This is a genomic window from Nonomuraea sp. NPDC003201 (assembly GCF_053590415.1).
Map to the genome: position 1 here is coordinate 1 of NZ_JBSFTC010000060.1, position 46,708 is coordinate 46,708.

General features: G+C 69.2%; 45 protein-coding genes and 4 pseudogenes. 27 read left to right on the top strand and 22 right to left on the bottom strand.

Translation table 11 applies throughout. From position 1 onward, the window contains the following. The first annotated feature begins 168 nt into the window (after nt 1-168). Genes ACWDX9_RS22300 through ACWDX9_RS22310 form a run of 3 tightly spaced genes read left to right on the top strand, consistent with a single transcriptional unit; the run spans nt 169 to nt 2,395 of the window. Nucleotides 169-636: a hypothetical protein gene (locus ACWDX9_RS22300; protein ID WP_449956933.1), complete on the top strand. Its 468-nt coding sequence runs from the start codon at nt 169-171 to the stop codon at nt 634-636. An 8-nt stretch (nt 637-644) separates the two neighbouring features. Then, on the top strand, nt 645-1,727 hold the full coding sequence (locus ACWDX9_RS22305; protein WP_449956935.1) for a sensor histidine kinase: 1,083 nt from the start codon (nt 645-647) through the stop codon (nt 1,725-1,727). Beyond that, the gene (locus tag ACWDX9_RS22310; RefSeq protein WP_449956937.1) at nt 1,724-2,395 is read left to right on the top strand and encodes a response regulator; all 672 of its coding nucleotides are present in this window, start codon (nt 1,724-1,726) and stop codon (nt 2,393-2,395) included. The genes ACWDX9_RS22305 and ACWDX9_RS22310 overlap by 4 nt, the downstream gene beginning before the upstream one ends. 152 nt (nt 2,396-2,547) lie before the next feature. Here ACWDX9_RS22310 and ACWDX9_RS22315 read toward each other — a convergent pair whose 3' ends face one another. Then, nucleotides 2,548-2,697, bottom strand: a complete 150-nt coding sequence (locus ACWDX9_RS22315; RefSeq protein ID WP_449956939.1) for a hypothetical protein — start codon at nt 2,695-2,697, stop codon at nt 2,548-2,550. A gap of 30 nt (nt 2,698-2,727) precedes the next feature. Here ACWDX9_RS22315 and ACWDX9_RS22320 point away from each other — a divergent pair, with 30 nt between their 5' ends. From ACWDX9_RS22320 to ACWDX9_RS22335, 4 genes are all read left to right on the top strand, one after another. After that, a complete protein-coding gene (locus ACWDX9_RS22320) occupies nt 2,728-2,964 on the top strand; it encodes an SbtR family transcriptional regulator (RefSeq protein ID WP_449956941.1) in 237 nt (78 codons plus the stop codon). A gap of 128 nt (nt 2,965-3,092) precedes the next feature. Further along, nucleotides 3,093-3,545 (top strand): VOC family protein, encoded by a 453-nt coding sequence (locus tag ACWDX9_RS22325; protein WP_449956943.1) that lies wholly within the window; start codon nt 3,093-3,095, stop codon nt 3,543-3,545. Nucleotides 3,546-4,108: 563 nt separating this feature from the next. Beyond that, nucleotides 4,109-5,152 (top strand): hypothetical protein, encoded by a 1,044-nt coding sequence (locus ACWDX9_RS22330; RefSeq protein ID WP_449956945.1) that lies wholly within the window; start codon nt 4,109-4,111, stop codon nt 5,150-5,152. Nucleotides 5,153-5,517: 365 nt separating this feature from the next. After that, on the top strand, nt 5,518-5,892 hold the full coding sequence (locus ACWDX9_RS22335) for an STAS domain-containing protein (protein WP_449956947.1): 375 nt from the start codon (nt 5,518-5,520) through the stop codon (nt 5,890-5,892). 21 nt (nt 5,893-5,913) lie between these two features. Here ACWDX9_RS22335 and ACWDX9_RS22340 read toward each other — a convergent pair whose 3' ends face one another. The 3 genes from ACWDX9_RS22340 to ACWDX9_RS22350 all read right to left on the bottom strand — a co-directional run bounded on the left by ACWDX9_RS22340 (nt 5,914) and on the right by ACWDX9_RS22350 (nt 7,458). Then, nucleotides 5,914-6,693 (bottom strand): DNA topoisomerase IB, encoded by a 780-nt coding sequence (locus ACWDX9_RS22340; RefSeq protein WP_449956949.1) that lies wholly within the window; start codon nt 6,691-6,693, stop codon nt 5,914-5,916. Nucleotides 6,694-6,846: 153 nt separating this feature from the next. Further along, on the bottom strand, nt 6,847-7,005 hold the full coding sequence (locus ACWDX9_RS22345) for a hypothetical protein (RefSeq protein WP_449956951.1): 159 nt from the start codon (nt 7,003-7,005) through the stop codon (nt 6,847-6,849). 138 nt (nt 7,006-7,143) lie between these two features. Further along, a complete protein-coding gene (locus ACWDX9_RS22350) occupies nt 7,144-7,458 on the bottom strand; it encodes an STAS domain-containing protein (RefSeq protein WP_449956953.1) in 315 nt (104 codons plus the stop codon). A gap of 377 nt (nt 7,459-7,835) precedes the next feature. Here ACWDX9_RS22350 and ACWDX9_RS22355 point away from each other — a divergent pair, with 377 nt between their 5' ends. Then, the gene (locus ACWDX9_RS22355) at nt 7,836-8,789 is read left to right on the top strand and encodes an LLM class F420-dependent oxidoreductase (RefSeq protein WP_449956955.1); all 954 of its coding nucleotides are present in this window, start codon (nt 7,836-7,838) and stop codon (nt 8,787-8,789) included. Between the two features lie 668 nt (nt 8,790-9,457). On the opposite strand, the gene ACWDX9_RS22360 is transcribed toward ACWDX9_RS22355, so the two are convergent. Beyond that, nucleotides 9,458-10,159 (bottom strand): DUF6766 family protein, encoded by a 702-nt coding sequence (locus ACWDX9_RS22360; RefSeq protein ID WP_449956957.1) that lies wholly within the window; start codon nt 10,157-10,159, stop codon nt 9,458-9,460. Between the two features lie 49 nt (nt 10,160-10,208). After that, entirely contained in the window at nt 10,209-10,574 is a 366-nt protein-coding gene (locus ACWDX9_RS22365; protein WP_449956958.1) for a hypothetical protein, read from the bottom strand. Between the two features lie 98 nt (nt 10,575-10,672). Here ACWDX9_RS22365 and ACWDX9_RS22370 point away from each other — a divergent pair, with 98 nt between their 5' ends. Further along, complete coding sequence (locus tag ACWDX9_RS22370; protein ID WP_449956960.1) at nt 10,673-11,710, top strand: serine hydrolase domain-containing protein; 1,038 nt, start codon at nt 10,673-10,675, stop codon at nt 11,708-11,710. Between the two features lie 3 nt (nt 11,711-11,713). Here the strand turns inward: ACWDX9_RS22370 and ACWDX9_RS22375 are convergent, their stop codons facing one another. The 3 genes from ACWDX9_RS22375 to ACWDX9_RS22385 all read right to left on the bottom strand — a co-directional run bounded on the left by ACWDX9_RS22375 (nt 11,714) and on the right by ACWDX9_RS22385 (nt 14,857). Beyond that, a complete protein-coding gene (locus ACWDX9_RS22375) occupies nt 11,714-12,127 on the bottom strand; it encodes a hypothetical protein (RefSeq protein WP_449956962.1) in 414 nt (137 codons plus the stop codon). Nucleotides 12,128-12,239: 112 nt separating this feature from the next. Next, nucleotides 12,240-13,106, bottom strand: coding sequence for a class I SAM-dependent methyltransferase (locus tag ACWDX9_RS22380; protein ID WP_449956964.1), 867 nt, complete (start codon nt 13,104-13,106; stop codon nt 12,240-12,242). An 854-nt stretch (nt 13,107-13,960) separates the two neighbouring features. Further along, nucleotides 13,961-14,857, bottom strand: a complete 897-nt coding sequence (locus ACWDX9_RS22385) for a LysR family transcriptional regulator (RefSeq protein WP_449956966.1) — start codon at nt 14,855-14,857, stop codon at nt 13,961-13,963. 36 nt (nt 14,858-14,893) lie between these two features. Here ACWDX9_RS22385 and ACWDX9_RS22390 point away from each other — a divergent pair, with 36 nt between their 5' ends. The 3 genes and pseudogenes from ACWDX9_RS22390 to ACWDX9_RS22400 all read left to right on the top strand — a co-directional run. After that, nucleotides 14,894-15,631 (top strand): SDR family NAD(P)-dependent oxidoreductase, encoded by a 738-nt coding sequence (locus ACWDX9_RS22390; RefSeq protein WP_449956968.1) that lies wholly within the window; start codon nt 14,894-14,896, stop codon nt 15,629-15,631. Nucleotides 15,632-15,800: 169 nt separating this feature from the next. Next, nucleotides 15,801-15,959: pseudogene (locus tag ACWDX9_RS22395) on the top strand (alcohol dehydrogenase catalytic domain-containing protein); the annotation flags it as partial. A 207-nt stretch (nt 15,960-16,166) separates the two neighbouring features. Beyond that, nucleotides 16,167-16,420 (top strand): annotated as a pseudogene (locus ACWDX9_RS22400) (IS481 family transposase); the annotation flags it as partial. Between the two features lie 416 nt (nt 16,421-16,836). Here the strand turns inward: ACWDX9_RS22400 and ACWDX9_RS22405 are convergent. Further along, nucleotides 16,837-17,430, bottom strand: coding sequence for a TetR/AcrR family transcriptional regulator (locus tag ACWDX9_RS22405; protein ID WP_449957014.1), 594 nt, complete (start codon nt 17,428-17,430; stop codon nt 16,837-16,839). Nucleotides 17,431-17,483: 53 nt separating this feature from the next. On the opposite strand from ACWDX9_RS22405, the gene ACWDX9_RS22410 reads away from it, so the two are divergent. From ACWDX9_RS22410 to ACWDX9_RS22425, 4 genes and pseudogenes are all read left to right on the top strand, one after another. After that, nucleotides 17,484-18,356, top strand: a complete 873-nt coding sequence (locus ACWDX9_RS22410; RefSeq protein WP_449956970.1) for an SDR family oxidoreductase — start codon at nt 17,484-17,486, stop codon at nt 18,354-18,356. Nucleotides 18,357-18,804: 448 nt separating this feature from the next. Beyond that, nucleotides 18,805-18,996, top strand: a pseudogene (locus tag ACWDX9_RS22415) (hypothetical protein); the annotation flags it as partial. A 202-nt stretch (nt 18,997-19,198) separates the two neighbouring features. After that, nucleotides 19,199-19,849, top strand: coding sequence for a Mu transposase domain-containing protein (locus ACWDX9_RS22420; protein ID WP_449956972.1), 651 nt, complete (start codon nt 19,199-19,201; stop codon nt 19,847-19,849). A gap of 216 nt (nt 19,850-20,065) precedes the next feature. Beyond that, nucleotides 20,066-20,665 carry a dihydrofolate reductase family protein gene (locus ACWDX9_RS22425; RefSeq protein WP_449956973.1) on the top strand — a complete coding sequence of 200 codons (600 nt, stop codon included), beginning with the start codon at nt 20,066-20,068 and terminating at the stop codon, nt 20,663-20,665. Nucleotides 20,666-20,810: 145 nt separating this feature from the next. Here ACWDX9_RS22425 and ACWDX9_RS22430 read toward each other — a convergent pair whose 3' ends face one another. Next, the gene (locus ACWDX9_RS22430) at nt 20,811-21,083 is read right to left on the bottom strand and encodes a hypothetical protein (protein ID WP_449956975.1); all 273 of its coding nucleotides are present in this window, start codon (nt 21,081-21,083) and stop codon (nt 20,811-20,813) included. Nucleotides 21,084-21,162: 79 nt separating this feature from the next. On the opposite strand from ACWDX9_RS22430, the gene ACWDX9_RS22435 reads away from it, so the two are divergent. The 8 genes and pseudogenes from ACWDX9_RS22435 to ACWDX9_RS22470 all read left to right on the top strand — a co-directional run bounded on the left by ACWDX9_RS22435 (nt 21,163) and on the right by ACWDX9_RS22470 (nt 25,984). Next, nucleotides 21,163-21,525, top strand: a complete 363-nt coding sequence (locus ACWDX9_RS22435) for a hypothetical protein (protein WP_449956977.1) — start codon at nt 21,163-21,165, stop codon at nt 21,523-21,525. 73 nt (nt 21,526-21,598) lie between these two features. Then, nucleotides 21,599-22,156, top strand: a complete 558-nt coding sequence (locus ACWDX9_RS22440) for a hypothetical protein (protein WP_449956979.1) — start codon at nt 21,599-21,601, stop codon at nt 22,154-22,156. 524 nt (nt 22,157-22,680) lie between these two features. Beyond that, a pseudogene (locus ACWDX9_RS22445) lies at nt 22,681-22,838 on the top strand (aminotransferase class I/II-fold pyridoxal phosphate-dependent enzyme); the annotation flags it as partial. Continuing rightward, entirely contained in the window at nt 22,812-23,267 is a 456-nt protein-coding gene (locus ACWDX9_RS22450) for an aminotransferase class I/II-fold pyridoxal phosphate-dependent enzyme (protein WP_449957015.1), read from the top strand. The pseudogene ACWDX9_RS22445 and the gene ACWDX9_RS22450, both read left to right, overlap by 27 nt. Beyond that, entirely contained in the window at nt 23,246-23,425 is a 180-nt protein-coding gene (locus ACWDX9_RS22455; RefSeq protein ID WP_449956980.1) for a hypothetical protein, read from the top strand. Before ACWDX9_RS22450 ends, ACWDX9_RS22455 begins: the two co-directional genes overlap by 22 nt. 44 nt (nt 23,426-23,469) lie before the next feature. Further along, the gene (locus ACWDX9_RS22460; protein WP_449956982.1) at nt 23,470-24,156 is read left to right on the top strand and encodes a GntR family transcriptional regulator; all 687 of its coding nucleotides are present in this window, start codon (nt 23,470-23,472) and stop codon (nt 24,154-24,156) included. Nucleotides 24,157-24,166: 10 nt separating this feature from the next. Then, nucleotides 24,167-25,174 carry a 1-aminocyclopropane-1-carboxylate deaminase gene (locus ACWDX9_RS22465; protein WP_449956984.1) on the top strand — a complete coding sequence of 336 codons (1,008 nt, stop codon included), beginning with the start codon at nt 24,167-24,169 and terminating at the stop codon, nt 25,172-25,174. A gap of 222 nt (nt 25,175-25,396) precedes the next feature. After that, on the top strand, nt 25,397-25,984 hold the full coding sequence (locus tag ACWDX9_RS22470) for an isochorismatase family protein (protein ID WP_449956986.1): 588 nt from the start codon (nt 25,397-25,399) through the stop codon (nt 25,982-25,984). Between the two features lie 41 nt (nt 25,985-26,025). On the opposite strand, the gene ACWDX9_RS22475 is transcribed toward ACWDX9_RS22470, so the two are convergent. Both ACWDX9_RS22475 and ACWDX9_RS22480 read right to left on the bottom strand, forming a co-directional pair. After that, nucleotides 26,026-27,129: a HAMP domain-containing sensor histidine kinase gene (locus ACWDX9_RS22475; RefSeq protein WP_449956988.1), complete on the bottom strand. Its 1,104-nt coding sequence runs from the start codon at nt 27,127-27,129 to the stop codon at nt 26,026-26,028. Further along, nucleotides 27,126-27,779, bottom strand: a complete 654-nt coding sequence (locus tag ACWDX9_RS22480; RefSeq protein WP_449956990.1) for a response regulator transcription factor — start codon at nt 27,777-27,779, stop codon at nt 27,126-27,128. Before ACWDX9_RS22480 ends, ACWDX9_RS22475 begins: the two co-directional genes overlap by 4 nt. An 87-nt stretch (nt 27,780-27,866) precedes the next feature. Here ACWDX9_RS22480 and ACWDX9_RS22485 point away from each other — a divergent pair, with 87 nt between their 5' ends. Next, complete coding sequence (locus ACWDX9_RS22485; protein ID WP_449956992.1) at nt 27,867-29,183, top strand: S41 family peptidase; 1,317 nt, start codon at nt 27,867-27,869, stop codon at nt 29,181-29,183. Between the two features lie 30 nt (nt 29,184-29,213). Here ACWDX9_RS22485 and ACWDX9_RS22490 read toward each other — a convergent pair whose 3' ends face one another. The 5 genes from ACWDX9_RS22490 to ACWDX9_RS22510 are packed head-to-tail and all read right to left on the bottom strand — an operon-like array spanning nt 29,214 to nt 40,042. Further along, nucleotides 29,214-31,523, bottom strand: coding sequence for an SDR family NAD(P)-dependent oxidoreductase (locus ACWDX9_RS22490; RefSeq protein ID WP_449956994.1), 2,310 nt, complete (start codon nt 31,521-31,523; stop codon nt 29,214-29,216). Then, complete coding sequence (locus ACWDX9_RS22495) at nt 31,520-32,854, bottom strand: cytochrome P450 (RefSeq protein ID WP_449956996.1); 1,335 nt, start codon at nt 32,852-32,854, stop codon at nt 31,520-31,522. The genes ACWDX9_RS22490 and ACWDX9_RS22495 overlap by 4 nt, the downstream gene beginning before the upstream one ends. Continuing rightward, entirely contained in the window at nt 32,851-35,406 is a 2,556-nt protein-coding gene (locus ACWDX9_RS22500; protein ID WP_449956998.1) for a KR domain-containing protein, read from the bottom strand. Before ACWDX9_RS22500 ends, ACWDX9_RS22495 begins: the two co-directional genes overlap by 4 nt. Continuing rightward, nucleotides 35,403-38,321 (bottom strand): SDR family oxidoreductase, encoded by a 2,919-nt coding sequence (locus tag ACWDX9_RS22505; RefSeq protein WP_449957000.1) that lies wholly within the window; start codon nt 38,319-38,321, stop codon nt 35,403-35,405. The genes ACWDX9_RS22500 and ACWDX9_RS22505 overlap by 4 nt, the downstream gene beginning before the upstream one ends. Beyond that, entirely contained in the window at nt 38,318-40,042 is a 1,725-nt protein-coding gene (locus ACWDX9_RS22510; RefSeq protein ID WP_449957002.1) for an acyltransferase domain-containing protein, read from the bottom strand. The genes ACWDX9_RS22505 and ACWDX9_RS22510 overlap by 4 nt, the downstream gene beginning before the upstream one ends. 194 nt (nt 40,043-40,236) lie before the next feature. On the opposite strand from ACWDX9_RS22510, the gene ACWDX9_RS22515 reads away from it, so the two are divergent. Next, nucleotides 40,237-41,046 carry a class I SAM-dependent methyltransferase gene (locus tag ACWDX9_RS22515; RefSeq protein WP_449957004.1) on the top strand — a complete coding sequence of 270 codons (810 nt, stop codon included), beginning with the start codon at nt 40,237-40,239 and terminating at the stop codon, nt 41,044-41,046. 601 nt (nt 41,047-41,647) lie between these two features. Here ACWDX9_RS22515 and ACWDX9_RS22520 read toward each other — a convergent pair. From ACWDX9_RS22520 to ACWDX9_RS22530, 3 genes are all read right to left on the bottom strand, one after another. Continuing rightward, nucleotides 41,648-42,448, bottom strand: coding sequence for an alpha/beta hydrolase (locus tag ACWDX9_RS22520; protein ID WP_449957006.1), 801 nt, complete (start codon nt 42,446-42,448; stop codon nt 41,648-41,650). 25 nt (nt 42,449-42,473) lie between these two features. Then, entirely contained in the window at nt 42,474-43,238 is a 765-nt protein-coding gene (locus tag ACWDX9_RS22525; protein WP_449957008.1) for an alpha/beta fold hydrolase, read from the bottom strand. Between the two features lie 62 nt (nt 43,239-43,300). Beyond that, nucleotides 43,301-46,159: a helix-turn-helix transcriptional regulator gene (locus ACWDX9_RS22530; RefSeq protein ID WP_449957010.1), complete on the bottom strand. Its 2,859-nt coding sequence runs from the start codon at nt 46,157-46,159 to the stop codon at nt 43,301-43,303. Between ACWDX9_RS22530 and ACWDX9_RS22535 the strand changes: the two genes are divergently transcribed. Beyond that, nucleotides 46,055-46,279 carry a hypothetical protein gene (locus tag ACWDX9_RS22535; protein ID WP_449957017.1) on the top strand — a complete coding sequence of 75 codons (225 nt, stop codon included), beginning with the start codon at nt 46,055-46,057 and terminating at the stop codon, nt 46,277-46,279. The two genes, ACWDX9_RS22530 and ACWDX9_RS22535, sit on opposite strands and share 105 nt — an antisense overlap. Before the next feature lie 48 nt (nt 46,280-46,327). Here ACWDX9_RS22535 and ACWDX9_RS22540 read toward each other — a convergent pair. After that, nucleotides 46,328-46,708 (bottom strand): helix-turn-helix transcriptional regulator (locus tag ACWDX9_RS22540; protein ID WP_449957012.1); only part of this gene is annotated, 381 nt, incomplete at its 5' end.

The window sequence follows — 46,708 nt, forward strand, 5'->3', positions numbered from 1 at the left end:
ATGCCGGAGGTGAGCGAGGGCGCGGCACGGCTCTCGTCCTCGCGCTTGTAGCGGGTCAGCCAGGTGAGGTACTCCAGGATGGCGGGGGCGGTTGTGCTGGCCGGCGCGGGCCCGGCCATGGCCGCGCCGCCCCTTCCGGGTGAGATCGTGCACACGGAGACCGTGCGCATGAGCGACCAGTCCGCGATCACCGTATCGTTCACTGAGTGGCCGATCCACGCGCTGCAGTCGCTCGACTTCGCCTTCGAACCCGCCGGCGGCCTCCAGGGGCGCACCGGCTTGGTCACGACCGTCTCACCGTCCGGCGACCGGCGGGGGCTCAAGGGCATCGTCCTGCAGCGGCGCGGCGACAGCATCGTGCTGCCGCGGCACCCGAGAGCGCGCCACGTATGGGGGCTGGACGTAGTCTCGCTGCCGGAGGAGGGCACATGGCGGTTCGAGTTCGCCGTGGAGGGACCTGGCGGGACCTCGACCGGGGTGCTGCCGATCCAGGCGATCGAGCAGCCGGGGCCGCCACTCGCGCTGAGCTGGACGGTCGCGCTGACCCCCTGGGCACCGGTGGCACTGCTGGTGGCCCATGGCTGGCGGCGCAGCCGGTTGCTCCGGCGAAGCACCACGCCCACCTGGAGTGGCTGAGCGATGGCGTGCTGGCCGTCCTTCCTCCGCTGGTCTGCTGGCTGATCGGGCGCGGCGGCGATGGCGTGGTGCTGGCGCTGGCCTGTGCGCAGTCCTTCGCGCTGATGTGGTCGCGCCGGTTGCCGCTGACGGCACTCGGCGTCGTCGTCGCCTTTGAACTGGCGCTGGCCCTGATGACGACACCGGTCCTGGTGGCTCCCCTGGTCGCCGCGTCCCGGCTGGGGGCGTGGGGCCGGAGGGACCGGCGCAGGATCGGCATCGTCTCGGTGCTGGTGCTGCTGCTCGCCGGGCTGCCGCTGACGCTGTCGTCCATCGGCGACCCCATGCGGGTGGTGGCGGTCTACTCGGCGCTCGCGCTGCTGTTCGTCGGATTCTGGACGGTGGGGCGGGTGGACGGGCGACAGCGGGACCGGATCCATGAGCTGCAGGAGCGCTCGCGGCGGCTCGAGGCCGAGCGGGCGGACCTCGAACGGCGGGCGGCCGAGCGCGAGCGCGCGCTGCTGGCCAGGGAACTGCACGACATTCTCAACCATTCGGTGACCACGATGGTCCTCGACGCCGAGGCGGCGGCCGACACCCGCGAAGAAATGGAGGAGACACTGCGCCGCGTGGCCCACACCGGCAGGCAGTCGCTGGCCGAACTGCGGCGGCTGCTCGGCGTGCTGCGGGAGGCGCCACCCGGGCACAACCCGCTGGCGCCGCCGCCGAAACTGGAACAGCTCGACGACCTGGTGGCGGCCATGCCGCCGGGCGGGCCACAGGTGCGGCTGGAGAGGCAAGGCGCCGTACGGCAGGTGGACGCCAGCATCGAGCAGGCGGCCTACCGCGTCGTGCAGGAGGCGCTGACCAACGTCGCCAAGCACGCCGGGCCTGTCGACGTCCGGGTGCTGCTGGCCTACGAGCCGGCCCGCCTGACCGTCCGCGTCACCAACCCGGTGCGTGGCGAAGCGGGATCGATCGCCAAGGGGGCCGGGGTGGGGCTGATCGGCATGAGAGAACGCGTCGAACTGCTGGGCGGCTCGGTGACGGTGGCCAGCGGCTCTGGCAGGTTCGAGGTCTGCGCCACGCTGCCGCTGCGGAGCATGTCGTGACCGGCATCCGGGTCCTGATCTGCGACGACGAGCAACTTCTCCGGGAGGCGCTGGTACGCCTGGTGGGTGCGGCAGACGACCTGACCGTGGTGGGCGCCGTCGGCGACGGCGTCGCGGCGGTGGCCGCGGTGGCCGAGCACCGGCCGGACGTGGTGCTGATGGACATCCGGCTGCCCGGTATGGACGGCATCGAGGCGACCCGCCGCATCGTCGAACGCAACGCCGGCGGGCCCGTCCGGGTGCTGATCCTGACGACCTTCGACCTCGACAGCTACGTCTACGCCGGGCTGCAGGCCGGGGCCAGCGGGTTCCTGCTCAAGGACGCGCCCGGGGAGCGGATCCGCGACGGCATCAGGATCGTGGCGGCCGGCCAATCGGTGCTGGCGCCCGAGGCGACCACGCGGATGATCGAGGCACTGCAGCCCCTGCTGCCCACCGACGAGGACCGGGCGCTGCAGGCGGCGGCCGACCGGCTCACCGAGCGCGAACGCCAGGTGTGCGAGCTCATCGCCCAGGGCCTGTCGAACAACGAGATCGCGCACCGGCTCTTCATCAGCCGTTACACCGTCAAGGTGCACGTCTCGAGCATCCTGACCAAGCTCGACCTGCCGGACCGCGTCCACGTGCTGATCTCCTGGTCCCGCCTGCGCGGGCCGCGCCTCCCGTGACCGCCCGGGCCGGCCGCACGCCTGGGGTGATCTATCCGGTCAGCCCGTCGAGCCGGGCGAAGGCGTCTTCGACCAGTGACGACCTCCTGCTTGTCGCCGAAGGAGCGGAAGAACGTCGTGCGCCCGGCTCCGCGCGCGCGCGGCGATCTCCGTCACCGTGACGTCGTCGAACCCGTGCTCGCCGACAGCTCGCAGGCGGCCGTGATGATCGCGTTTCGCGCCTTCTGCCGCTTGCGTTCCTGGAGTGACTCGGCGGCGAGCGGCTCAAGGCGGTACTCGAGCGCTACGGCCTCATCTCTCACTACCGCGGACGACACGGAACCGAAGAACTCGTGGCCCTCCTGCACCGAGGTGAGCATGTTGCCCATGCACGGCAGCAGATCATCGACCTCTTCCGAGATCTGCTGACGGAGGTCGCCGCCGCTGGCGGCCTGCGCGACGACGTCGCGGCCGACGAACTCGCGAGCTACTGCCTTCACGCCCTTTCCGCGGCCGGCAACCTGCCGTCCGAAGCTGCGGTCCGCCGACTCGTTGCGGTGACTCTGACCGGGTTGTGCCCCCCGAGCTGAATCGTAGCTGTTTGGGATCGAAAGAAGCCGCGCTGAGCGGTTGTCGCTCCTTCACCGTCGGGCGCCTGCAGCCTCCGGGAATTCAGGGCAGATGCCGGCGGGTTTCGGAGACGTTGGAGGCCTTCCAGGTGTCATTCGATCCCGAGTGCAAGGTCGTGATGTGGCTGAGCTACGGTCGGTTGATCATGACCAATCTGCTCGGAATCAACCATCTGACACTGTCCACGACCGAACTCGACCGGCTCGTGACGTACTACACGGAGGTGCTCGGAGCAACGCTCGCGTTCGAGCGCGCTGCTACCTCTACTGATCCTCGGATCGCAGTCCTCGATGTCGGCGGGGCCGACCATCTGATGATCGTCGAAACCGCTACCGTCCCCGCCCTCGATCTTGATCCCCTGAACCGGGCGGGTTGGGGACTGCGCGTGGGCACATACGCACAACTGTGTGAGCTTCGCGAACGGATTCTGGATGCCGGGCGGCCGGTCGGACAGATCGAGACACTGCCCACGCAATGGACGATGACGGCTCGCGATCCCGATGGACGCCCTGTGGATATCCGGGCCCATCGCCCTCGATGATATTCCTCTGCAAACAAGGTCTTTCCGGCGGTGTTGCCTCCCCCTTGGCACCATCGGATGGGAGCCTGTCTACGCTGGCAGGTCCGTGACTCGAGCGGACTGGCCATCAATCCCTGACGGCAGGCGACGAGTAATCCGCGAATGGGAAGAGGTCTCCCGCCGGGTTGCGGACGGCAGCCTCGCCAGCCTGCAACGAATAGGAGAAGCTTGGCGCTGAACACGCCGAGACTGGGCGACGACTAATTCGCAAGGGGCCTTGGCGACGGACGACCCTGAGACGCGTGGCCCTGGTGGTGGCGGCCAGGCTGACGCATCGGCCGCTCCTTCGTGGTGGGGTTGGTCGAGCGTGCGCCAGGCGACGCGCTCGTTGGAATGCTGCTGGATGATCTCCGTCTTGCACTCACGCTTCACCCCGGTGGCCTCAGCCAGCCGGGCGGAGCGGGTGTCGGTATGCTGCTTGATCGACTCCACCCCTTCCATGAATCCTGTGGATGTGACTGGTGAACGGGGTTGGTGTTCTGGTTCAGGGCTGGTTATGGATCGTTTCTACTACAGTCTTGATCATGGCCTCCTTCTCCGTCATCCGGTCCAGCGCGAATCCCTGGGAAAGGTCGATCTGGGACTTCGACGTCGTCCAGGTGGGCGGGCGGCTGCTGGTCGTCTGCGCCGACTCCAGCGGCTCGGTGTTCACGTGGGACCCGCTGGAGGACCGCTGGGACAGCTACCAGCTGGACATGCCGTTCCGGCCGGAAGACAGATATGACTTCATCGATGTGTACGCGATCGGGGCCGTCGTCCTGGACGGCCGGATCGTGGTCGGCGGGGGCTCGGACCACCAGCCGTTCGCACAGTGGGACCTGGAGACCGGCGCGGTGGAGATTTCCGCGGACACCACGCATGCCGCTCTCAACATGGTAATCGGGATTGAGATGGACGGACGGCCGATGCTCGTCGGCGCTGACCAGAGCACCAGTCCCCGCGTACGTGTGTATGACGTCGAGCGGCGCGAGATGTACGCCGAGCTGCTCGGCGCGCATTTCGACGGCATCGGCGGTCTGGCGTCGGGAACGCTTGGGGAGCGGCCGGTGCTCCTCTCCAGCAGCTGGGACGGAAGTCTCGAGGTATGGGACCTCCGGGAGAAACGCAGCCTCGTCCAGTCCGCAAAAACGGGTCCCAGCTTGATGGGAGCCACCCTGGTGCCGGTGAACGGGCGACCGCGCATTGTCGGAGCGGAGGGTGACGCGGTCTGGCTCGTCGATCCCGAAACAGGCGAAGAGGATGAAGCGCTCGCCTGGCCGGCGGAGATCACCGAGCGGATCGAGGAGGGTGAGTTCGAAGACGACTTCAAGTGCATAGACGCCGGGCTCGTCGACGGGCGTCCGGTGGCGGTGACAGGCTCGGAGGAGGGCCGGGTCTGCGCCTGGGATCTGGAGGAAGGCCGCATCATCGGCGAGCCGCTCATCGAGCACGAGGGCGAGGTCTCCGCCGTCCGCCTCGCCGATCTGGAGGGCCGGACTGTTGCGATCACGGCAGGACGAGACGGCCAGGTGAGCCTGTGGGACCTCCGAATCCCACAGATCGCGGCAGCGCCAAGCCACAGCCGCTGACGCACAAGCTCCCGGGAAACGATCGCATCGAAGACGGGAAGCGATCTTTAATGGCGTCCCTTCCCTGCTGGCCAACGCCACTCGTGAACACCCCTGAATCGGGGTACGTCTCGAACTGCGTCCGCTGGTTGTAGGCGACGCGGATCGGGACGCTGACATCTACGGGTTACTCGATCGTTCTTATGGGCCCGTCCCGTCCCAGGTGAGCTGACGGGTATAGGGATATGCCACCCAAACTGCATGATTGCGAAATTTGGTAGTTCTTGCGGAACTATGCTTCTGGTGTCGAGCTTCGGGTAGAGGCCTCCCGGAGAGGACAGGGGACATTCAACCTCGATGAGACTCGGTTCCCTGACAAGGACGTCATGTCACCTCTGAACCTGGACAGTCGACGCCTGCCCGTCGGTGTGCTGATCACCGTAACCGGCGAAGTGGACGCCTCAAACATCGCCCAATTGGAGACTTATCTCGTCAATCGGATAGTGCTCGATGAGCCGCTGGTGCTCGATCTCGGCCAGCTCACCTTCATGGGAAGCGCCGGCCTGCACGTACTGCTTCGCCTCAACGCCGCCCAGCGCGAACACGGAACAAGCCTGCACCTGGCCGCCGTCAGCGGTGTCCCGGCACGCATGCTGCACACCACCGGCATGTGGGACGCGCTGGCCATCCATCCCAGCGTGGAGCGAGCCATCGCCAGTTCGCTGAACGATCACACAGGGCCGCGTCGCACATATGCTTGACGCCGTTGGGGGAGAAGCCACCTACGACCTGTCCACCCGGCTGCGTCGGGTGCGGCGCACCAGTTCGATGACCTGTTCCTCGAGATCGCCGTCGGCCGCTACGGTCCTGCCCCGCTCGAAGGCCAGCACGACTCGCGGGTCGACGTAGGAGCCGAGCGCCACGGCCGGCGTGTCGCCCAGGCGTTGGGCCACCTCCTCGATCACCCGCCGTACGGCCCGTCGCCGTCCCAGCCTTCCCCGCGGCCGCCGTACGCGGGCCAGCCCTTCCGCGGCCATGACGGTGGCGTGCCAGGTGCGGAAATCCTTGGCGGATACCTCGCAGTCGAGCATGTCGCGCAGATAGTCGTTGATGTCCTCGGCCCGCACGACCTTCCACCCTGAACCGTTGCGGTAGCGCAGCAGTTCGCTGTCGTGGCCGGTGCGCAGGAGCGCGGCCACCACGGCGCTCACCGCGCCGTCGTTGACCTCGATGTCGTGCCGTTTGCCGCCCTTGGCCTCGAAACGGCACCGTACGACGTCGCCGGTGCAGGTGACGTGCCCGGTCCTGAGGGTGGCCAGGCCGAAGGAGTCGTACTCCGCGCCGCCGGCCCGGAACAGGCCCAGATCCAGCATCGAGGAGGCGCCAGCCAGTACGCGCTCCCTGGTCAATCCCCGCTGTGCGAGATGCTCACGGAGCCGGCGGCGGAAGGTGGGCAGCCGTTCGGCCATCTCGGTGACCCGGTCGAACTTGATCCGGTCCTGCTCCTCCCGCCAGGCGTCGTGATAGCGGTACTGCCGGCGCCCTGCCGCGTCCGTGCTCACGGCCTGCAGATGCGCGTCGGGATCGCGGCAGATCCACACCTGCCGCTAGACGTGTACGGCATGAAGGCGGCGGGCCTGCCGTACCCGTGCTATGACCTGCCGCAGGCCGAGTTGCACGCTGCCATCGCCCGGCGATCGTGCCAACTTGCACCCCTACCGGTGGACCTCGCTCGGGTTGTCGCTCATCGAGGCCATGATGATCGGTTTGCCCATCGTCCTCGCTGTCACCGAGGCGATCGAGGTCGTCCTGGAGGAGGCCGGTGCGCTGTCCATCAACCTGCCTGTTCTGGCAGACGCACTGTCGAAGTTCATCGGCGCTCCTGCTGGCGCGAGCCGACATGGCAGGTCGCGCCCGTACTGCAGCGCTTTCCCGCTACGGCGTCGCCAGACTCGACGACTGAGATCGCCTGCTCGGCGAATCGCCGCGGTGAATCTTCCGTCCGATGCCGGTTACGGAGAGGTCGTGAAAGCCCTCGACAGACCGGTCACATCCAGGACCCGACGCAACATGCCGTGCACGTGAGTCAGCACCATGCTGCCGCCCGCGGACACGAGGCGGCTCTGTGCCTGGAGCAAGGCCTGGAGCCCGGTGGAGTCGCAGAAATGGAGATCGGCGGTGTCGATGGTGAGACATGTGCAGCCCTTCTCCAGGGCGGTGTCCACGAGAGGTTGGAGCAGTGGTGAAGAGGACAGGTCGAGGTCGCCGTCCAGAATCAGGTCGCCGGCAGGGGCATGGACGACCAGGCGCAGGTCCAGTGTGTTCATCGAGACATCCCCTTCATGGTGTGGCGTCCCTACCGCGGGGCTGCCACACCCATCCAGGTTACGCCTCGGCACTCCTCGCTCTGGAAGCTCTACCGTGCGGGTCGTTTACCGCGAACACGTCGGGTAGCCGATATCCGGATGACCGTACAGGCAGAGTTCAATTCCTCGAAAAGAGGACATCATGATCATTATTGGCATAGTCCTCCTGCCTCTGGGTGGCTACTCGGCATTTCGGTGCTCTACACGATCGGCATCACCCTCATCGTCATCGGCGTGATCTTCCTCGTCCTGATCTCAATGGGCCGTCCGGTCGCCGGTCGGCGGTACTGGTTCTGACATCGAGTTCTGCGTCTCGACGCAGCCGGGAGGACTCAGCAATGGCACGCATCGGATACTTTCTGAGCAGTGAGGAGCACGGGCCCAAGGAACTCGTCCGGCAGTCGAAGCTGGCCGAGCAGACAGGCTTCGAAGGGCTGTGGATCTCCGATCACTACCATCCCTGGCTCGACGAACAGGGCCAGAGCCCCTTCGTCTGGTCGACCATCGGAGCGATCGCCGAGGCGGTCGCGTTGCCGATCACGACAGCGGTCACCTGCCCGCTGGTCCGCATCCATCCCGCCGTCATCGCCCAAGCCGCCGCGACCAGCGCCGTCCTGACGGGCGGGCGCTTCCAGCTCGGCGTGGGCACTGGCGAGGCGCTGAACGAGCACATCGTCGACTCCCGCTGGCCGCCGGCCGCCGAACGGCTGGAGATGCTGGAGGAGGCCATCGAGGTGATGCGCCGGCTGTGGAGCGGCGAGCTGACCACCCACCGCGGAAAGCACTATTCCGTCGACAACGCACGCCTCTACACGCTTCCCGACAACCCGCCGCCGGTCTACATCTCCGGCTTCGGTGAGAAGTCGGTACGGCTGGCCGGGCGGATCGGCGACGGTTACATCTCCACGGGTCCGGACGCCGACCTGGTCAAGCTGTTTCGCGAGTCCGGCGGGGCGGGCAAACCCGCACAGGGCGGGCTGAAGGTCTGCTACGCCGACGACAAGGCCGAAGCCCGCAAGACCGTGCACCGGCTGTGGCCGACCGAAGGCATCAAGGGTGAAGCCTTGCAGTTGCTGCCGCTGCCGCGGCATTTCGCGCAGCTGGCGGAGATGGTCAGCGAGGAGGACGCCACCGCTTCGACACCGTGCGGCCCCGATCCTGAGGTACATGTCAAAGCGATCCAGGAATACGTGGACGCCGGGTTCGACGAGGTCTACATCAGCCAGATCGGCACCGAACAGGACGCCTTCTTCGAGTTCTACGCCCGCGAGGTACTGCCCCGGCTGCGGTAGCCGTAGGAGAGACCCGCTCGGCCGGTGGAACTCGACAGCCCCTCTCGCACTGCGTCGGCCCGACCATGACATGACCCGGCTTCTAAGGCTTCACATCGATTAGGCATGCGATGTAACGGGAAGTCCAAGCTCGTGTACCCCCCGGCAGTCATCGGGAGGGGACGTGTTGTGGTCAGGATCGAGCAGCAGCCGGAGCCCACGATCCCCGTCCAGGTCAGTAGCCAGGCCAGGACCGGGCGGCTGATCACCTCGTGGCTGTCCACCACCGATCACAAGGTGGTCGGGTATCTCTACCTCTCGACCAGCTTCATCTTCTTCCTCCTGGCCGGAATCATGGCGATGGTGATCCGCGCCGAACACCGCTGCCCCCGAAACAGCGGTCTCCATACGCCTGCCGAGAGTCCTTGCGGTCGTCATCGGTCTGTGCGGGAACTACCCTCGTCTCGGTCATGGCGCTCCCATCAAGTGGACGACTGTTGCAATGCAGGTCGCGCTGTGGCGCGATGGTCGCTGACCATGCAGCCGGCCTGCACCACGCCATCCGCTGCTGCAAGACCCCACCTCCTCCGGCCTGCCCGTTTAGCCGCTGGACAAGCCTCGACGGAGGCGTCTGGTCACGAACCGGTTGGAAGTCCGGCTCATGCCCTCGGGTCCTTGCCTCGATTCGATCAGCCCTCCACACCAGTGGTCGCGTGCGGCGCTCCAACCGGCTTCGACTCAGGTGAGCCACGCTGGCGCAGATAGATGGACAGCACCACCATGGACAGTACTGCCAGCAACTCCGACTGCCAGTTCTGCAAGGTGCGGTTCCAGAATTCCGGTGAGGTGACGTACGCGCCCCAGGCGACTGGATCGCGCAAATTCGCGAGCCGGTCGGAGTTGTAGGCGGCCTGTCCCGCCACAGCCTGGGCGAGCCATGACAGCAGGAAAACAATGCCCATGACCAACCCCAGCGAGTTGCTGAAGAGCCACAACCGCAGCCCCTTGGTCTTTGCCCACGCAGGCGAGCGGTCGGTTGCGTGCGGTCCGACCTGCTGCTGCTCGTCGGATTCGGTTCCGGCGTCCTTCACCTCCTTGGACTCGGGCGATCCTCGCTGGACGAGCCACACAGTGAGCATGATGAACAGGAAGAACTGCAGATACTCCGACTGCCAGTTCTCGGCCACATCTACCGCGAAGGTCGAAGACATCACGTACTGCAGGAACGAGACGGGCTCCGCCCCTTCGGCCACCTGCTGGTCGTTGAACTGCAGCAGCCCGGCTACGGCCTGCCCACCCAGCGCCAGTACGAACATGATCAGGAATGTCAGGGCAAGAGAGTTCTGCTTGAGCCACCTCACAGCTGCGACCACCCCATAGCAAAGCCCCACACCAAGCCGGCCTCAATCACCATCGCGGTCAGCGACAACATCACTCGCATCAGTCGTCCACCTCACAGTCGTAGGGGAGGTCGCGTACCGGCTCGCATCCGGCGGCCTTGATGCGCCAACCCCCGCGGAAGTGGTGCAGGAAGAGCGTGTCACCGGCAAGGTGTACCTGAGCGTCCGCGCCCCAGACGCTCACCGAGGTCACCGGGCCGCCTGGGCGCAACTTGAGCTCACGTAACGCATCGGCACAGGACTGGCCAGGATCGGGCAGCTTGTCGGCGGTCTTACGGGCGAGCATCGCGCAGGCTGCCTCCTCGCGATGGGCGGCGATCGCGGCGTGAAAGCCCTCCGCCGTACGCGCCGGCGAGCCCGTGTCCACCGCGCAGCCAGCCCCGGTGAGGACGATTAACGCGGCCACGACAATGGACGGGATTCTCATAGACCTTCAGCTGCCCACACCCGCATCACGCATGCCTTGACGGTCGCTCCACCGCCTTACGCCCGACTCCAAAGGGCTTGGTCGTCCTCCAACTCGCCGCCGAAGGCAAGATCGACCTGGCGGACACGATCGATCGATGGCTACCCGACGTGCCCGACGCACGTTCGATCACCGTCCGGGATCTGCTCCGGCACACCAGCGGCCTGCCCGAGTTCTACGACGCGCTCGGCCTGAAGACCTCCGCTGACTGGCAGCGACGCCGTCTTGAACGCGTCACCGGCGACGGCTACGCCGAGCAGGTGACCCGCCGCGTGCTGCGCCCCCTGCGCCTGCACGACACCTACTACGCCGCCGACCAGGCCCGCATACGCGGCTCCCACCTGCACGGCTACATGCCACGCGACCTGCCGGGCAAGCCCGACGCCGACTACTCCCACCTGGTCGACTTCACCGAGCAGACGATCAACCAGAGCGGGCCGGCCGGCTCGATGGTCTCCACCGTGGCCGATCTCGCCGCCTTCTACCGGGCACTGTTCACCGGACGGCTACTGCCCGCGCCGCTGATGCGAGAAATGACCTCCGTGGTCCCGGTCGCCGGCAACCCCATGCCGTGGGTCACGGGGTTCGGCTTGGGCGTGCACCGCTACGACCTCGGCTGCGGCCCCGTGTACGGCCACATCGGCGGCATGCGCGGCTACACCGACATCGTCGTCAGCACCCCCGACGGCCGCCGCCATCGCGATCACCCTCAGCCCCAGCCCCACCGCCGCCATCCCGGCCGCGCTCAAGGCGATGACCACTGCCATCTGCTCGTAACCAGGCACCAACGCCAGTGCAGCGGGAGCCCTGACCTCGACGTGCCGACGGGCGGGGTGGTGCCGGGCTCGGTCATCACCGGCACCACACCGCCGACGGCTGCCCTTCGCCAGGCCTATCGGGCACCGCCGGATTCAAAGAGCCTGAAGCCGGCCACGACGATTTTGCGGCGATCCCCGCGGTGGACAGGCCGATGGCGATCCGTTCGAGGACCTCCAGCTCACGTGCGGTCAGCACTCCTTGAATCTCCGGTCCGGTCGAGCGGGAGGTGCGGGCTCTGTAGGGGACGGCAGCGGTGACGGTTAGGCCCGGGAGAGTGGCAGGCCTTGATGGTTGAGGTAGACCACGACGCGGTAGGTGTCGTCTGCGTCCCGGTGGAGCAGGTACGACGATGACAGGTGGACGGGTTCGCCGCCGGCGGTGCGAGGTGCGGTCCACTCGGTGCGGACGAGCACGTACCGGTCGTCGAGTTGCTGGTGGGTCAGGGTGTCGAGGGCGGCCGGGCCGATGCCCGCATCGGCGAACATCTGCGCGCGTCTGGGCAGGGCCTGAAGGAACGCGGGGCGGGGCACGGGCCGGGCGCCGCCGGCGTCCCCGGCCAGGAACACCTCGGCGAAGCAGCCCGCCAAAGTGTCCACATCCAGACTGTCGCTTGCCTGGGCGAAGACGTCGAAGAAGCGGCGGAGCTCGTCATCGCGGGTGGCGGCCTCGGACATGGGATGGATCCTCTCCTGTTGGAGGTTCGGTGTGGCACGTAGGTCTAGAAGGGGCGCTGAGGGTGTTGTAGGGCATGGCGAGGCCGCGTCGGTGTACGGAAGTTCGGCCGGTTCAGGTCGTGCTGGGGACGGTGGCGCGGACCAAGCGGCACAGATCGCCGGGGCGCAGCGCGTCCGAACGCCGCCACAGCGCGGGAACGAGGCAATCGGCCTGCCGTAGGTGCTCGACCGCCTCCAGCCCCTGCCGTTCGAGCAGGCCCGAGAGCTCTTCGGGGGTGAAGAGAGACAGCCATGGCTCGCCCCGCTCGGCGGTGGCCGGCAGCAGGAACTGCGCGTAGGCGTTGCCTCGATCGTCACGCAGAGCGGGCGGTACGGCGTACTCCATCACCAGTTCGCTGCCGGGCGCCATGCGGCCCACGGCGGCCGACGTAGCGGCGATCGCCTCGCGGGTGAGGTACATGGTCACGCCGAGCCAGGTGACCAGGGCGGGCTTGCCGGGGTCGAACCCCGCTTTGTGAAGGGCGTCCATCAGATCGTCGGACTCGAAGTCCACCGGCGCGAAGGCCAGCCCGTCGGGCACGGCGATGCCGGCCGCGGCCATCGCGTCGCGTTTGCCCTGCTGGGTGATGGGATGGTCGACCTCGATCACGAGGGCCGGCCGGGCGGCCCGGTCACGGCGGCAGGCGAAGGTGTCGAGCCCGGCGCCCAGCACCACGTACTGCTCCAGGCCGCTGCGGAACAGGTCCGTGGCACGGCGCTCGGCGTAGTGGCCGCGGACGGTCGCCTGGGCGCGCGCCCCTGCGAGTACGGGGTGATCACCGTGCGCTTGGTGGTAGCCGATCAGTTCCTCGGCCCGGTCACCGAGCAGGGAGGCGGCCAGGGTGTCCCGGAGGATGAACGGCTCGCTGTCCACGACAAGGTGGGCGGCACGGGCCGCCGCGGCCATGATGGCGGTCTGACTGGGATGCGAGTTGCGCATGGAGGGGAGTTCCCTTTCTTCGTCGCCGGGAACACCGATGCTAAATACGCTTCGCAAATATGTATAGCAATCATAGCAATTGGAAGTTAATTTCAAATAATGAGCCCATAACGATATCGCACCATTCTTCTGGCACGTTTATGGAGTGCCGCTCGAATATAGACTTACGCAGTCTGAGCTGGAGTTACGCGGCGTGATGGCATCCGCTGACGAGGCCCGTGACGCTGGGTTTCGGAGTCCGGAGATTGGTGGGGCCTGTGCCCGCTGTGGTGGGTCAGGTAATCGCGATACACAGGAACCGCAGTGTTTCGATGCGGCCACCCAGGTTCATCGCGAGGATACGGGCCTGCTGCACGGCCAGGCCCCAGTTGGGTGTGCGGTCACTCCGCCCAGATGGAGCTTGCGGGTGCCGTGCTCGATGAACACCAGCGCGTACAGCCGTTTGAGCAGCACCGTCTCAACCGCCAGGAAGTCACATGCGATGATCGCTTGCGCCCGGGCAACCAGGAACTGCCACCAGGTCGGCCCAGTCCGGCGGGGCGCAGGATCGATGCTGGCCGACGTGGGCGCTGGCCGGGCTGGCGATGGTTAGCTGTTGCTGGCCATGACGTTGTCGTCGGTCGTGGTCACGGCTGAACTTCGTCAATCCCGGCATGAGCGGTCGGATCTTGTCGCCAGTCGGTGACCGGAAGACGATATTGCTGTGACCAGCGGGAGAACCTCGGATTGGCCAGAGACGGTCGGGCGCTTCGGAGCGGTCGGCGCCGTCGTCGCTGGCCTGTCCGGTTGTTGCGTCGGCCTAGTCGTGGGCCTCTTGGCGGCCTGCGAACAGCGGTGCTGCAGCGGGGTATCGGCTAGAGGCGTGTCGCGGTGCGGACGAGGTCGGCGACGGCTTTGGATCTGCTGTGTGGCGGCCACGCGATGACGGTCGTGACGGCCGGTGCGTCCGGCACCGGCACGATGGCGTGGTCGTCGCGTAGCTGGTCTCGGAGCGACTCGGGTACGACGGCGCAGGCCAGTCCGAGCGCGATCAGTTGGAACAGTTGGGTATGGTCGCGGACCTGCGGGCCAGGGCCGTCCGGATGGCCGCCATCCCGTCCAGGCCAGCGCGGCAGGGGCAGGTCCGTCTGGGCGTTGATCTCGACTAACGACAGATGCGCCCGGTTGCCGAGGGGATGACCCTTGGGCAGGACCACGACCTGCTGTTCGGTGTGCAGATCCTCTGTGTCTAATCCGGCTGTCGTGTCGTAAGGCCGGTGGAGCAGAGCAACGTCGGCACGCCCGGTGCGCAGCAGACTTTCCGGCTCGCCCGGCCCGCACAGCATCACCTCGACTGCCACTGAGCCCGGTTCAGCGGCGTAGGCGTGCAGAAGGTTCGACAAGAGTTCCCTGGACGCTCCGGCCTTGGTGGCCAGGACCACCCCGGGCTGGTCGGCCGCGGCGCGGCGGGTGCGGCGCTCGGCGGCTTCGACCGCGTTGAGCGCGAGCCGGGCCTCCCGTAGCAGCACCGACCCGGCCTCGGTCAAGGCGATGGCGCGAGCGGTGCGGTGCAGCAGAACGACTCCGAGCCGCCGTTCCAGCTGCTGGATCGCCCGCGACAGTGGTGGTTGCGCCATCGCGAGCCGTTGTGCCGCCCGCCCGAAGTGCAACTCCTCGGCTACGGCGACGAAGTATCGCAACTCCCGCGTCTCCACCAGCTCATCGTATCCGGCGCTGACCACGACCAATACCCGTGCGGTATCGCCGCCCACCTGACCGGTCTTGGACGCCCCACCCGAGTCCGCAACATGATCGACGGCATGAGTGAACGGACGATCGCGCTGGTAACCGGCGCGAACAAGGGCATCGGATACGAGATCGCCGCAGGCCTGGGCGCCCTTGGCTGGCGAATCGGCGTGGGTGCGAGGGATCAACAACGCCGCGACACCGCGGTCGAGAAGCTGCGCGCGGCCGGGACCGATGCGTTCGGCGTGCCGCTCGACGTCACCGACGACGCAAGTGTGGCCGCCGCGGCCGAGCTGATCGCCGGCCATGCCGGAGGGCTCGACGTCCTGGTCAACAATGCCGCGATCACCGGCGGCGTGCCACAGACACCGACCACGGTCGAGCCCGCGACCGTGCGAGCTGTCGTGGAAACCAACGTGATCGGCGTCATCCGGGTCACCAACGCGATGCTGCCGATGCTGCGCAACTCGGCATCACCGCGGATCGTCAACATGTCCAGCAGCGTCGGCTCGCTCGCCCTGCAAACCACCCCCGGCATCGACATGGGCCCGGTTCCCGCCGCCTACTTGGCATCGAAGACCTTCCTCAACGCCCTCACCATCCAATACGTCAAGGAACTGAGCGACACCAACATCCTGATCAACTCCGGCTGCCCCGGCTTCACCGCCACCGACCTCAACGGCTTCCAAGGCGTCCGCACACCGCAACAGGGTGCGGCCATCGCGATTCACCTCGCAACCCTGCCCGACGACGGACCGACCGGCGGATTCTTCGACGACGCCGGAACGGTGCCCTGGTAACAGCCCCACCGGCACGAACCATTCCCGTTCTCGACGTCAGCCGCGCATCGCGCGCCACAGGAGAAGCAAGACAAGGACAAAGGCAGTCAGATGCGACGAGTTCGGTGGAATCGAGGTGTTGCGGGTCGCCGAGGTCGACCGGCCAGTGCCCGAGTACGGGCAGGTCCTCGTGCGGGTCAAGGCCGCAGGCATCAACCCCGGTGAGGCGACCATACGCACCGGCGCGATGGCCGACATCTTTCCCTCGACCTTTCCATCCGGGCAGGGCAGCGACCTCGCCGGAGTTGTCGCCGAGGTCGGCGCCGGAGTCGACCGATTCGTGGTCGGCGACGAGGTGATTGGGTTCTCCGAGCGGCGGGCAGCAGAGGCCGAGCTGGTCCTGGTCGACGTCGACAACCTCACACCCAAGCCGGACAGCATCTCATGGGAGGTGGCGGGCGGCCTGTACGTCGCCGCAGTGACTGCGTGGGGGGCAGTGCATTCCATACAACTCGACATCGCGGAGACCGTCGTCATCTCCGCAGCAGCCGGAGGAGTCGGCTCGCTGCGCCGCAGCCACAAGTGGTCGGCGGCACGGATCGCCTTCGAACTCAGCCAGCAGGACGTCCCAGTGAGCCGGCGCACGGTCAGCCGGGTGCTCGCACAGCTCCAACTGAATCGGCGACGGTTCATCGACCCGAGCGGTGAGAGCAAACACGAGCCTCAGCAGATCGTGGCCCGTCGGCCAGGCCACATGGTCCATATCGACGTGAAGAAGGTCGGCCGGATCCCTGCGGCGGCGGCTGGCGCGGGGTCCTCGAAGAGGAGGACGCCGTCGGCTGGGCGGAATCCCTCGGCGACGCCTTCGGCGCGCACGAGCAGGCCGGCCTCGGTGAGAATGTGGCGCTGCCGCAGCAGAGGGACTGGGTCGCGGTGGAGACACGGGATTAGACGATCTGCACCGGACTCTCCTCGGGAAAGGTTGGAGCCCGATCTTTCCTGTCGGGAAATCCTGTCGTCAATTCGTGTGCGGAACCGGCCATCTGACGCCACGGTTCGTCGCTCAATGTCCGGTTTCCGAGAGGGCTTACGGGGCCCAATCAGAGGGTGTCGTTAAATCACCTAATGCCGACAGGCTGCCCTGCACGAATCTGGACGTGTGGAGGCGAGGCGGGATGCGGGATTCGCGCGACAACGCGAGCGGTGCGCTGTCAGTCCCCACGCCGCTAATCGCTGCAGGCCTGCCGGTCGATCATGGACACCAGGGTCGAGAGGAGTTCCTCGGCCGTGATGTGCCACTTGTCAGCGGACAGATGCCCGCTGACCTCCATATCCGTGATCCCGTGGGCGCTGGTCAGCAGGAGTGCCGCAAAACCGCGGGCGTGCTGTGCGCCGACCAGGTCGCCGACGATGGCGAGGAACTGGTTCATGGCACGGTCGGCGGCCTGGGTCGCCGCATGGACCGCAGCCGGGTCGCCGACCGGCGAGGCGAACATCAGCCGGTACAGGTGCGGCTGACTGCGGCCGATCGTCATCAGCGCGAACAGCGCGCGGTGCAGCTTGCCGCTCGGCGATGCCCCCGGAGCGGCGCGTACGGCCTGCACCTGATCCGCCAGCCGGTCCAGGGCTTCGGCCGCGATGGTGGTCAGCAGGCTGTCTTTGTCGGGGAAATGCCGGTACGGCGCTCCGCGGGTGACGCCGGCTCGCGCTCCGACCTCGCGCAACGTCACCGCGTCGGGACCGCCGCTGTCGAGAAGGTCGGCGGCGGCGTCCAGCAGGGCGCGTCGCGTCGCGGCGGCGGACTCCGTGCGACTGATCATGTCGATCACCCTACCAGTTGACATTGTCATCTCAACTTCCTAGCCTAATTCAGGTGACAACGTCATCTGAAGAACGAGAGTGCGTCGTGGTGACCGGAGCCTCGACCGGGATCGGCGCGGCCTCCGCCCGCGAGCTGGCCCGCAGGGGGTTCCATGTCCTGGCCGGCGTCCGCCGCGAGCAGGACGCCGACACGCTCCGCGCCCCCGGCATCGAGCCGGTCATCCTCGACATCACCCAGCCCGGCCACATCGCCGACTTGGCGGCCTGCGTCGATTCGAGGGCGGGGGTGCTGCGGGCGCTGGTGAACAACGCCGGCATCTCCGTCAACGCCCCGGTCGAGGCTCTGCCGCTGGCGCAGTGGCGACAGCTGTTCGAGGTCAATCTGTTCGGGCACGTCGCCGTCACCCAGGCCTTGCTGCCCGTCCTGCTGCGCGACTGCGGCCGGGTGGTCAACGTCAGCTCGGTCGGGGGAAAGATCGCTATGGCCACCTATGGCGCCTATGCGGGCACGAAGTTCGCCCTGGAGGCGGTCAGTGACGCGCTGCGCCGGGAGGTGGCGCCGCTGGGTGTGCGTGTGGTGGTCGTCGAGCCCGGCGGCATTCGCACCGAGATGGCCGACCGGGGCATCGCCGCCACCCGACGGCTGGCCCGGGCCATGTCGCCGGAACAGCAGGACCGCTACGGGCCGCTGATCCAGGCGGTCACCGCGCAGAGCGCCGCCTTCACCACAGGCGGCACGTCCGCCGACGAGGCCGCCCGGGTGATCGCTAAGGCCGTCACCGCCGAAAAGCCCCGCACGCGCTACACCATCGGCCGGGACGCGGCTCTGCTCACTCGACTGTCGCGGGTGCTGCCGGATCGGATGCTCGATCGCGTCTTCGTGGAGGGGCTGCGGCGATACCGCCCGAAGGCCGGCGCCGCATGAACCCCAGGGGTCTCATACCGAACGGGCTGCCCGGCTGAAGACGGCGGCCACGCAGGCGGCCAGCGCGAAGCCTGCGGTGGTCAAGAAAGCCGCGTGCACGCCGGGCATGAACGCCCCAGGCTGCGCGCCTGCGGCGTAGACGGAGACGATCGCCGCCAGGCCGATCGAGCCGCCGAAGGCTCCTCGACCTCGCGATGGACGGGCTGCGGCCCCATTCAGGCCAGGGTCAGCTGCCGTAGCCTGCGCAGCGCCTGGTGGGAGGCCGATCCCGGTTCTGCCGGGACGACCACCCAGCTGGCGGCCCAGGCCGGATCACCGCGCCCGAGGCGAGGCGCGGCTGCTGCCACACCGCCCCGGGGCCGGCCGATGCTGGAAGCCAGGGCATCCCGGCAAGATTCAGCCCTTGATCTTGGCCCATGTCGGGATACCCAAGGTCTACTCGTTCCACATGACCCTGTCCTCCTCACGGGACCCGTTCTGCTGCTTCACCACCAGCCAGGATCTGGCGACCTTCTTCGACTGCCACCGCCGGGCGTTTGAGTGCTTCGGCGGAGTGCCGATGTCGATCGTCTACGACCGCACCAAAACGGTGGTCCGCCGCCACGTCGCCCCCGGTGAAGCTGTCCCGTTGCATCCCGAGGCGGTGGCCTTCGCCGGGCATTACGACTTCGACCCCGATGCGCTGGCCGCCTACCGGCCCACCGGCAAAGGCCGGGTCGAGCGGCAGGTCGCCATCGTCCGTGACCATGTGCTGGCGGGGCGCGCGTTCTCCTCGATCGAGGAGCTCGACGCCGCCTTCGCTGCCTGCGTTCCGCTGCGGCGGTCCAAGGTCCACGGGACCCATGGTGAGGTCATCGGCTTGCGAGCGGTGCGTGATCACATGGCCTTGCGGCCGCTGCCGTCCACCCCGTGTCGTGGCTCAGCGGCATCTTCGCTATGTCGGCAAGGACTGCTTGGTCGCTTTCGAGGCGAACCTGTATTCGGTTCCGGCTCACCGGGTCCGACCGCGCCAGCTGGTCGAGGTCAGGGCGACCAAGGCCCAGATCATGCTGCACGCCACCACGCCCGACCACACGGGTCAGACGCTGCTGGCCGCCCATCGGCGGGCGGTGGGCCGCGGCTGCCGGGTCGTGGACGAGCGGCACCGGGATGGCCTGCCCACCGGAGCCGGCCGACGCGTCACCACAGGCCGGGACCTTTCCGTTCCCCAGGGTCAGGGCAAACACCACAACGCGGATCCGCCTGCTGGATCGTCGCTGGGCCTGCTCAACCGGACCGCGGCCGCTCATGTCGAGGTCGGCCGCCGTCCCTTGTCGGGCCAGGGGACAAGGTGGACTTCATCGGAGGCATCAAGATCCAAGCCTCCCGCGGTGCAGGCGTGCGAGGCCGCCGGCGGGCGCGACGTCGCCATCGCCAGCGGCGGCGCGACAGTGAACCAGCCTCGCCGAGGGCTCATCGACGAGCCGCGCCTACACCTCGCGGCGTCCACGTGATCATGGCGGATGCTCTGGTGGCATCCAGGTTTGGCTGGCGAGCGATGAGTTCGCCGATCGTCGGCGGTCTGACGATCGGGAAGGCATGCACCGGAACGAGAGGATCCACGAAGACCATGACCGGGAAAGCGCATGAACTGCGCCTCTGGTGGCCTTCAAAGCGCCGTCGACTCGGTGAACCAGCGGGACCTGAGCAACATGACGAGGAGTTTGATCATGACCGTGAGCGCCAGCTTCTGCATGTCCCTCGACGGGTTCGTGGCCCGTCCGGACAGCAGCGTCGGCCCCCTGTTCGACTGGTATGACAACGGCGACGTCGAGGTGCCGATGGTCGGCTACCCGATCACGTTCCGGGTCGCCGCAGCCAGCGCGGCCTATCTGCGGGCGCAGATGGACTTCGCCCGAGACAGCGCGTTCGTCTGCGGCCGACGGGTGTTCGACTACACCGGCGGCTGGGGCGGCAACCCGCCCGGCGGCGGACGCGCGTTCGTGGTGACCCACCGCGAGCCTCCCACGGACTGGCCCGCCGAACGGCTGGCGCCCTTCACCTTCGTCCACGACGGTGTGGCCAGCGCTATCAGCCAGGCCAAGGCTGCTGGCGACGGCAACGTCGGCGTCTCCGGCCCGAACATCGCCCAGCAGTGCCTCAACCTCGGTCTGCTGGATGAGGTCCGGATCGATCTGGTCCCCGTGTTCGTCGGCGAGGGCGTCCGCTACTTCGACAACATCCAGAACGAGAAGGCCGAGCTTGAACGCGTTGAGGTCGTCGAGGGGGAAGGCGTGACACACCTGCGTTTCCGCGTGCGCTACCGCTGACCGACCTCTATCCGCGTCAATCGTGAGCTTGGACGGCCAAGAACCCCACATCCGCTGCGAATGGTCACCCCGGGCAGCTCGGTGACGTCGTGATCTTCTGGATGCATCGCAGCAAGGAGAGGCATCAGCTTGGCCGGTCGGCCGATCATCGTTCGGGCGGGCGGTCGGGATCGACATGATCGGAGAGATAGATCATGAGGCCTTCGGGGTGCGTCCCGAAGGCTGTGGCGACGAGCTTTGCGTCCATCGAGTTGACCAGGTCGATCAGGCGGGTGGAGCGGAGCATCCGTGGTGAGATCCCAGCCGGGTCCAGGACGTGGCTGACATAGGGGACCGAGGCCGGGTTCCGACCGGCCTTGGTGCCCTTGGTGACCATTAGATGCGGGTTGCCGGTGCGTCGGGTCTTGCGGTGAGCCACGCACCGCTGCACCCTGGTCCAGCTTCTCGATGTCGTGCACGTCGACCAGGGCCCAGTCCTGCTTACCGTGCGCGCTGACGTGCTGGGCCAGATCGCGCAGGGTGAACAGCTTGATGTCGAGGGTGACGTTGGCGCGAGGCAGCGTCCCGGCCCGGCGGGCGCGCTCGCGAGAGTGCAGCAGAAAGGCGTTGAAGGCCGCAGGCCGCAAGTGTTCAGGGACGGCGTCGATACGGCGGCGACGGCGTCCGGCGGCCAGCCGTTCGGCGTGATCGGTGGCCAGTGCCAGACCGCGTTCGGTGAAGAAGATCTCCAGCCCTCGGGCCAATGGCCCCATGGAGCGGCCGGGCAAGCGAGCCCGCTCCAGCAGGGCTTGGGGATGGTTGGGATGTTCGTCGTCCAGCAGCCGTCCCAGATGGCCGATCAAGCCGCAGGCTCCACCTGATTAGCTCGCGTGGGGGAGGCGGTTCATTCTCACAGGTGATCTATCATCGTCGGTGCCCGGAGAGACTGCAGCCATGGCGGTCAAACTGCTGCACGCGGCCCCAGCCACCAGCGACACCGAACAGCCCGTCCCCCGATGGGCACTCCGTGTCGCCTACGCGCTTCCTTGGCTGCTGCTCCCTTCGTGCCTGTGGAGGTTGCCGTTTGCCTTTCACTTCGACATGGGACAGCTCAACGACGCGCCTGTATCACCGTTGTGGATCACTATCCCCTATGTCTTCGGGCTCAGTGCGATCACCGAGTTGGCGGCGCTGCTCAGCATCGGTCTGGTGCGCGGTTGGGGCGAGGTGGTCCCGAACTGGATCCCGGTCATCGGCGGCAGACGTGTGCCGACCATGGCGGCGGTCGTCCCGGCCGTGATCGGTGGGCTCCTCATGACCGCGATCTCGGTCTGGATGGTGCTCGCCTGGGTCGGCGTCTTTGGCCGCACGGCGTATGAGAACGGCTGGTGGCAGGCGCTGGCAATGGTGTGCATCACCCCGATTGCCCTGTGGGGCCCGATAGTGCTCGCCCTGGCCTACGCCTACCACCTGCGCCGTCACCCCGCCCGCGGTCAGCGGATGCCTTCATGACGCCCCGAGCCTCCTCGAGAATTGTTGGATCGGAGGATCAGAGACAGCCGCTGTGCTGGTGCGCATATCTCCGTACTTCGTGGAGCACTCAAAGAAGTACGCGGACATCATGTCGACTTTGGAGAAGCCGACCCTGTCCCGGGGGGCGTGGTTGTGGACCGAGAGATACACCAGGCCCTCTCGGTGGGCGCGCACGGCGGCGTCCCGGACGAATGTCGGCGGCAAGAGCGTGGTGTCCGTGAGCGTTGGCTACGTAGTCCATACCGTCCTCGGCCAGAAGCAACTCCCGGCCGAGGAGTCGCGGTCCACGGGGGCCGGGCGCGGTGCCTGCGAGGAGGATCCCGCCGTGCTCGCGGCCGCTGGTGAAGAGGTGCTCGGACAAGGTGACCCACTGCTGGTGGGGGAGAGTAAGGCTCCACCCGCTCGCGGGTGGGTTCATCGGCCGAGAAGCCATTTGATGATCCGTTCTGCCTTGTTGGCGGCGTTGCCGACAGCCGGGTTCCAACTGTTCGATCTGCGGGAAGATCAAGCGGGTCAACGGGTTCGACGCCCGCCCCGAGGACATCATGGTCACGGCCGGCGGGGTGCAGGCGCTGTTCGCCACGCTCACCGCGCTGGTCGAGCCGGGCGACGACATCCTGATCCCGGACCCGGCCTGGCCCAACCACATCGCGTTCGGGAAGATCCTCGGCGCCTCTCCGACGAGTGTTACGACCAGGTCGTTTTCGACGACACCTTCGCCTCCACGGCGGCCGTCGGCGGCGCGGAGCGCACGATCTCGGTGTTCACCTTCTCCAAGACGTACGCGATGACCGGCTGGCGCATCGGCTACCCGGCGGCGCCGCCGTCGCTCGCGGAGATCATCACGCGGTTGCAGGAGCCGATGGTCTCCTGCATCAGCACACCGGGTCAGTACGCGGCACTGGCCGCGCTCACCGGACCGCAGGACGAGCAGCGCGCGATGGTCGAGACCTACCGGGCCAACCGCGACCTCGCCGTCGGGGAGTTCGCCGCCCACGGCTTCGACGTCTACCGGCCGCAGGGCGCCTTTACCTGTGGATGCGCACCGGCAAGCGGGATCTCGACGGCATGGAGATCGCCAAGAGACTGATCAGCGAGCACGGCGTCGCGGTCGGCCCCGGCCCGGCCTTCGGCGAACGCCCGGGCGAGTACATCCGCCTGTCGCTCGGGGCCTCCGCCGACGACCTGCGTGAAGGCATCCGCCGCATCTGCGCCAGCGGCCTCCTTCACCCCGCCGGGCGTTTCTGAGACGGGCCTTGACTCCTTGCGACATGCGTCATGCAATATATTGCATGCCGGTTCCACAGAGCCGAGGAGTGGTCGCCAGGTCGCTTCTCCGGGAGAACGCCTATCGCGCCATCCGAGACGCCATCGTCGACGGCACGCTCGCCCCGGGCGAACGTCTCAACGACGGCGATCTGGCCCAGTGGCTGGGCGTGAGCCGCACCCCCGTCCGGGAGGCGCTGACGCGTCTGGAGCAGGCCGGGCTGGTGCGGACCAAGCCCGGCCGTTACACCATCGTCAGCACGGTGGACGTCCGGGCCGTGCGCGCCGCCCAGTCGGTGACGGCCGCCATGCACGAGCTCGCCGTACGGGAGGCGCTGCCGAATCTGTCCGCCGGCGAACTCGACGCCATGCGCGAGGCCAACGCGCGTTTCGCCGAGGCATTGCGCCGCGACGACGTGGACGCGGCGCTCGCCGCCGATGACGACTTCCACGGCATCCCGGTGATCGCGTCCGCGAATCATGCGATACGTGCAGTTCTCGACCAGTTCACGCCGGTGCTGCGGCGCGTGGAGCGGATGCGGTTCTCCTCCCTGAGCGGCCGGGGGTCGGTCGCGCAACACGAACGGATCATCGCGTTGTGCGCGGCCGGAGACGTGGAGGGGGCGGCGCTCGCCGTACGCGCCAACTGGGGGACCCTGGTCCCGCTCCTCGATGCCATGCCTGCCGCTTCCGAGAACGAGCCTTCAACCTGAGGAGCCGTACATGTCCATCGACGATTTCGAGCGCTATCCGCTGCTCTTCGGTCCCAGCCCCGTCCACCGCCTCGACCGGCTCAGCGACCACCTCGGCGGAGCCCGCGTCTGGGCCAAGCGTGAGGACTGCAACAGCGGGCTGGCGTTCGGCGGGAACAAGACCCGCAAGCTGGAGTACCTGATCCCCGACGCCCTCGCCCAGGGTGCGGACACCCTGGTCAGCATCGGGGGAGTGCAGTCCAACCACACCCGGCAGGTGGCCGCGGTCGCCGCCAAGGTCGGGCTGAAGGCCGTACTCGTGCAGGAGAGCTGGGTGGACTGGCCGGACGCGGTCAACGACAAGATCGGCAACATCCTGCTGTCGCGCATCATGGGCGCCGACGTCCGCCTGGTCCAGGCCGATTTCGGGATCGGGCTCAAGGACAGCTGGCACGAAGCCCTGGAGGGGGTCACGGCCGCCGGCGGCCGCCCGTACGCGATCCCCGCCGGAGCGTCCGACCATCCGCTGGGCGGCCTCGGCTTCGTCAACTGGGCGTACGAGGTGCAGCGGCAGGAACGCGAGCTCGGCGTCTTCTTCGACACCATCGTGGTGTGCAGCGTCACCGGGAGCACCCAGGCAGGCATGATCGCCGGCTTCGCGGGCCAGGATCGCCCCCGGCGCGTGCTGGGCATCGACGGCTCGGCCAAGCTCGCCGAGACGCGTGCCCAGGTGGCGAAGATCGCCAGCGCCACGGCCGAACTCATCGGCCTGGGCCGGGACCTGCACGAGGAAGAGATCACGGTGCTGGAAGGCTGGGCCGGCGACAGGTACGGCATCCCCGTGCAGTCCACCCTCGACGCCATCAGGCTCACCGGACGACTGGAAGGCATGATCATCGACCCTGTCTACGAGGGCAAGTCGATGGCCGGGCTCATCGACCTGGTCCGCAGCGGCGAGATTCCCAAGGACTCCAACGTCCTGTACGCCCACCTCGGCGGCCAGCCCGCCCTCAACGCCTACAGCGGCGTCTTCCGCTGAGCGAATTCGGATCCTGCTTCACATCGCGACCGGGATGGCTCAGGAAGCCGAGCACGCCGATGCCGTCGGTCGTCGCCGCGTGCAGGCCGGCGAGAGCGTCGTCTCGGCGTCCGGGGGACCGGCAGGTAGCCTGCACTCCGACGAAGTCGCTTATAGTGACGATACTTACACTCTGTGTCACAATCGGGTGGATGTGGCTCATCCGAGGGAAGGGGATTGTCCGTGAGTCGTGCACTGATCATCGTCGATGTGCAGAAGGACTTCTGCGAGGGCGGCAGCGTTCCGGTGAAGGGTGGCGCGGATCGAGCCGCCGCCATCGCGGACCTGGTCCGGCGCGCCGATGGGCAGTATGCCTTCGTCCTCGCCACCCGTGACCACCACGTCGATCCGGGCGCCCACTTCTCCGAGACCCCCGACTTCCGGGACTCATTCCCCGTGCATTGCGTCGTCGGTAGTGAGGGAGGCGAGTTCCATCCGAATTTCGCGCCCGCCGTCGACTCCGGGCACGTCGACGAGGTCTTCTACAAGGGTGCTCACTCCGCCTCCAAGAGCGGTTTCGAGGGCTCGACCCAGGACGGCACGACACTGTCCGCCTGGCTGAAGGCCCGTGCCATCGCCGAACTCGATGTCGTCGGCATCGCGACCGATCACTGCGTGAAGGCCACGGCACTGGACGGAGCGCGCGCGGGCTTCGCGGTGCGGGTCCTGCTCGACTACACGGCCGGCGTCGCTGCCGACACCACGCGCACCGCACTGGACGAAATGCGCCGGGCCGGTGTCGCGCTGACCGGCGAGCCTGTCGTCGCCTGAACTCAGGCGCCACGCTCACCGTCAGGCTCCACGTTCGGGGGTCAGCACTGGCTGCGGTCGTCCGTGGCAGGCACCGCGTCCTCGGATTCCGCGAAGATCACGACGAGCTCCAACCCGCCCCCCGGGTTGGGGCTCGCTCGCACGTCGGCTCCGTGAGCCTTCGCGATCGACGCGACGATCGACAACCCGAGCCCGGCGCCCTGTCCACGGGTCGTCTGCAGCCGCCGGAAGGGCTCGAAGAGATCGCCGAAACGTTCCTCGGGCACCTGCGGGCCCGTGTTACGGACCGTCAAGACTCCACGGGAGAGCGTCACCTCGACGGTTCCGCCGGGATGGTTGTAGCGAACCGCGTTGTCGACGAGGTTCGTGACGAGCCGGCTCAGCAGGATCGGGTCCCCGTCGACGACCAGCGGTTCGATCCGCGTCGTCACGGTGACCTCGTCCGAGCCGCCTTCGGCCAGGACCAGCAGCACCACCTCGTCCAGGGCCACCGGTGTCCTCTTCTCAAGGCCGTGCTCCGCCTGGGCCAGGACCAGCAGGGCGTCGATGAGGCTCTCGGTGCGGTGGTTGTGGAACAGGAGCTTGTCGCGGATCTCACCGACGTCCTCAGGAAGGCCGATCTCGATCGCCGCACGCTGGACGGCCAACGGGGTCCGCAACTCGTGGGACGCGTTCGCGATGAACCGCCGCTGCCCCTCGACGGAGCGTTGGAGGCGGTCGAGCATGGCGTCGAACGTGTCGGCCAGTTCCTTCAGTTCGTCCTTCGGGCCGCTGAGCGCGATGCGTTCGTGCAGGGTCGACATGGACAGCCGCTGCGCCGTGGCGGTGATCCGGTGGACGGGCCGCAGGATCCGCCCGGCGACCAGCCAGCCGACGACCACTGATACCAGCGTCAGGATTCCGACCGTCGCCACGGTCACCCCCCACTGGTAGTCGATCACCTCGTCCACCAGATCGGGCAGCGTCGGCAGCTGATGGTCCGCGAGGTCCGGCGCCGCCGGCGCCACCGGGAGCGGCCCGATCCGCCCGATCCTCCTGTCCAGCGCGTGGCGCAGCAGCAGGTTGACCGTGACCAGCAGCACGGTCGAGGTCAGCAGGAACAATCCGGAGTAGATCAGGGTGAGTCTTACCCGGACGGTCGTCACAGCACGTAACCCGCGCCGGGAACCGTCTGGATGCAGGGCGGATCGCCCAGCTTCGCGCGTAAGCGGCTGACCACGACCCGCACCACCGTCGTGAACGGGTCGACGTTCTCGTCCCATGCCTCTTCGAGCAGCCGCTCAGAGCTCACGACCGCGCCGTCCGCCCTCATCAGCACCTCAAGGACGGCGAACTCCTTGAGCGACAGCTGCAGATGCCGCCCGTCCCGCGACGCCTGCAGCCGGTGGGTGTCGACCACGATCCCGTGCCGCGTCAGCACCGGCGGCACCTGCGCCTGGCTGCGCCGCCCCAGCGCCTGCACCCGTGCGACCAGCTCGGCGTAGTCGAACGGCTTGGGCAGGTAGTCGTCGGCCCCCATCCCGAGGCCGGCCACCCGCTCCGGCACCGCCGCGGCCGCCGTCATCATCAGGATCCGCGTACGGCTCCCGCGCGCCACCAGCTCACGGCACACGAGGTCGCCGTGCATCTCGGGCAGGTCCCGGTCCAGTACGAGAACGTCGTAGTCGCTCACCGCCAGCCGCTCCGACGCGGCGACGCCGTCGTACACCACGTCGACGGCCATGGCGTGGCGGCGCAACCCCACCGCCACAAGATCGGCCAGGTCTCGTTCGTCTTCGGCCACCAGAACCCGCATAGCGATGTTCGTACCCGAATCGGGGTAACAGCGGCGTTAACGGATCCGTTCACAGCCGCGCAACCCGCTTCCGGCCACGCTGGCGGCGTGATCAAATCCCTCTGCGCCGCCATCCTCATGGCGGCCTGCTCCCTGTCCGCACCCGCGTCCGCGCCTGCCGAGCGCTGCACCGCCCTCACCGGGCCACCGCCGGAGTCGGCGCCGCCGACCTCGGTGAACACGCTCCGGCAGGCGTACTTCTGCGTGCTGGACAACTACTACAGCGGTCCGGCCATGGATGCGAAGGCGCTGCTGAAGAGCGCCTTCGCCGCCTACACCCAGGACCTGATGCGGCGCGGCGCCGATCGGCCCGACCTCCGGCTGCCGGAACTGACCGGGAACCGCGACACCGACTGGGCCGCCTTCGCGCAAGCCCTCGGCGCCGGTGACGTGCCCGCGCTGCGCGCCGCGATCACCGCGATGGTCGCCGGACTGCACGACAACCACGCCCGCGCGGTCAGGCCGACTCCTCCACCGGAAGGCGGGCCGGTCGGGACGGGCATCGTGGGTGTGTCGGCCCAGCAGGGCCCGCAACTCGACCCGGCGGCCAAGCCACCGCTGTTCATCACCCGTGTGCTGCCCGGCAGCCCCGCCGCCAAGGCCGACATCAGGCCCGGCGACATCGTCGTCAAGGCCAACGGCATACCGCCGTTCATCGGGGACACCGTGAACCAGAGCATCGTCCAAGCCTTCAGCGCCGGCACGGTGACGCTCACGCTCAAGCGCCCCACAACGGGACGGACCCGCACCGTCGAGCTCAGAGAGGGCCCCGTCACGCAGCAGCCTCCGGCGGTGACGTCGAAGAAGCTCGCCGACGGCGTCACGTACGTCCAACTGCCCCGCTTCTACGAAGGCGCCGCCGACCAGGTCATCGCCAAGCTGAAGGACAAGCCGAAGGCGGTGGTCCTCGATCTGCGCGGTAACGGCGGCGGGTCGCCTCGCGAGGTGACGCGGCTGCTCGGCGCGTTCGCGCACGGCAAGGTCACCAGCTACTTCTGCCCGCTCAAGGGCGACTGCGTGCCCAACCGGACCGACGACAGCGTCCCGCTGCTCGGCTCGCGCCTGGTCGTCCTCGCCGACCGCGGATGCGCCTCGGCCTGCGAGGACTTCAGCGCGGCCGTCAAGGACAACGACCTCGGCACCCTCATCGGGACCCGCACCGCCGGGGCCGTCTCCGGCCCCAGCGACGGATACCTCCTCGACGACGGCAGCATCCTGCTCCTGCCCAAGGTCCGGCACCTCGGGCCCGCCCGCGAGATCATCGACACGATCGGCGTCCCGGTCGACCACTACGCCCCCATGACCGCCCTCGACCTGGCCACCGGGCGCGATCCGGGCGTGGCCAAGGCGCTGACGCTTCTTTGACGTGCTCGCCGCAACGGCCCTCGGGCGGGCTCAGGGAGTGGGCAGGGCGGGCCCGGCTGTCACCCCCTCGACGGACAGGACCTGGCTGCCTGATCTCAGCCCGGCCCAGCCGCCGGCGACCGGACGGAGCTCGTCCACCTGCTGTGCCCCTGGATACGGAACGATACGGGCGATCTCGACGACGTCGTCCGTCACCGGCCCCGCTCGGCGCACCACGGCGTCGAGCGCGGCGGGGGCGATCCCGTGCTGCGGCGGGAACGGCGACGTCCACAGATCGGCGGCGGTCACGGCCGGCAGCCGGTCTCCCGCGCCGAGCACCAGCCCCGACCAGGCCAGCCGCCCGCCAGAAGCGGCCACGCCGCGCATGACCGATGGCGGCACGGACGGCGGAGGCATCGGCGGAGACGACCGGTAGAGCAGTCGCATCGACCCGGCCGTCTCCCCGGTCTCGGCCGTGATCGTGACCTGGACGCTCCAGCCTTCCTCCAGGGTCTCGCCCAGCGCCTGGGTGGTGAACCGGCTGCCGTCCGGGGCCAGGACCAGCGCGGGCAGCCGGACCTGCACGTCCCGCACCTCGACCAGGTGCTGCGGCGGCCGGTCCGGCGGCACGACCCAGTCGGCGACCGAGCACGCCTGCTCGATCAGCACCGAGATCGGCAACGCGGCACGCCCGTCCACGGTGAACTCGGTCAGGCACGGATGAGTGCCCGGCGTATGGATCACGCTGCTGCGTAGCCGGCGAGACGGTTCGAACAGCTCGACGGAGCCCAGGAAGTGCGCGAGCCCGTGCAACCTGGGCAGATCCGGATGCCCGGTGAAGAGCCGGAAGCCGCGTAGCTGAGTGGGCACCAGCATGCTGCCGACCTGGCCGATGAACATGACCTCCCCGGTGTGGCCGGAGCGCAGCTCGCGGATCCACCGCCGGACCCCCTCGGCCGGATCGATGGTGGACACGTAGCGGACCGCCGCGTCGTAGTTGGCGATGACCCCGAGCCGCTCCCAGGTCGGCCAGCACAACGTCTGCGCGGGCAGCCCGAGCGTGTTGCGCGCCCAGAATCCGAGTCTGGACAGAGCCTCGTTGCCCGCGGCGTAGTCGATCTGCCCGATCATGCCGCCCATGCGTCCGGCCAGCGAGCCGACGTTGCAGAACACCTTGAGCGTGTCCCGCCTGCCGGGAGTGTGGAGCACCGCGCGGGTGAGGTTGGCGAAGCCCGTCACCTTCACGTCGACCGTTCGGACCACGTCTTCCGGGGTCTTGTTGTCGAGCCTGGTCGGCACGTCGATGCCCGCGTTGTGGACGATCACGCTGGGATCGGGGATGCGGGCGAACAGCGCGTCGACCTGTTCCGGCCGCACGCAGTCGCACGGCTCGTACGTGATGCGCAGGCCGTCCCGCCGGGCCGCTGCCAGGTTCGCGCCGACCTGCCGCAGCTCGGTCTCGCGTTTGAGCGCGGCGCGTACGTCCCGGAGCTCCCTGGCGGTGCGGGCGGACCGCACTCTGGCCCGGCAGTGCTCGGAGTAGTCCGCGTCGTCCATGGTCAGCCAGCCGGCGTCGGCCGGAAGCTCGTCGCGGCCGGTCACCACGACCTGGCAGCCGACCTCCTCGGCGAGCCCGCGGGCCAGGGCGAAGCCGACGCCACGGGCGCCCCCCGAGATCAGCACCACGTCGTCGGACCCCAGCTCGACGCGGGGCGGCGGTTCCGGGCTCGGCCGCGCGTTCAAGGCGTGGCGGACTCCCTGCCGGTAGCCGATCTCGAACAGGTCCCAGGCCGCCAGCTCGGCCGTCAGCAGCTCGGCCAGGCGGGCCGGGTCGATGGCGTCGACGTCCAGGACTTTCACCGCGAGGTTGGGCAGCTCGCGGGGCAGGCACTTGGCGAAGCCGGCCCAGATTCCGCCCAGCGGGGAGTCGATCGCCCCGTCGTGGTAGCCCATCAGCCCGCCCATGGCGGTGACGGCGACGTAGCAGTACCGGTCGGCGCGGGGGTCGGCTCCCCAGGCACCGTATCTGCGCTGCACCATCCGGGTCGTCCTGGCCAGTGCGTCCCGCCATTCCCCGCCGTCGAACCGGTAGGGGACGCCCACGACGTTCAGGTCGATGATCCCGTCCCAGTCGTCCCGCTCGGGTTCGCGGCCGGGCGCGCAGAGGTCCGCGCCGAGCGCGCGCGCCACCTCCGCGGCCAGCTCCGCGTCGGAGCCGATGACCAGCAGCCGCCGCGCCACAGGGGAGGGAGGCGGAAGCGGGTGCGGTACGGGCTCCCAGATCATGCGACGGACCGGCCGGACGAAGGAGGTGGTGTCGAAGGACACCAGGTGCGGGCGGACCGGCGCGGCGGCCGTCACGTCCGCTCCTGCACGACCGCGGGGATCCCGCCGCTGGGGAACAGCGTCACGTAGTGTCCGCTGCGCACCGTGTGCGCACCCGACAGCCGCAGCCGGTAGCGCTGCGACAGGATGGCCACCGCGGTCACCAGCGTGGCCATCGCCAGCCCCTTGCCGATGCACATGCGCCGCCCGCCGCCGAACGGCAGGAAGGCGTACTTGTGCCGCTTGCCCTGCGTGTCGTCGAGGAAACGCCGGGGATCGTAGGCCTCCGGGTCGGACCAGTGCTCCGGTGAGCGGTGCGTGCCGTACACGCTGAGCAGGACCGTGGTCCCCGCCGGCACAGTGCGGCCGGCCAGGCAGTCCGGCTCGACGGCGTCGCGCGGGAACTGCCAGACCGGCGGGTGCAGCCGGAGCGCCTCGTTGATCGCGGCCGTGGTCTGCACCAGTTCGCCCAGCCGGTCGGGTGTGGGAGCCTGGCCCGCGAGCACCCCGTCGACCTCGCGCTCGACGGCGCGGCGGGCCTGCGGGTGCCTGGCCAGTTCGTACATGGTCCAGGCGAGCGCCTGGCCGGTGGTGTCGGAGCCGGCCAGCAGCAGGGTGCGGAGGTTGTCCGACACCTCCGCCTCGGAAAGGCCGGCGCGGAGCAGCTGCCCGGCGGCGTCGGAGCCGTACTCGCCACTGGCGCGGCGCGAGCTGATCACCCGGTGGATGATGCCGTCGAGCACCCGGTCCGCCCACTTCCGGTCGCGGTGATACCGGGTCGGCACGAAGGAGGGGATCATGGCGGGCAGGCCCATGATCGTGCGGGTGAAGATGACCTTGTTGGCGATCGCGGCGGCCCGCGCGTAGTCGGTGCCCGACAGGTCCTGGCTGATCAGCGCCATGCCCAGGACCCTGGCGGCGATGTCCATCAGGTCGGGTGCCACGTCCACGACGTCGCCGGACTTCGCGTGCGCCGTCCAGCGGCGGACGACCTCCTCGGTGGCGCCGACGGCCTCGCGCGCGTTGCTCCGTACGAGCTGCAGGCTGAACGCGGGCTGGACGGCCTTGCGCGGCCCGCGCCACTGATCGGTGTCGAGCGTCAGCAGGCCGGAGCCCATGACGCCGGAGAATCCGCGGTAGAGCTTGCCCCGTACGTAGTTGTCCGGGTTGGTACGCAACACCCGCTCGATCGCCTCCGGCTCGGTGACCTGCACGAACGGGATGGGCAGCTTGACCGACACCAGCGAGTCGCGTTCCTGCATGCGCAGGGTGTAGGCCAGCGGGTCCTTGAAGTAGGGGATGGCGTCACCGATCACCGGCAGCCCGGCCGGGCCGTGGGCGACAGGGCAGGTTCCTTGGCGTGTCATGAGCGCTCCTGGCGGTCGAATCGTTCCCTGTCGACGTATTGGCCGGTCTCCTGGTCCACGTAGCCGACGATGGCGCCCGTGATGTCCTTCACCTGGAGCAGCACCTCGCCGTCGGCGGCCACCGCGATCGCCCGGTTCTCCGGCTCGGGATCCTCCAGGTCGAGGTCGACGGGGGTGACGTAGAGCTCGACCGGTTCGGTCAGCGCGGCGAGCGTCAGGTCGGTGTGGCCGCCGTACAGGTCGATGCGGCGGACCGTGCGCGGGATCGCGACGGGCGTCCAGCGGTCCGCGACGGTGTGGAGGACGGCCACACGCACCAGACCGTCGAGCGTGACGGAGGGGACCAGCAGGTCGGGGAACCAGCGTCGCAACGCGGGCGCGTCGAGCGCCAGCCGGCCTCGCCGTCCCAGCGGATGCTCCCGGGTGTCGGTGGTCGACCGGAACACCTCGCGCAGGAGCACGTCCGACCCGGACGCGTGGTAGGGGTCGCGGAGGGGCCTGCTGCCGTGCTCGTCCCAGTGCGTCCACCTCGGGCCGGGCACGGGAGCGTCGCGCAGCCGTACGGTGACCGAGAAGTGCAGCTTGTCGCGGGCGACGGTCACGCCGTTCGGCGCCACCACGTCGCCCAGCACGCGGACGGCGACCACCGACTCGCGCTCGTCGGTGCGCAGCAGCGTGGCGGTGAGCCGTTTGACCTCGGGCCGGTCCTTCCGGTAGATCCGCAGGAACGACTCCAGCCGCAGGTCCTCGAAGACGACCGGGACCCGGTTCGGCACCAGGGAGACCGCGGCTTGCGCGGCCAGCTCCGGCACGAACGTGCCGGGCAGGGTCGGATAGCCGCGTACCTGGTGAAACTCCAGATAACCATCCCTGTCCAGGGTGAACGTGCGCTCCGCGACCAGCTCCGTGGCGTTGCGGCGCAGCACCGTGTCGATGTACGGCAGCGCGCGCGCCTCGCCCATGCAGAAGTCCAGGAACTCCGGCCGGATGCCCCTGACGAGCTCACGTTCCTTGTCGCCCAGGAACACCGTGGCCGGCGCGTCCCGCACGGCGGTCAGCTCGGTGAGGAAGTGGTCGACGCCTTCCTCGGTCGGCATCGGGGTGTACGCGTCGATCTCGGCGAGGAAGGCGCGCATCAGCGGGGTGGCGCCGAGCCCGACGTCGCGCCAGAGCGTCCAGCCGATGGTGAACTCGTTCTCCGCGCTCATCGCGGCCATGTTGAGGAAGTCGTTGGCCGCGGCGTAGTCGGTCTCGCCGCGCTGGCCGGTCAGCCCGATGAACGAGCCGAAGTTGCACCAGCGGCGCGGCTCCCGCCCGCGCAGCGCCTCCTTGAGGTTCAGGTACGTGTGCACCTTGAGGTCACGCACCGTGCGGAAGTCGCCGACGGACTTCGCGGTGACGTCGGAGGCCCGGTTGGTGCCGGCGATGTTGAGCAGGAGGTCGATGGGGCCGTCCACGGAGTCGACGGCATGCCTGACCGCGTCCGGGTCCCGGAGGTCGCAGCGCAGGTAGCGGACCCGCCCGGGCCCGGACAGCCGCTCCAGCTCGGTGAGCGTGTCACGGACCTGCCGCTGCTCGCGCAGCCGGTCGAACCTGGCGTTGGCCTCGGCCACGCTGACCCGGCCCGGCCCGTTGAGCTGGGCCCTGATGAACGTGCTGCGCTCGGGCAGCTCCCCGGAGTCGCCGGGCAGCCGGGAGCTGCCCAGGATCACGATGCGCGGGCGGTAGCGCCCGGCCAGCGCCGTGAGGATCGGCGCGCCGATGCCGCGCGCCCCGCCCGCGGCCACCACCAAGGAGTCCTGGCCCAGCGCCGGCATCCCGTCCGGCATCCCGTCCGGCATCCCGGCCGGCACCGCCTCGGCGGGCACCGCTCGCGGGGTGAGCCGGCGCCCGCCGACGTGATAGGTGACCGGGAGGAGCTGGCCGGCGCCCAGCTCGGCGCTCACCGTGGCCAGCACCTCCTCCAGCGGCACTGGCGCGTGCACCGTGGCGAGCACGTTCGTGTCCGGCAGCTCCAGCGCCAGGCTCTTGACCAGGCCCGTGAACAACCCGGTGACGGGCAGCGGCACCCCCGCCTCGGTGACGCCGCCCACCACGCTCACCACGAACGAGCCGCCCGCCAGGCGTGGCGCGCACTCCTTGGCCGTCATGAACGTGTGCTCGTGCAGGGCCAGCAACTCGCGGACCGGGTCCGACCAGCGGGCCTCGCGCAGGCTGGGATCGGTGGCGTCCACCAGCACCCGTACGTGCCGGGGCGCCTGGCCGTCCCGGTGGGCCAGCGCGGTGCGGAACGCGGCGGAGTTGGTGAGCACGACGGAGTCCGCCGGGATCGCGGGCGGGGCGGAGCGGATGGGCCGGCGTGGGGCGGGCGCCAGCTCGATCACGTGGCGGTCCAGCAGACTGGCCGCCTTCGGCTGCCTGCTCAGCCGGATCACGCGCGGGCTCGCCTGCCGGTCGGCCCTGAGCTCGACCGCCGTCCTGCTCTGCGCGCCGTTCAGGAAGGCGATCAGCTCGCGCCCGCCCTGCGCGCCCAGGAAGTTCGCGCGGGTCATGCGATGGCCTCCAGCATCTCTTCCACGGTGGACTCCACGGACACCTCGGCGAGCACCGGCAGGCCTTCGGCCAGTGCCAGCGACTTCCTGGTGATCGCGAACAGGAACGTCCCCTCGCCGATCTCCCCGCAGCCCAGCAGGCGGCCCCAGGACGTGAGACTGTTGCCGTTGCTCGCGGCGACCAGGACCGCGTCCACGTCGCCGAAGTCCAGGTAACACTCGGCCACCTCGAAGGCGTCGGCGAGCGAGGCTCCGCCGCCGTCCACGGCGATGTTGAGCCCACGCAGGTCGAAGTAGCTGCACAGCCGGGCGGGGATGACGTTGGGCATCTCGCCGGGGAAGGAGTCCTCGTCCGGCGCGGCGATCAGTCCGGTCACGCGCTCGCGCAGTTCCTGCGCCTTGGGGACGGCCTGGCGGTCGAGCTCGTCGAGGTGGGCGCGGATCGCGTAGAGGACCGCGTTCCTGGTGGGCCCGGTGTGGCCCACCACCACTCCGGTGGTACGGCTGTGCCGTTGGCAGAATTCGCGGATCCGGGGGTCCATCCGGTGCATGCACTCGATGATCATGAGCTGGGTGCGGTCGGTCGCCCGGATCGTGGAGGCCGGCAGGCGCAGCCGGGCGAACGGCGGGCTCGGGTAGCCGTCGCCGAAGGAGTTCGGCAGGATGTGCCTGCCCTGCGCCCACTCCGCGACCTGCGCGTTGCTCTCGGCGCCGGGCACGTGCGCCGACCAGCCGACGATCACCATCGGCTCGCCGGTCCTGGCTCCGTAGCCGGCCTTGCCGCGACGGCCCGGCCGGAACTCCTGGATCAGCAGGTGCGCGTTGGTGCCGCCGAAACCGAAGCCGGACACGGCCACGGTGCGCGGCCGGTCCGACCGCGCCGGCCAGGGCACGGGTCGCCTGGGGATCTCCAGATTGCACGACTCCAGGCCGAAGCTGTCCGGGGCCGCCGAGAAGCGGTGCTGGGCGGGAATGACCTCGTGCCGCAGCCCCAGAAGAGCGTGGATGACCGACACCACCCCAGCCGCCCAGCCCGTGTGGCCGATCAGGGACTTGTTCGAGGTCACCTGGACCGGGTTCGTCCCGGCGTAGGCCGCGCGCAGGCTCAGGAACTCGGCCTCGTCGCCCGCCGGGGTTCCGGTGGCGTGCGCGATCACCCAGTCGACCTCGCCGGCTTCCACGCGCGACTTGTCCAGCGCGCGGGCGACGGCCAGCTCCTGGCCCGCGCTGGACGGCGCGTAGATGGCCTTGCCCTTGCCGTCCGCGGACAGGCCGACCCCGGCGACCAGGCCGTACACGGTGTCACCGTCGGCGAGCGCCCTGGACAGCCGCTTCAGCACCACGGCGCCCGCTCCGTCGGAGAACAGCACGCCGTCGGCGGTCCTGTCGAGCGCGCGCACCTCTCCGCTCCTGGACAACCCGTACAGCTTGGAGAACAGCACCGACCCGCTGGGGACCAGCGCGAACGCCCCGCCGCACACGGCGACGTCGGCCCGGCCGGACAACAGGTCACGCAGTCCCAGGTCGATCGCGTACAACGAGGACGAGCACGCCGTGTCCACCATGAGCAGCCGGGTGTCCGCCGGCAACAGGCCCTCGATGGCGCTGGCGCCGATCCGGTGCGGGAACGGCTGCGATCGGGTGGCGTCACCGTGCCACAGCACGGAGCCGGGGACCTCGCCGAGCTCCTCGCGGATGAGGGCTTCCTGCAGGTGCTGGCTGCCGTCGGGGGTGAAGCCGAAACAGGCGGTGTACGTGTCGCCGTCCCGCCTGGCCACGCCCTCCAGCGCCTGGTGCACGCTGTGCCGCAGCCACACCGTGGTGAAGTCGAGCCCGTCGTCCGGCCGCTCGGCGGCCAGCTTGGGGTGCGGCGTGAAGCCGGTGATGAAGCCCGAGCGGCGCTGGTACGTCTTGTCGGCGGCGCTCGGGTCGTCGTCGTGGAAGCCCGCCATCGACCAGCGATCCGCCGGGACGTCGACGAACAGCTCCGCGCCGTCCATGAGCAGCGACCAGAAGCCGTCCGGATCGCTGGCCCCCGGCACGGCCAGCCCCATGCCGACCACCGCGACAGGATCCACGTCTTGCTCGGAATACATCTCCAGCTCTGGCTCAGGTTCTGGTTTCGGCTCCGGGTCCGGTTTCTGCTCCGGGTCTGGGGACGTGGCGCGGCGCTGCAGTGACATGCCGCCGTCCGCCACCACGGTCTGCCCGGTGATCCATCCCGCGCCGGGAGAGGCCAGCAGCAGGACCAGGTCCGCCAGGTCGTCCGGGGTGGCCAGCCGCCCCAGCGGGGTGGCCGCCACCAGGTTGGCGCTCACCGACTCGAACCCCGGGAACATGCGGCCGACCGGATTGTCCATGAGCCCGACGGAGGCGGTGTTCACCCGGATGCCGTCCGGGGCGAACTCCGCCGCAAGGTAGCGGGTCAGCGCCTCCAAAGCCGCCTTGGACAGCCCGACCGGCAGGTAGTTGGCCGGGGCGTAAGACGCGCCGAGCGAGGAGACGTTGACGATGCAGCCCGCGCCGGACCGGGCCAGCAGCGGGCGGGCCGCCCTCGCGCACCAGAGCGCGCCCTTGACGTTGACCTCGAACGCCTGGTCCAGGTGCTCCTCCGCCAGCTCGTCCCAGGCGGCGAACGTCCCGCCGGCGGCGTTGTTCACCAGCAGGTCCAGCCGTCCGTGGGTGGCGTTGACCTGGTCGAACATGCGCCGTACCTGATCCGGCTTGGCCACTGACGCCCTGATCACCTCGACGCCGTCGCCCAGCTCGGCCGCGAGGGTCCTGGCCTCGTCGTAGGAGTGGAAGCAGTTGATGATCACTCTGGCGCCGGACTCGGCGAGCGAGCGCACGATGCGCGCGCCCACGCTGCCCGCGCCGCCGGTGACGAGGGCGACGCGGCCGTCGAAGCCCGTCATGGCGTGCCCGCCCTGGCCAGCGAGTCGAGGACGAAGTCCACCACCTGGCCGAACGTGCGGTAATCGGCCATCCGCATGTCGTCAGGCGGCGGGCCCAGCTCGAACAGCACGCCGAGCCTGCCCATCAGCTCCACCCGCTTGACCGAGTCGACGCCGAGGTCGGCCTCCAACTCGGCGTCGTCCTCGAAGACCTCCTCCGGGTACTCCAGCGTGGTGGCGTAGAGATCACGCACCCGGACGGCGACCGTCTCCCTCGACGTGGGCCCCGCGGGCGGCGTCGGCGCGGAGGGCGCGCTCGTGTCCTGCGGCGGAACCGGGGCGGGAGGCGTGCTCGGCTCCGGTGTCACCGCGGGAGGCGTGCTCGGGTCCGGTGTCACCGCGGGAGGCGTGCTCGGCTCCGGTGTCACCGCGGGAGGCGTGCTCGGCTCCGGTGTCACGGCGGCGGGCGCGGGCGGGTGCGCCATGGTCGTGCCGGTGTGCCGGACCGTCCGTGGCTCGGCGGCGGGAGCCAGGAACTGGCCGGTCTCGCGGAGCGTGTCCCGGTCCGGCAGCAGCGGCGTGTGCACGGAGGCGGACGACTCGATCGAGCGGACCCGGGACGTCAGCGCGCGCCCCGCGCCCACCTCCACCCACACGCCGGCGCCCGAGCGGTGCAGTCGCTCCACAGCGGGTCCGAACCGCACCGGCGTGACGAGGTGGGAGGCGAGCAGTTCGCCGAGGTCGTCGGAATCACGGTAGTAGCGGCCGAGCACAGGTGAGAAGACGGGAATGCGCAGGCCCCTCCGGCCGTATCCGCCGAGCCGGCGGGCGAGCTCCTGCCGCGCCGGGGCGAGCAGCGGGCTGTGGAACGGATGCGGCGAGTACAGTGTGGTCGACGGCAGCCCGATCGCGGTGGCGATCGTCGCCGTGCGGCGCAGCGCGTCCGCCCGCCCCGCGACCACCGTCTGCGCCGGCCCGTTGTCCACCGCGATCACGGCGCCGGAGGTCGGCAGCAGGTCGAGGATCTGCCGGGCCCGGTCGGGCTCGCAGCCCAGCGCCAGCAGCCCGCCGCCGCTGGTGTCGTGCTCGCGCAGCACGGTGATCCGGTGGCAGAGGATCTCCGTGCCCTCGGCGACGTCCAGCGCGCCACCGGCGACCAGCGCCGCGATTTCGCCGAGACTGTGCCCGACGAGCACGCTGAACCGCGCTCCCTGATCGGCGAGCGCACGAAAGGCGGCGACCGAAGTGGCGAAAACAGCCAGCTGGAGCACGTCCGGCGCCGCTTCGACCAATTGATCGACGGAATCATCGGAAAAGGCCCGGCTCAGGCCTTTGCCGAGAATACCGTCGGCCACCGTGTCAATGGTTTCGATCACCTTGGCGGTCCCGGGATCATGTGCGCGTAGCCGTGGCAGAGCGCCCGGCAGATAGGCTCCCTGACCCGGGAAAAGACCAACAACAATTTCAACGGAGCTCAGCATTCCGGTCCCCCTCAGAGCACGGTGTCGGCAAAACTCCCATTCCTGGGATTCGCGTTGAATATTCCGCGTGCGAGCTCGATGAAGCCAAGGTAACCGCGCTGCATGCGTCGCGGACACCCCTAAAGCAAGCGTGAAGTCAGGGGTGATCGCGAAGCCGTGAAATGGGCCTCGGGCCGGCGAAGGGCCAACCTGCGGGTTTTGGGGCGGCCTGCACGACTGTGGTGGCCGTCTCCTGGCCGATGGGATGCCCGCGTACCGCATGCGCCCCAAGTCGGTGGGGGAGGGGCTGCCCGCCGTACATTTCTCAAGCAGTCGCAGCGACTGCGGGCGTCACCGGCAGCCCTCTCGGGATTCAGGTCGCGTAACTCATACGGTGGGGGAGCGGCGGGCCGGCTTGATCGCTGGGATCAGCAGCGCGGCTGGGAGGACGGGGATGAGGACAATAGGCTGCGACGATGGAACGAGTAACCGACGTGCCCGAGAATGTCGCCACAGGACATCCTGCCTGGGTTTCGCCCGCAACCCAGCCTGCGGATCCGGACCAGGTGAACGACTATGACGGTTTCGCCGAGGCGTACTCGGCGGAGACCGAGAACAACATCCTGAACGAGTACTGGGCGCGGTACTCGATCCTGGCCCTCGTCGGAGACGTGGCCGGTCGCCGGATCCTGGACGCCGGCTGCGGCTCAGGCCCCCTGTCCGCTGCGCTACGCGACCGCGGTGCGGTCGTCACCGGCATCGACGCCAGCGCCGGGATGCTGGCGCTGGCCCGGCAGCGGCTCGGTGATGACGCGAACCTGCACGTGGCCGACCTGAGCGACCCCCTGCCGTTCGCCGACGGCGCGTTCGACGACGTGGTCGCGTCGCTGGTGCTGCACTACCTGGAGGACTGGGGGCCGACGCTGGCCGAGCTACGGCGAGTGCTCAGGCCCGGCGGCCGGCTGATCGCGTCGGTGAACCATCCTTTCGTGGAGCACATGAGCCAGAGTCCTCCTCGGCGCAGCTATTTCGCGACCACCAGCTATACCGACGAGTGGACGTTCGACGGGAAGCCCTTCCCGATGACCTTCTGGCGCAGGCCGTTGCACGCGATGACCGACGCCTTCACCGCCGCCGGCTTCCGCCTTGCCGTCATCAGCGAGCCGCAGCCCGACCCGGCCGCCCGCGAGCTGTTCCCGAACGACTTCCAGGAGTTCGCGGACAAGCTCGCCTTCCTGGTCTTCGTCGTCGAGGTACCGCCGTCAGGCGCCGGCTCGGACGGCTAACTGACCACGCCAAAAGAGCGAGCGTGTCCGAGCCGCTGTTGATGACGAACGCGGTGGCCCCGTTCGGGGTGAGGGCGATGCCCCGGCGTCCCCGACCGGGCTGAGGACCGCCCCCGGGCCGATCGCCACGGAGGAAACGTCGCGTTCATGACGTTGAGCACGCCGCCCGACGGCGGCCGGACCGATCCCGCGGCAGCCTGGGCCAGGGCGGGGGAGGAGGCGGCGAGCAGCGCGGCCGCGCCACCCGCTCGCGCGGACGACCAGCTGGACAAGGATGACTTCTTGTACTTCATGGGGAGGCCTTCGCGCCTGCGGCTGGCAACCGGGCGCGGGCTGACTCGATGCGGCGACGGTGAGCACTGGGCGGTCGCGGTGGGATTCATCCACGGTCCAGCGGCAGGTCCTCCAGACTCTCAGCGTTGCCGAGGTCGAATCGGCTCTGTGGGAGGTGCCCACCCCACGGGGCCACCGTTCGGAACGATGGGTGGAGCCTAGGTGACGGCCGGCCCGATTCCCTTGCCGGCACCGGTCACCACTGCGATCTTGCCCTGCTGAGGCACGATCCGCAGTATTGACCGGTGACGGTGAGCAACGCTTTCGTCTAAAGGTCGTTCCTGGTGAGCCAGGTCAGGCAGGCGTCGGCGATCTCACGCCAGCCGTGGTCGATGGTCAGGGAGTGGCCGCGGTCGGGGAACTCCTGGAAGTCGGTGATCGCGGTGGAATCCCGGTACTGCTTGAGGGTCGCCTTGGTGACGGTCTCGGGGACCGTGTGGTCCTTGCCGCCGGCGATCAGGAGCAGCGGTCCCCGGGCGTTGTTGCCGGTGTCGACCTTGGCGGGCGAGTGGGGGGAGAAGTTGGCGGCGGCGGCCTCGAACAGCGGCTTGCCCGGCGCGGGGATGGTCCAGCGTTCGTACAGTTCGGCGGCCTCCTCAGCCGGGATGGCATTGCCGAACGCGTAGGTGAACTGGTCGAGGGTGAGGGAGACGGCCCGGTGCTTGTTGGCCGGGTTCTTGAACACCGGCAGGGTCGAGCGCAGCGCCGACAGCGGCAGCGGCAGCACCCCCTTGATCTGTGCGGCGTCGATCGCGATCGCGGCTCTGGCCAGGTCCTGCCCGAGCAGCTTCTCGGCGATCATGCCGCCGAAGGAGTGGCCGATCAGGATCGGCTTGACGTCCAGAGCGTTGATGATCTCCGTGTAGTGGGCGACGACGTCGTCGATGCCGTGGTCGGCGATGCTGTCGGGGTCCTTTCTGGACAGTTCGACGGTTTCGCTGTCGCCCGGCCAGCCGGGGGCCGTCGCGTCGTAGCCGGCGGTCGTGAACAGCTCGGTCCAGGAGGACCAGGAGGTGGCGTGCAGCCACAGGCCGTGGATGAAGATGACGGGAATGGTCGGTGCGGTCATCGGTTGCTCCTCAGGAACACGGCGGTCATGCCGGATGGGTGTGCTGGACGGCCTGGGTTGCGGTGGCGGCGGCGCGGATGTGGCCGGCCACGGCTGCCGGTTGCGACAGCGCGATCGCGTGTGACGCGTCGACCTCGATGGTGTCGGCCCCGGCGCGCTGGGCCATGAAACGCTGTGCGGCGGGATGGATCGCCTGGTCGGCGGTCGCCACGACGTACCAGGACGGCAGGCTCTTCCAGCTCGCGGCGGGAGAGCTCTCCTCGAACGCCACGGCCGCGATGGGGCGCTGTGCGGCAGCCGCCACCGAGGTGAGGCGCCGGGGCAGGTCGGCGGCGAACACCGCGGGAAACCGGTCGTCCTTGAGGTACAGCTCCACGGCCTCCTCTCCGTCGCCCGTGCGGAAGACGGCCGGCCGCAGCGCCGGGCCCAGCAGGCTGTCGGGGAAGCGGCCCGTGACGTCCAGTACGCTCTCCCCTTCCTCCAGGGCGAAAGCGGTCACGTAGACCAGCCCGATCACGTTGCCCGGCTGGGCTCCCGCCCGGGTGATGACCACACCGCCGTAGGAGTGACCCACCAGCAGGACCGGACCGTCGATCGCGGCGACGACGCCGGCGAGATAGGCGGCGTCGGTGGCCGGACCGCGCAGCGGGTTGGCCACCGCGGTCACGGGGATCCCGGAGGCCTGGAGCTCGGCGATCACGCCAGCCCAGCTCGACGCGTCCGTGAAGGCGCCGTGGACCAGGACGACGGTCGGCGTGCTGCCGTTTCTGAAGGATCTCCCTGCGGTCATGGCCTCACCGTAGGAAGCCCCTTGCGCGCCTCGCGAGCGTCACATGACTGCGTCACCGAGCGTCATACGCGCAGGGCCGTGCTCAACGCCGTGCTCAACGCCGATCGCGAGGTGACCCCGAGCTTGGGGAAGATCCTGTAGAGGTGGGAGCTGACGGTTCGATGAGACAGATAGAGCTTCTCGCCGATCTCCCGGTTCGTCAGGCCGTCGGCCGCCATCTGGGCGATCTGGAGTTCCTGCGCGGTCAGCACGTCGCGCGCTTCACTGCTGCGCCCGCGGCTGCTCTCGCCGGAGGCCCGCAGCTCCTGGCGCGCTCGCTCGCTCCAGGGGATCACCCCCAAGGCGTCGAACGTCTCGCGAGCCGTGCGCAAGGGCGCCCGCGACTCGGCCGTACGCCGCTGGCGCCGCAGCCATTCACCGTACGCCAGCAGCACCCGAGCCCGTACGAAGGGCCATCGCCGCAGGTCGGCCCCGAGCGCGGCATCGAAGAAGGGCTCTGCCGCCGCCTCATCGGCCAGGACGGCCCGGGCGTAGCGCAGGTCGGCGTGCAAGGACGGCGACGGCGTGGTGAGCGCCACCGCCTCCAGTTCCTCGATGATGCCGGCCACCGCGCGACCTTGACCGCTGTGCGCCGCGGCATCTGCGAGTTCGGCCAGGGAAAAGCAGCGCAGCGCCAGGTGGAAGGCCGGATCGGCGGGGTCGTGCATCCGTCGCAGATGGTCGAAGGCGTCGGCGTAACGTCCCTCGCCCAGTGCGGCGAGTCCACGCGCGAGCTGCACCGTGGCCAGCACGGGGCGGGCTCCGACGGGCAGGGCCACCTGCTCGGCCGCCATCGCGAGGCTCTCCACGCGATCCTGCTCGCCGCGCAGCGCGGCGAGCACCGCGCCCGAGGCCTGAGCGATGGCGTGCATCAGCGGCTGGGACGTCTCGTGCGCCAGACGGGCGGCCTCCTCGGCGGCGGGGATGGCCACGCTCAGGTCGGCCAGCCGGGCCGCGCTCCACGCCTGTGCGCCGAGGTCTCGTGTCAGGAGGCTGAGCCGGCCCTGCGCGCGCAGGGCCGGCAGCGACGCGGCGCAGAACTCCTCCGACAGGTCGAACGCCCCCACCATCAACGCCGAACTGCCGAGCAGGCGGGCCGCCGGCCGCCCGCCGGTCGGGTGGGCGGCCAGCTGGCGTAATCGCTCGATCACGACCTTGCCACGCTCGATCGGAGCCGCGAACGCCAGGACCGTCAGCAGTCGTCCGTCCAGATCGTCGACGGGCAGGCCCTCGGCCACGGTGACGACGCGTTGCCGCGACCGCTCGTCAGCATGAGCCCAGAAACATCGCAGGGACGCACTGGACAGGAGTTTCAGCGCGAGATCGACGTCCCCCTGCGCCGCCATCGTCTCGGCGAGATCGGCCAGAGAGTGCGCTGCCGCGCTGTCGTCACGGATGCCGTCCTGGAAGCTCTCGCGGATCCACACGATACGGGCCTGCTGCTGGGCCGACAGCTGCGGCTGCTCGTCTTCGCCCAGCAGTCGCATGACGATGTCGCGCCGTCCTATCTCAGCCGCGTACTCGGCGGCTCGCACCAGCCGTTCACACCGGTGAGCGGGATTCTCGCTGAGCCTGACCGCGTGCTCCAGGGCCGCGACGGCCGACAACAGGTCGCCCCGACGTCGCACGCTCTTGGCCGTGGTCTCCAGCTCGGCGGCGATGCTCTCATCCGGCCTGGGGGTGGATGCCGCGCGGTGCCAGAGGCGACGGTCCGGCCGGCTGGTGAGGACGTCGGCCAGGGCGGCGTGCGCCGCGTGCCTCTGGGAGATGCTCGCTCCCTGGTAGATCGCCGAGCGCATGAGCGGGTGCCGGAACGACACCGCGGCTTCGTGCACGTCGATCAGCCGTACGGTGACGGCGGGAGCCAGATCTTCTGCCGTGACCGGTACGCCGGTGATCAGCGCGGTGGCGTCGAGGGTCTCGGAAAGGGCGGTGCTGTCGTTGAGCGCGGCCACCAGCAGCATGGTCCGAAGGGTCGACGGCAACCCCGACATGCGGGCGGTGAAGGTCTGTTCCAGCCGGGTGGTCAGCGGGAGCCACCCCGGCGGCAGGGGCCCTGTCCCGTCCCGCGTGCCCGCGGCGATCGGCAGCTCGACGAGGGCCAAGGGGTTTCCCGCAGCTTCCCGCAGCAACCGTGTGCGCACCGCCGGCGTCAGGGTGGGGCTGCAGGAGTCCAGCAAGGCGGTCGCGGCGGTGTCATCGAGCCGATCGAGGAGCAACTCCGGCAGCCCTGCCCCGTCGAGGGGACTCTGGAAACCGTCGCGTATCGCGGCCAGCAGCACGATCGGTTCGGAGTCCAGCCGCCGCGCGACGAACGCGAGCACATCGGCGCTCGCGCGGTCCAGCCAGTGAGCGTCCTCGACAAGGAGCAGGACGGGCGAGCGGGCGGCGGCCTCGCCCAGGAGGTTCAGCGCCGCCAGGGCGATGAGGAACGGGTCCGGCACCCGGGTGTCGGTCAACCCGAACGCCGCTCCCAGCGCGTCGCGCTGCGGGGCGGGCAGTTCCCTGATCTCGGTACGAAGCGGGAGCAGCATCTGATGCAGACCGGCGAAGGGCATGTGCGTCTCTGATTCCACACCGGCCGTCCGCAAGATCCGCATGCCACGCGCGGCCGCGATCGCCGCCGTGTCCAGCAACAGGGCCGACTTCCCGATCCCCGCCTCGCCGCGCACCAGCATCGCCCCGCCGCTCTTGCGGACGCCGTCCACGAAATCGCCGAGACGCCGCTGTTCGGGCTCCCGACCGAAAAGTGCTATTCCTGGATGGTTTGCTGGCATATGAAGCCATGGTCGCGTGCGCTCGGGGTCCCGTCCAGCGAAGACGCCGAGTGCGCGAAGCAGCATGCCCAAGGCGTCGTCGACGGGCAGGGGCTGCGGAGACATGCCGAATACCTCGGCACGCCGGCCGACGCCGAGGTGTTCACCGAGGACAACGCCTTCGGCCTGCTGGAGTCCATGAGAATCGACACCGGCCTGCTCGGCCCCTTCGGCATCCACCACTGACCGGCACGCTCGACCGCCGGCGAAGAGCCGGCGGCCGTGGTCCCGTTGTCAGGTCCGCCAGAGCGCCCGGTACTCGCGTGGCGACATGCCCCTCAGCTCCCGGAAGCGGCGGTTGAAGTTGGACAGGTTGGCGAAGCCGCAGTCGGCGGAGATGCCGGAGACGGTGCGGTCGGTCTCCCTCAGTAACCGGCAGGCGGCGTTGACCCGCAGCATGGTGAGGTAGCCGGTGATCGTGGCGCCGGTGGTGCGGCGGAAGAACCGGCTGGCCGAGGCCGGGGCCAGGTGGGCGGCGCGGGCGACGGCTTCGAGCGTGACCGGCCCGGCGTACTCCTCGTTGAGCAGCCGGACGATCGCGTCGATGCGGTCGCGCGTGGCCCCGTTGAGGGAGGGGACGTGCCGGTCGCCGGCCAGCGGGCGCGCATCGGCGCG

Bases quoted from the DNA above. Each gene is read 5' to 3' on its own strand.
- ACWDX9_RS22330 (WP_449956945.1), top strand. From the start codon at position 4,109: ATGGCCTCCTTCTCCGTCATCCGGTCCAGCGCGAATCCCTGGGAAAGG.
- ACWDX9_RS22465 (WP_449956984.1), top strand. From the start codon at position 24,167: ATGTCCATCGACGATTTCGAGCGCTATCCGCTGCTCTTCGGTCCCAGC.
- ACWDX9_RS22300 (WP_449956933.1), top strand. From the start codon at position 169: ATGAGCGACCAGTCCGCGATCACCGTATCGTTCACTGAGTGGCCGATC.
- ACWDX9_RS22535 (WP_449957017.1), top strand. From the start codon at position 46,055: ATGAAGCCATGGTCGCGTGCGCTCGGGGTCCCGTCCAGCGAAGACGCC.
- ACWDX9_RS22425 (WP_449956973.1), top strand. From the start codon at position 20,066: ATGACCGTGAGCGCCAGCTTCTGCATGTCCCTCGACGGGTTCGTGGCC.
- ACWDX9_RS22455 (WP_449956980.1), top strand. From the start codon at position 23,246: ATGGAGATCGCCAAGAGACTGATCAGCGAGCACGGCGTCGCGGTCGGC.
- ACWDX9_RS22525 (WP_449957008.1), bottom strand. From the start codon at position 43,238: ATGACCGCAGGGAGATCCTTCAGAAACGGCAGCACGCCGACCGTCGTC.
- ACWDX9_RS22390 (WP_449956968.1), top strand. From the start codon at position 14,894: ATGATCGACGGCATGAGTGAACGGACGATCGCGCTGGTAACCGGCGCG.
- ACWDX9_RS22520 (WP_449957006.1), bottom strand. From the start codon at position 42,448: ATGACCGCACCGACCATTCCCGTCATCTTCATCCACGGCCTGTGGCTG.
- ACWDX9_RS22420 (WP_449956972.1), top strand. From the start codon at position 19,199: ATGGTGAGGTCATCGGCTTGCGAGCGGTGCGTGATCACATGGCCTTGC.
- ACWDX9_RS22500 (WP_449956998.1), bottom strand. From the start codon at position 35,406: ATGACCCGCGCGAACTTCCTGGGCGCGCAGGGCGGGCGCGAGCTGATC.
- ACWDX9_RS22350 (WP_449956953.1), bottom strand. From the start codon at position 7,458: ATGAACACACTGGACCTGCGCCTGGTCGTCCATGCCCCTGCCGGCGAC.
- ACWDX9_RS22495 (WP_449956996.1), bottom strand. From the start codon at position 32,854: ATGACACGCCAAGGAACCTGCCCTGTCGCCCACGGCCCGGCCGGGCTG.
- ACWDX9_RS22375 (WP_449956962.1), bottom strand. From the start codon at position 12,127: ATGTCCGAGGCCGCCACCCGCGATGACGAGCTCCGCCGCTTCTTCGAC.
- ACWDX9_RS22480 (WP_449956990.1), bottom strand. From the start codon at position 27,779: ATGCGGGTTCTGGTGGCCGAAGACGAACGAGACCTGGCCGATCTTGTG.
- ACWDX9_RS22530 (WP_449957010.1), bottom strand. From the start codon at position 46,159: ATGTCTCCGCAGCCCCTGCCCGTCGACGACGCCTTGGGCATGCTGCTT.
- ACWDX9_RS22345 (WP_449956951.1), bottom strand. From the start codon at position 7,005: ATGAACTTCGACAGTGCGTCTGCCAGAACAGGCAGGTTGATGGACAGC.
- ACWDX9_RS22355 (WP_449956955.1), top strand. From the start codon at position 7,836: ATGGCACGCATCGGATACTTTCTGAGCAGTGAGGAGCACGGGCCCAAG.
- ACWDX9_RS22510 (WP_449957002.1), bottom strand. From the start codon at position 40,042: ATGCGGTACGCGGGCATCCCATCGGCCAGGAGACGGCCACCACAGTCG.
- ACWDX9_RS22515 (WP_449957004.1), top strand. From the start codon at position 40,237: ATGGAACGAGTAACCGACGTGCCCGAGAATGTCGCCACAGGACATCCT.
- ACWDX9_RS22335 (WP_449956947.1), top strand. From the start codon at position 5,518: ATGTCACCTCTGAACCTGGACAGTCGACGCCTGCCCGTCGGTGTGCTG.
- ACWDX9_RS22380 (WP_449956964.1), bottom strand. From the start codon at position 13,106: ATGCGCAACTCGCATCCCAGTCAGACCGCCATCATGGCCGCGGCGGCC.
- ACWDX9_RS22405 (WP_449957014.1), bottom strand. From the start codon at position 17,430: ATGATCAGTCGCACGGAGTCCGCCGCCGCGACGCGACGCGCCCTGCTG.
- ACWDX9_RS22505 (WP_449957000.1), bottom strand. From the start codon at position 38,321: ATGACGGGCTTCGACGGCCGCGTCGCCCTCGTCACCGGCGGCGCGGGC.
- ACWDX9_RS22460 (WP_449956982.1), top strand. From the start codon at position 23,470: ATGCCGGTTCCACAGAGCCGAGGAGTGGTCGCCAGGTCGCTTCTCCGG.
- ACWDX9_RS22440 (WP_449956979.1), top strand. From the start codon at position 21,599: ATGGCGGTCAAACTGCTGCACGCGGCCCCAGCCACCAGCGACACCGAA.